Genomic DNA, 55,958 nt, shown 5'->3' on the forward strand with positions numbered 1-55,958 from the left:
ATGGTAACGATACGCAGTTGAGAACCAATCTCAATTTAACCGAAAAGGCATTCTGATGGCAATTACACGTAGACCAGCGTGCTCTCCATACCCGCAATTGCTTTGCCATCCAGGCCTGGCGTAGGCTGTGCGACTCTTTTAATCCGACCCGACCAATCCGATGTATGTCCCTGCCCTATCCGCTTGCGCTTTTACCTCAATGAGCCCAACGGACATCCTCGCCGTTACCCGACACGACTGCGCGATCAATCGCCGGCGCCGCAGCGTGCTGTTCGCCTTCACCTTCTCGCCGCACCACGCCACCCACGGTTGCGACTGAACCCCGCGCGACTTTGATACCCCGGCGGCCCTGATGCCACGGATCAAAGCTGTTGACGCCTTTCACCGCAGAACCCGAAACCGCTAGCGCCCCCGCGCTTCGGAACCTCGTGCTGCGTCCAGAAAAGCGCCTTGCCCGGCAGTCATGTAAAGGCCCGGCCCTTGCGGCCAGACCATGGAACAACCTCGATGCCTGATAACCCAGGCACAGGCACTTTTTATGAACAGCAAACTATTAGCAGCACTTATTCTCGGCATCTCGATCGTCGGCCTCAGCATCGGCTCGACAGTGCCGGTGATTGCGCTACGCCTGTACCAGGCCGGCGCCTCCAATGCACAGATCGGCATCATGTCGGCACTGCCCGCCGCCGGGATGATGCTCTCGGCCTTCCTGGTGGACTGGCTGTGCCTGAAACTCAGTCGGCGGCAGATCTACCTGCTGTGCTTCAGCCTGTGCGCCTTGAGCATCGCCCTGCTGGAGATGCCCGGCGTCGGCCTCTATGGCCTGGGCATGGCGCGCATTGTGATGGGCCTCGGCGCCGGCCTGATCATCATCCTCGGGGAAACCTGGGTCAATGAAATGGCCGAAGAGGCCACCCGCGGGCGCATCATCGCGGTCTACACCACCTGCTTCACGGTGTTCCAATTGATCGGTCCGGGCCTGGTCGCCCTGCTGGGTACCGACGGCCCCCAGGTGCTGGCCATCGTTCTCGCCGGCTACGTACTGGCCATCGCGGTGATCTGGCTGACCCTGCCCCATCAGCACATCCTGGCCGATCACACCCAGAGCAAGACCTTTTCGGTGCTCGGCTTCATCCGTGTGGCGCCGGCCCTGTGCGCGGGCATCCTGTTCTTCGCGTTCTTCGATACGGTGATTCTCTCGCTGTTCCCGGTCTATGCCGTAGGCCACGGCTACAGCATCAAGCTCGCAGCCTTGATGGTCAGCATCATTCTGCTCGGCGACGCGGTGTTTCAGTTTCCCCTGGGCTGGCTATCGGACAAGACCGGCCGCGCCGCCATCTACCTCGGCTGCGGGTTGGTGTCACTGCTGATCGGCTTGGGCCTGCCGCTGCTGATCGGCTATCCGGCACTGCTCTGGCCCAGCCTGGTGGTACTCGGGGCCGCGGCCGGCGGGGTGTATACCCTGGCAATCATCCTGATCGGGCAAAAATTCAGCGGCCCGGACCTGGTCACGGCCAATGCCAGTGCCGGCCTGCTATGGGGCATCGGCAGCCTGCTCGGGCCGCTGCTCAGCGGCGCCGCCATGAGCGGCGGCTCCCATGGTTTGCCATTGACCCTCGCGGCTGCCGCAGCAGTGGTGGTGCTGTTTGCCTGCTCGCTGCTCAGGCAACACCAGGCGCAACAGATCACGGAGTAATACGCGCCAGCCAAAGGGCATGTGGCCGGGGTGGGCAGCCTCGGCTTTTGTCACTACTATCGCGCCACCCGCCCCTCGCCCTGGACCCACACCGATGGACCGATCCCTGCGCCTGCTGCCGTCCTGCCTGCTGCTCAGCCTGCTGCCCCTGGCTGTCGCCCAGGCCGAAACCATTGATTGCGACACCCTGGGCGACAACGCGTCCCTGGAGGCTGGCAGCTATCGTCCGCCCCTGGAGGCCACCGTCATCGACCAGGGCCGACTGTATTTCCACAGTGCTCCCAGCCCGGCCTGCATCAACAAGAAGCTGTTTGTCATCCCGGGTGACAGCCTGACGGTATATGCCTCCAGCCAAAGCGGCTGGGCGCAGGTGATGTACATCGCCAAGGACGGTCAGGACTACAGCGGCTGGGTCGAAGAAAAACGCCTGAAACTGGGCGACCACTACGGTGGCAACGATGCCGACGACGCCGAACCCGCGCCCGAGCAGCAAGCGCCTGCAACCCCATGAACAAAAAAACCGACGCCCTTGGGGGCGCCGGTTTGCTCAGGCTTCACTGCCGTCGGACGCACCTAGACCTTGCTGGTCTCGGCTGCGCTTCTGGCATGGCCGACCGCCGGCCCTTCCCCCCCATGTGCGCCCACCTTGCCAACCGGCTCGACCACCACCGGCACTTCATTGCCTTCGGCATCGTGCAACTTGCCATCGCTGAAGTAATCGCCCTCGCGCAGCGCCGCCAGATCCTGGAAGCGCAGGGTGCGTTCGGTGCCCGCGGCAAATACTGACTGCTGATCCGAGTTGCCGGTGGTGAAATGGTTGAAGGTCAGGTTGAGGATAATCGCCATGATCGCCGACGAACTGATGCCGGAATGGAAGATAGTCGCGAACCAGCTGGGGAAATGATCGTAGAAGTTGGGTGCCGCGATCGGAATCATGCCGAAGCCAATGGAGGTGGCAACGATGATCAGGTTCACGTTGTTGCGGTAGTCGACCTTGGACAAGGTGCGAATGCCGCTGGCCGCCACGGTGCCGAATAATACGATACCGGCGCCGCCGAGTACCGAGGTCGGTACGGCAGCGATCACCCGCCCCATGAATGGCAGCAGGCCGAGGATCACCAGGAACACCCCGCCGGTGGCCACCACGAAGCGGCTCTTGACCCCGGTGACCGCCACCAGCCCGACGTTCTGCGCAAAAGCGCTCTGGGTAAAGGAACCGAAGATCGGTGCCAGCACGCTCGACAGCATGTCGGCCCGCAAGCCGTTGCCCAGGCGCTTGGAATCGACCTTGGTATTGATGATTTCACCGACCGCGAGAATATCGGCCGAGGTCTCCACCAGCGTCACCATCACCACGATGCACATCGACAGAATCGCCGCCAGATGGAAGGTGGGCATGCCGAAGTGGAAGGGGGTCGGCAAGCCGAACATCGGCCCCTGGGTCACGCCGGAAAAGTCCGCCATGCCGACCATGACCGCGATCAACGTGCCAAACACCATCGCCAGCAGGATCGACAGGCGAGAAATGGTCGCACTGCCGATTTTGCTCAACAGCAGCACCAGCACCAGGGTGATTGCCGCCAGGCCGATATTGGACATGCTGCCGAAATCCGCCGCCCGGCTGTTGCCGCCCATGGCCCAGCGCGCGGCCACCGGCATCAGCGTCAGGCCGATGGTGGTGATGACAATGCCGGTCACCAACGGTGGGAAAAACTTGGTGATACGCGAGAACACCGGAGTAATCAGCAGCCCGATCAACGAAGCGGCGATCACCGCCCCCAACACCGACTGAAAACCACCTTCGCCGCCACTGCTGACAATCGCCACCATGGTCGAGACGCCGGCGAAGGACACCCCCTGAACCAGCGGCAAACGGCAGCCAAAGAATGGAATGCCCAGGGTTTGCAGCAAGGTTGCCAGCCCCCCTGCGAATAACGACGCAGCGATCAGCAGACCGATTTCCGCCGCAGACAACCCGGCCGCCTGGCCGACAATCAGCGGTACCGCAACGATGCCACCGTACATGGTCAACACGTGTTGCAGGCCGTAGGCCATGTTGGCGCCCAGACCCAGGTTTTCATCTTCCGGGCGCTGCTGTGAATCGAGGGGGGTAGTCATGGTTTGGGGTTCCCTGTTTTTGTTATGGGCACACTGTATTCAACATCCAAGACAACTGTCCATACAATTGTATACAGTTTGTCGGACAATACAGGATGGCTTTTGTGCCATAACACCCCACTGATGCTTCGCAACTCCCGTCCAAGTGGCTCCGGACGAGCAACGATCCGGGCCCAGGATATAAATCACTGGCTGCTGAGCCCTGCTAGAATGCCGCCTCGCCCTCTTCGCCTCGACTCATGCAAACGATCGAACGATTCGCCCTGCAGCCCCACCATGGCTCGCCGCAGACCGACCCCGCCGATGCGCTCCTGATCGTCGACGGGCAAGTGTCCGCGCTGCGCATTCCGGGCCGGCTACTGCGGCGTCAGTACCAGACCGCACTGGGCTATGTGCTGATTACCGAGCTCGACTACTGGGTCGAAGAAGCTGTCCTTGTGGTGCTGGTCAGCCTCGACTTGCAACGGGTATTGGCCCACCGCACGCTGACACGCTGGTACAGCTCGTATTACCTGGAAGAGGTGGAGTGGCAGGATGATCGGCACTTTTACCTGACCATCGAAGGACTTGAGCACTACCGCTTTTATTTCACCCTGCGCCCCCGGCACTGGCCCCTGGTCAGCCCGCGATTGGGCATGCGCTGCCGGCGCCTGGACCGTAAAAGCGGGAAATGGACATTCGACCCCTGGTAAGGGCCCCGGCCCAGGAAACCCCACATTGAACCGACGTACATGGACCCGCTGGCTGCCGGTGGCGCTCCTGCTGCTGATCAGTAGCGCCCACGCAGAACTGAGCTGCGATGACTTTCTGGCGAATGCTGGCGGCAAGCCTGCCTACCTGGAGTTTCTCGAGTGTCATCAGGAGCCCGAGCTCCAGGGCGCCCCGTTCCGGGCCACCTACCGCCTGCCGGGGCGCGAGGTGTACAACGCTGAGCGCTATACCGCCGAACGCTTCTCCATGAAGCCGCTGCGCCGCTCCTGCTGCATCTGGGATGCGCCCCCGGGCTTCTTCCGCGATCCGCATACCGGAATCGGTTACTCGGTCTTCATGGGCTCAGGAGAAACCCCGATCAACCGTCGTGAATCATTGCAGGACATCGACTTTATCTACCTGCGCGTCGATGCCTACGCTGAAGACCCTTAGGGCCGAGAGCGACTGCAAGCGTCCGCCAGCGCAGTGTCAGTCACACCGCCGCAGGTTCGCTGATCAGTTGCGCAACCACGTCGCGCAACGCCGGGTGCTGCGGCAAGCGGATCCGAAACTCGCGCTGCAGCAGCTCGAGCAGTTCATCCGCATCGCTGATCTGTCGCCGCTCGCTGGGCTGGCCCATGCGGTGCAGGGCATAACTGCCGTTGTTGAGCGTCCGGCGCCAACCGTCACCGGTCAGCGCGGCTTTCAATTGCCCGAGAAATGGCGAGCGGCTGTGGGTCGAGACGTACCAGTTGCCCATCTCGTAGTCGGCGTCGCCCTGCACCTGCAGATCGAACACATACATGGGTCGCCACTCGCCCATGACCTTGGCGCGCAATGCATAACCGCTATCGCGCCGGACGATGCAGTACGGCTCGTGGGGCGTGGCCTGCTCTGCATCGGTGTCCAGGCGCAGCGGAGCAGTTGGCACCATGCCGCCAAACCCGACATCCACCGAATACTGCACGTCGTCGAGGGTCACCAGCGCCAGGCGATGGGTGCGCGAAGTCAGGGCATCTTCCGGCCCGCCCAGCACCACACGCCCGGTAATGCCCCGGGCCTGGAACCCGAGATGCTGCAGCAGTGCCAGGTACATCTGATTGAGTTCGTAGCAATAGCCGCCACGGCCGTCATGCAGGATTTTTTTCTCGACCGTCGGCAAATCGATGGGCACCGGCAGCCGCAGCAGGGTCGACAGGCTTTCGAAGGCAAAGGTGCTGGTGTGGCGCAGTTGCAGCCGGCGCAAGGTGTCCAGGGTCGGCGCGGGTGCGGCATCGAAGCCGAGCTGGTGCAGGTAGAGGTCGAAGTCCATCACAGCGGGTTGGCTCATAGTGCGGTCCTTGTCCACAAGGTATTACGAAGGTATGGCGGGCCAGTCTTGGGAATCGCGGGCTATGTATAAGTCATAACGGGCACGGCTCGACAATTGATTTAGCCAATCAGTTTTATGGCATTGGCCCTGGATTGGATCTTGCCAAGGCCACCGCGCTTGCCTGTAATACCGTCTGCCCGCCCCCGAATGAGAAGGCCCCGCATGCAAACCCTGGAAGGCCCGCGAATCATCCTGCGCCCGCTGCTGCCCAGCGACGCCGAGGCCCTGGTCGACGCCGCGCAAGATGGCGAGCTGTGGAACCTGCCATTCACCGTGGTGCCTTCGCGGGATACGGTCCACCCCTACATCGCACAGGCCTTGAGCGGGCGGGATGCCGGAACGGTACTGCCCTACGTCACGGTGCTGAAAACCACCGGTCAGGTGATCGGCTGCACGCGCTTCTGGAAGGTCGACCGCCAGCACCGCAAGCTGGAAATCGGCAGTACCTGGATCGCCAGCCGCTGGCAGCGAACCTTCGTCAACACCGAGGCCAAGTACCTTATGCTGCGCTACGCCTTCGAATCCCTGGACTGCGTACGGGTGCAATTCACCACTGACGAAATCAACCAGAAATCGCGCCAGGCCATCCTGCGCCTCGGGGCCCAACAGGAAGGCATCGTGCGCCATGAGCGGATCATGCCCGACGGCCGCAAGCGCAACTCGGTGCGTTTCAGCATCATTGACGATGAATGGCCTGCAGTACGCCGGCAATTGGAAAGCAAACTCGCGCAGCAGGTGGAGGGACAGGGCTAGCGGTCAGAACGCAGCAGTGGCGCGGCCGCCTCTTCCATGGACAGCACCTCCACCCGGTTGCGCCCTCCCTTCTTGGCCTGATACAGCGCTGCGTCCGCGCGCTGGATAAAGGCCTCGATACTGTCCGCCCCTCGTGGCACGAAGGCGTAGCAGCCCAGGCTCACCGTCAGGCGACCCGTGGGAGAACCACCGTGCTCGATATTTTGCTCCATGACCCGGTGGCGAATCTGCTCGGCGATGGTCAGGGCGCCCTGGATATCAGTGTCCGGCAACAGCACCGCGAATTCTTCGCCACCGTAGCGCACCGCCAGGTCAGCCTTGCGCTGGCAGCAGTTTTTCAAGACCTGCGCCACTTCGGTCAGGCAATGGTCTCCCGCGACGTGGCCGTAGGTGTCGTTGTAGCTTTTGAAGTAATCGATATCGAGCATGATCAGGCTCAGCGGGCTTGACTGGCGCGCTCCGCGCCCGAACTCGATTTCCAGGGCCCGTTCGAACAGCCGCCGGTTGGCCAGCCCGGTCAGGCTGTCATGGGTGGCAATCACCTCCAGCGCCTCCTGAGCCTTGCGCAGGTCAGCCTCGATACGCTGGCCGTCACGCACCTGATGCACAAACACCCAGCCGAACAAACCGATACCGAGCACCACCAGGGCCACAATCACGCTGGACTGATAAGCCGTGGCGTACCAGCCCTTGAGGATCGCATCCCTTGACGTTGCGGCGGCCACCACCAGCGGGTAGGCCTCCAGCTGCCGATAGCCATACAACCTGACCACGCCATCCACCACCGAGGTGATCATCGCGTTGCCGTAGAGCGAGTTGGGCAAATACTTCTGGAAAATCTCGCCACGGCTCAGCGAAGCACCGATCTGCCGCTCTTCAAAAGGCCGACGCGTCAACAAGGTGCCATCGGACAAGGCCAGGAACATCGTGCCGTCGTCATCGATATTGAAACTTTTGAAGAACTGATCGAAGTAAGCCAACTTGATCCCGGCCATCAGCACGCCCTGGAAGTTGCCCTGCTTATCGTTGACCCGGCGCGACAGGGGAATGATCCACTCGCCGTTTTCCCGACTGCGAATCGCCGGGCCGATATGCACCAGCAACGAGGCATTCTGCTGGTGGAAGCGGAAATAATCACGGTCCGCCACCCCTTCCCCACGCGGCAGATCATCGAAGGATGTCACCACCCACTGCCCATGCTTGTCGAACATGAACAGCCCGCTCAGTTGTTGCAGCGCCTGCACTCGCCGGGAAAAGGTACTGTGCAATCGTGCGGCCGCCGCCCCTTCATAGCCATCAGCCTGGACCCACTCGGCCAGGCTGGTCAGCACCAACTCGGCCTCCATAAAGGTGTCTTCCGCCTGCTGCGCCATGGCGCGCGTCAGGTTGATCGACACCACCTCCGCCATCGCCAGATCATGGCGCCGCGACTGTTCCAACTGCAGGTACAACAGACCACACAGGCACAGGCAAACCGTCGCGATAAATGCCACCGCAGCCTTGAGCAGAGGGAGGCGTTTCAGCGAGCCATCGGAGGTGGAGTGCGGGTCATGAATGGGGATAGGCAAAAGCATCATCCTGAAGGGGAAGGCATGAGCCAGCGCCCAAATCCCTTGATGTCGGTGAGCTTAGCGTAAGGGCCGATAGCGGGCAAATGAACCCCGGCGGTCAACAGTCGGCTTGGCGGACTGGCCAGCGCAGGCCAAGGTGCAGTAACTTGAGGCGCTACCCCACACTCACCACACGATAGGAAATCGGAATGAGTAAGGCTGATGAGCTCGCTGCCAAGCTAAAGCAAAAACAACAAGGCCGCGCCGACAAGGAGGCCAGCGCAGACAAAACCATCGAACTCTGGCCCGTCCAGGTCAACGAGTTGTACCAGCAGATCGAAACCTGGCTGACGCCCGTGTCCGAGGCCGGCCTGGGCATCCGCCGCAACGCCACCCGGGTCTTCGAGAGCACGCCTTCCGGCGCCACCTTCAACTACGCCATCGATCAACTGGTGCTCGAAGGCAACCACACCAGCATCACCTTCGACCCCATCGCACGCTTCATCCCGGGCGCCACCGGACGCATCGACATCCATGCCAAAGGCCAGGAAAAATACCTGCTGCGCACCGCCAGCGATCATGGCGAAGGGCATTGGATGATTCACTCGACTCCGCAAACGGGGCGGCCACGGCAGGAGCCTGTGGAGTTCAATGAAGACAACTTGCTGACGGTAGTTGAGGAAGGGTTGGGGCTTTAGAGCAGACGGATCGAGGGGAGCTTGGGGCCACTGATAGCGAGCCACGAAGCAGTTCTGAAAAGGAGCCTGAGTTGCCGCAGCCCTGACTTCTCCCCTTCTCATGGAAGCTCTATAATCAGTACGCTAGATGCAAGCAAAATCTGAGCGCCCCGTTGCTCAGGAGACCTGTTGAGCTTTTATACCGAACTATTAAATTTCTTGTGATTTTTACTACCTCATAGGAAATAGAGAGATATTTGCAACCCTCAATTAAAGGGACAATGATGGATACCCAACGCGTTGCATCTCTCATAGTTGATCGCCTAGATAAGCTTAGTGGAGAGATCGTGAAAGAGTGAACCAAAATGAAATGCAACACCTCTTCACTGTAAAAAAGTAGCGTCTCTTCTTGATTTTAAGGGCATCATCCCAGATCCAACGCTTTACGCTGGCGGACATCCAATGATGTTTAAGGACGACGTCCTTAACCCTAACATTGACAATAGTCACGATGAAACAAGGAACCTCTACCGCCGACTGAACATACCATATTATGTTTCGCCAAATTAGGTCTTGGAAAACGGCGGCAATTTTTAATTGCGGGACAAAAAGGTAAAAACAAAAAGAACCACAATATCAAAATTCAACCACCTTATTGTAATTAAGACAAACCAAAAACCCCGGCACTCTGTAATACCAAGTCAAAGTGGAGCTTCCACGCTGCTGTGTTTCAAACTATTACTTTTCAAAAAAAACCACCTAACAATCATGACTATTTTCACGCCACCTCTTTTAACGGTAGGCCAGAAGAAGTCTGGCCGTCGAATTATTAGCATCTTCGACAGTAATGCAAGAAATATACCTTCAAAGCTTCTTCGACCTGGTCGCAAAAAAGAACTGACAAACAACTCAAAAAACAATGAATAAAACTTTTCGAACTCGCCATCACTCGAAACTCAACCAGACAAGTCAACCTCAACAAATTAAACACGGTTAGCTTATCGAGAGATGACGAATAGGCGTTAACATACCCAGAACAATAACAATCAAGCACTACCAACTCAACAACAACCTAACGCAAAACCAATAAAATGACATTTATATTTAAATCTACCTTTAAGTACAACTCCTCTTTGTGACGTTCATAATTCCAACTCCGAATCGCGACCAACAAATTCCGCACCCCCTACCCACCAACAACCCCCACAAAACTTACTACAATGCAAAAAACGGCTGTTTTTTGGTATACTTAAGCGAAACAATACAAGAACCTGATACAAACCGTGCAACTGCATACTTTTGACATATGCTCTAACATTGATATTCAACTTAGCTAAAATTAGCCAGATAGACTTTGGATGATGTATTAAACAATATACTCAAAAAACACCTAAAACAGCCCAATACTCGCCGAACAAAATCAAGTATCAACTCAAGAGATTCCAAGCTGAACACTATTCCGCAGCTTTTCTGTGACGCCGATCAAGAATTGGATTGACTTTCATCGCAGGCCACAAATAACAACAGCTTCATAATAAGCTGATTGATCGCGTACTATTTTTTACAAATCGTCGCTCCTTTTAGCGCTATAGAACGCATGCCAACTCAGAGCACCTCATTCCCGCTGATAACTCAACGGGGGGAGTCTCATGGTTTAGTGACATTTGAGATACCAACGTGCTGTTTTGAGAACATCTTATCCGCATAAAACAAGGCAAGCCACTGATATAATTTTATTCCCCCGACAATAAGTATCTAGTTTTTATCGAAAACAGCATACTAGCAACCTCAAATAAAAACAGCACCAACCAGTCGCCAATTACGCACTTTACATATAAAACGTGAACTTCGACCGAGCTGTATAAAGCCCAGTCACTGTACGAAAAATATACAGGCAGCACTTAAAGAGCTCCAGCATTGAAAACTCAAGCGACCAATTAAACCTCATAAAAAACATGCAATCCCTCACCATCAAGGAAGGCAAACACTCATTATAAACTCATAATTCACTATTATCCTGACTGAAATTACGTCGGAGCCAGACACTACAAACACACACGGCCCACTAACCGGGGCACCACTCCACATTTTTTATCCATCCAACACTTACTTCTCACATAAAGTTTAGCTACAATTCGCTTCTTAAAAAACCAACCTACGTTATAGATATACGTCAAAGTCAGAAAACCTTATCCTTTACAAGTCAAGGAAAACATATCAAATGCTTGGCAAACTACAAAGCATTCAAGCCTTAAGAGGTATTGCCGTACTGCTTGTATTACTCTCTCACCTATTCCGAGTCGAGGAGAAATATGCAGACGCAACTATCTTGCCAGAAGCAACATTAGCAGGTGCCTCGGGCGTTGATATCTTCTTCGTAATTAGTGGTTTTATCATGGTAGTTGTGACCCACAAAAAAAGAAAAGGCTTATTGGAAGGAATAAATTTTCTATATCGAAGAGCCCTCCGCATATACCCTATTTACTGGATATACACAACACTAGTCTTAATAGTCTATTTACTAAATAAAAAACTAGTTAATAATGGTGCATCAGCAGACATTCTAGCATCATATGCACTGTGGCCCACCGACAAACTTTTCTTGGTAGCGGTAGGCTGGACCCTTTCCCATGAAATCTATTTCTATCTAGTTTTTTTACTAACCTTCCTAATTCCAGAGCGCTTTTTTAATTTAGCTTTAGCAGCTTGGGCTGCTTTAGTGATAATTGGTAGTGCTCTTTATCAAGGAGATAGCTCGTGGATGAAACTTTTGCTCAGCCCTCTAACCATAGAGTTTATAGCTGGTGCACTAATCGCGCAAATAGCCTTAAACTACAAACCATCACTCCCCCTGGTTTACTCTCTAATTTTAACAACCGCCTCACTCAGCCTTTGCTTTATCGGAGGACAATACTATATAAATATCACAGGTGAAATACCCCACGACTGGGAGCGTGTTTTATTCTTTGGATTACCTGCAGCCTTGATAGTTTTTTTCACATATTTAGCTGAAAACAAAGGCGCTCGCATACCTACGTGGCTAACTAAAATTGGCGACGCCTCATACTCAACCTACCTTTCACATGTACTTGTTTTATCCTCCCTAGGCCACATCTGGCTAAAAGCGCCTCACTTGGGGCCCATGGAGAATTTCTTTATTTTACCGGCAATGGTTGCTGCCTCACTATTTTATGGCTGGCTGAGTTATAAATATCTGGAAAAGCCAATACATAAACTTTCAACCTCACTACGACTTGGCTAGACTATTTTTTATGTTGGTGAGTGGTCAGCACTCACCAATATAAAAAACAAAACCCCTTTAAGTTTCACCATTAAAAACAGCATGCAATATTTCAGAAATCCGCTTCAATGCGAGTAGTGAGATCAGGCACACCCTCGATATTACGCGCACTTTAATACAAACCCTCTCAACACACGAGACCTGCCGACTTCCGAACTAGTGAGCAACAACGCAACTTCAAACTCAGCAACAGAAATCACACCACCAACTTAAACCACATTATTCGCTGACCAACCTCACCCACCACTTGATTATCACAGTATAAAAACCGACCATCAAAACCCTTGTCAATTATCTAGCCGAAGCGCAACTTTCCAGCACCCCTGCACTCGCTCAAGACTCGATTTTTACCGCAATCAGCTGATAAACACTACCTCTTCATCGCTTCGCCTTTCCGTTAGTCCGCCTAAACTTGCATAGAAAATACAACTCGACTCCAAGCCCCCCCCAAATCTCACCGGTCTTTTCCGGGCAAAACTTAACTATCTCGATAAATTTTCGCTCCGTAGCAAAATGGACGTATCTACGCAGCATGACTGGATTGGTATCATTGCGCGCCCACACCCTGACGCGAAGGTCACTATGACAATTGCTAGTGAAGCGGATACATTGCATCAACGCCTCTTGGAAAACTCCCATTTACTCAGCCACTAAAAACGGCTTTAAACACGTAGAGCAAAATGGTACACAGATCAGCTATCCCCACAACCCCCACAACGAACTCGATCCTTATGCAGCCCCGGCGCTTTAGCGTTGCACCCATGATGGATCGGATCGCCAAAGCCTGATTTCATTGGTCAAATCCGTGATCATGTTCACCATGTGTACGAATTTCTGTACCTCGCTCGTACCCAAATAGCTGAATTATTGGACGGACTGGTTGGACTCCACAGTGACGTGTACATGCTCAGTCATGACATTACCGACTGGCACTACCCACTTTTCTTCCAGCCTTGGCATCGTTGACAAGGCAAATTTCGCCATAGCGACTACCCGTGTGATCACCTGCCCTCGAAGGACGTGACACGGAGGTGGTTATGTAGCCGTATTACTTTAGATAAACTCACACTGGAAACGATAACCCTATAGGTAGTAATCAAAATGACTTTGATTGTTGCAGGCTATGAGTACGCCAAGTCCGTTGACTACTCGAAATACTTAGATGACGAAGCGAAACCCAGCGATCCCACGATGGAGGTTGAGGGCCTGTACGTTGTAGCGGACAGTGCGATCACAGATGCCAACGGTAAAACGCTTCTCAATGGTTTCAGAAAAACTTATGAAATCGAAGTGGAACTATGGAAGCCAAGTTTTTCGCCTGGTGGCTCGTTCCATAGTTATACCCAGGTATACGAAAACAACAAAATATTCATAAGCTTTGCAGGAAGCACTCTTACTGCGCAACACATAATTAACAGTATTACTTCGCACCTCGGTAAACTCAGAATCAGCTACCGAAGATCCCAAGAAGGATCAATCGCCTACACCGCGATTCGGCACTGTCAGAAAAATCCTCTCGAACAAAATACCTCTAGTTCCACATGGGATGACGATACGTTCCTTGATCGTAACTTTGAAGGCCTTCTCACCGGAGAACTTATTGCTAGCACAATAGAATACTCAATTACCGAAGCATTAACCTCGGCCTCTAAGTTTAAGCTGGAGCTTAAAGACTTCGAAGCGATGCACACAGAGTTGCTAGCTGGCGTTTGGTGCCCGGTAAATAGACGGCATGAACTCTACGTTTATAGGATGGAAAGCAGGCGTGATGATGATGGAGTTCTAGTCCCCTACACAAAAAAACGCCTGGTTCCTGAGAACGAAATAGTTGTGCTCGGTATGCAGGAACAACTTGAAAGCCAAGCGCAGCAAGCCTTCAAAAATTCACTCTTCGCATTCACCCCACCCTCGAAAGAGTTACTCAATTTTGTACGCGATGCGATAAAAAACGCTGAGGCGCAGGGGGAAAAAGGCATCGCCTTCCCTATGTCCCTGACTACATTAACGCGACACAAAATAAAAAAGGGTTTCCACCCAGAATAAGCGTAAAAAGCCAGCTGAAATCATAATCCTCAACAGCGGAGTCGCAAGCCCCTTTTGCGATTCCACTATACCACTATGCAAAAACACACTCACCCAAAACGATTTCGCACTCTATTAGAGCGAAACCGCACTCATCTATTGCGATTTCGCATTCACACCCTGCGAAAGTTTAGCTATACATTCAAAAACCTTTAAATATCTGTTGAGCCATCAAAAGCTCCAATTGCACAATAGCTTTAGAGCTTCTTTTTAGCCAGTTGTGTCTATGTCAGACAAGTAGGGCTAGATACTCACATCCCTACGGGTGTTGCGTTAGAGCAAAGCTCATATAAAACGATAAAGGTGAGCCAAGATGAAAACTATTGAGAGACAAAACAAAGAGTCCCGCATCACCCTGCGACTAAACAAAACGGAGCTCGATGCCATGAATGCTAAAGTCGTTGAGGCAGGATACAAGTCCGCTGGAGCGTTCATTCGCGATTTCGTTGCTAACGGACAAGTGAAGTCTAAAGTCGGCCAGGACGTTGTTCAGATCGCCCGTGAGCTCATGAATCTGGCATCAATGATCAACGCCAACCGTCCAGGCTCCGAACTGCTTGAGAAAGTGAAGTACATCGCTCAAGTGAATCTTGGGGGTGTGAAATGATCGGCAAGATCTTTCCCAAGTCCGCAGGGTCTTTCAAGAACCGCATCAGGTACATTTTCGGCTGCACGAAGCACGACCACGAGATCAGTGGCATCCGAACCATCAGCTTCAACACAATGAGCCGCGATCCCCTGCCATGTGTTCTCCAGGGTAACGAAGACGATCTCGCAGAGATGATTAGAGAGTTCGACCAAGTCGAGACGCTCAGGCGCTTCGCTATCGACTCCGAAAAGTCCATCAAGCCGGTCTTCCACGCGATGATAAGCCTGCGCCCCGGCGAGTCCCTGAAGCCCCCTCAGTGGCGCTCAGCTGTCGAGAAATACATGACAGACCTGGGCTTCGACGAAACCAACCAATACGTCGCTGTGATGCATCAAGACAAAGACCATCAACACGTCCACATCGTCGCCAACAGGATTCGCCTCAATGACAAGTTCTCCATGGTCAAAGACAGCAACGAGCGAAGCATCAGCCTGGACTCTGTGTCGGCCATAGAAGCCCGCTTCAGCCTGTCAAAAGCACCGAAGCCGAAGGATACCTGGGGCGTTTCCATTACCCACGCAGAGCTACAAGCATCGATCCGGGACGGTGACCTACCGCTCAAGCACAAAATGATCGCCAAGATCGCAGGCGCTATCGAAGCCACCAACGCCGTCGATGGCGATATGTTCACGTTCACCCGGCTGCTCAGGAAGCAAAAGGTCTACATCAACCTGACGCTCAACGACGAAGGCGAGCCCAAGGGCATTTCGTTTGAGTTTGACGGCAATCATATAAGCGGCAGACAACTAAAGCGCTCCAGACTGACGTGGCACAAACTAACCACACAAGAGGGAATTCACTATGACCCAGAAACCATTCATCAACTTCAGGTTGAAATTGCTCGCCGAGATAGCGAGAAACAAGAAAGAGCTAGAATCTACTACTATGAATTCATCGCAGTTAACGGGAGCAGAAGAAAGCCTGTCTACGTCAGATTCACGGCAAAAGACTATGACGTTCAGAAAATGATTCAGGAGATTCTGGAGCTGCTGGATGCTATTTTTGATGAGCTATTTAAGCCAAGGGAGTGCAGGTTGATGCGCAGTTACATAGAGTACATACCAGGCCAGCCGCTAGAGCTAGGAGAGGAACTGGCTCCAGCGCTGTAAGATCTCGTTAGTCAGTTAGTACGCAGTAGGGCTGAGTCAGCCTTCCTTTACTGCGCCTTCTATCTTGGACTCTATGGCTTTGGCTCAGTAGAAGATATTGGCGCTTAAAGGGTAGCTGGAGGTGTATTCGGTGGCTCACCAGATGCCTGCAACGAGCTGAATAAACGGGCCTGGAACAGGGTATTTGAGTAATGCTGACAGCATGCAAAATTCAGTCAGAGAGCTTACTCATGCAGAACGGCATTTGGCACGCCCTTCGGGCCAGCTGTCGTGAATCAAGCCAACCATTTTCAATGGCTATCTTGCTCCTCCGGGTTTCCATCTTCGTGCCTGCGTGCTCCGCTTGCCTGATGTGACAGTCCTCCAACGCATCAGTCCCAGCTGCCGTGCTTGGGCAAACTTGCATATCTTCAGAAAAAACTCACTTCAGGCTCAAGGTTTTCCGAAACCAACCGTTTGTGATGGGTAAGTACCCTTTTTGAGCGACAGCTTTGACCCTCTCTATACATGACTTCGCACAGCGCATGAGCGGCGCCTTTTCGTTCCCCTGCACGATTCTCGGCAACCGCCAGCGGCGCACATGGGAGCGGCTGATCAGCAACATCGAATCATCAACCTGCACAGCCGAATTCAACAAATCGGCGGCGTATGCCGAGGGCTACGCACACGCTCTGGCCGATTGCGGGCAGATAGATATCTCCACAGATCGGGATCTGCTGATCATTGCAACGGTGGAGCATGGCGATGCGCCCGCACTTACCCGAATACTTCGACCAGCCTGAGTCACCCAGGAAAACCATGACTTCCTTTTTTAAACGCTACTCTGACGGCGGAACATCAGACCTGCAAATCCATATGCCGCAGCGTCTTCTGCCCACGACCGTCAGTCATTGTCCCCTCGAGGTCTTAGTCAACCACTGGGAAAAATACCTGGTAGACCCCTCCTCCGTTCGTGAGCAGTTTCCGTGGGCGGTGCGATTCGTTATGGGCATGCCCGTTCCAACTTGGGCGCGCGGCCTGGAGTGGAACCTCGGTCAGAAGTCTCGTTTCATCTCTGCTATTTGGTCAGGCGGGGATCTGGGGAGCTACCTCACGAATGACTGGTATGAGCCAAAGAGCGGTAAAAGGGCATTGGCCGAAAACAGTGAAATTTTGATTGATGGCCAGCAACGTCTTCACAGCCTGGAGGAGTATCTCCTCGACCGGCTCGCGGTTCCTGATGCACAAGGACAGCCAAGGATTTGGTCTGAGCTTGGCAACGGCGAAAGGAGACGCTTTCTGTCGACGATCTTTACTCATGCGAGGGTGTCTTCTGAAGACGAGGTGGCATTGCGCAGGACATACGATCTTTGCGCGCAGGGCGTACTGCCTCGGTCATTTGATCAACGAGCTGTTCGGTAATCTTTTAATCAAGGCGGTCGGGCGTACCCCTTCGGGAGCGGCTGTCGTAAACCGAGCCCCGCTACGCTGGGTCTCGGCCCTTTGGGCTTCCATCCTTACGCTCTTCGACCATCATGGTCTGCGCGCTCCGCTTGCATGCTAGCAGAGGTCACTTCCTTGCTTGGACATTACCTCCAACTCCCACATACTTATCTCGAAGCAATCGGAGATGAGGCCGGCTATGTCATGGTTCTTTTGGAAAGATAAACGCCCTGCCTGGGTGCAGGCAGAAGAGCGAGAGTTCATCAAAGCGGTGAACAGCCTGCAAACGCTGCAGACAACTCCTCGTGGCGGGATGAGGATTGATCCTGAAGAGCTCAGGGATCAGATCCTGGCGTCACGAGAACGGTACAAAATCCTGGTGAAAAGATAGCCGTATCTAAGCGATGGCTTGATGAGGAAGATGTGGCGTAAGGAATTAGCACCTAGACTTCATCCTGCGTCCTATGGAAGGGACAGTCTCAGGAGATCACATGCGCATAATCATTAAATATCAAGACGGTGAAGGCTGCATTACCGAACGCGAAATCTCGGATCTGCAAAAGGAAAACGATAATCTCATTGGCGCGTTTTGCCACACCCGTGATGAATGGCGATCATTTAATGTAAATCGAATAATTCATGCGGTAGCTAGAGATACGGGAGAGTTGATTAACCCGTATAGGCTTGTGTCAGAGATGCGTGACGAGCAGTCTCTGGACTCGCTGACCTGGAAGTACCGACAGGCTATCAAGTCGGTGAAATTTTTCTGTCTCACCACTCGAGGATTGGGTAAACGCGAGCGCCCTCGGATCGTCGATTTCGTCAAAGTCCTAGTGGATCCGTCACAGCACTCCAGAGAAGATATCACCGAGTGGGTTAACAACCTGTGGTGCGCAGACCTTTATCGATACCGCGATGGTGACGTTGATGAGTACAAAGGGCTGCTACAGCAAATCCCTTACTCACTGCTCGACCAATGTCGGGAGTGCGCGCTGAAGATAATCGTGGGCTCAGGCCGGAAATCCGAAAACCCCGATTGGTTGCAGAGAATTGATGAAGAATTCAGCTCTCACCCCGTAGTGCGAAAACCGATCAATCCCGGGGTTTGACCATGATCGAAGGAGTGAATAATGAAGCTATTACGGGACGCACGAACCCTTAAGATCAAAGCTGTCAGTTCCCTTCGTATCGGGATGCAGTCCTTCAATAGCTTTGACGACGATGGCCGTATCACTACTGTATTGCTCCACCTTCAGCACGCCTGTGAAATGCTGCTCAAGGCAGTCCTTGTTCAGAACAAGGCCAAAGTATTCGATAAGGTTACAGGGCGCTCAATTTCGTTCGACAAAAGCCTTGGGCTTTGCATTGCCCACTATGGTCTGACTCAAGAAGAAGCCGGTGTGATGCGCGCGGTGGATAGTCTGCGTGATGCTGCCCAACATTGGTCGGTGGTTGTTGCTGAAGACTTGCTTTACCTCAACACTAGGGCGTTGATAACGGCATTTGATGCCTACCTGCTCCGAACATTAGAGATTAGCCTGATTGATCACATTCCGGCTCGCGTACTGCCAGTGTCGACTATGCCGCCAGGTGATTTTGAGTTTTTAGTGGATAGGGAATACAACCTGATTAGGGATTTGTTGGAGCCGGGAAGACGTCAACGTGATGAAGCACGTGGCCGTATACGATCAATGCTGGCCATGGAATCCATCGCGGTGGAAGAAGTAGAAGTATCCGAACGCGATATTGATCGGGTAGAAAAGGCAGTGCGTGGCGGCCAAGGCATCAATGAAGTATTCCCTCGACTTTCGATGGTGGGCACTCGTACTGACGGCGAAGGCGTGAACTTGGTTGTTCACTTCACGAAAAAAGTAGGTGCGCCTGTACGATATATCGGCGGAGATGACCCAGCAGAGGCTGCGGCAGTGCGTGAGTTAGATCTACAGAAAAAATTTCATCTTGGAGCAGCCGATCTCGCGAAGAAGGTCGGGCTTTCCCAACCTAAAGCCAAAGCCCTACGAGCACATCTGGGCATAGACGAAGATGTGAAGTGCCGTAACGTATTCGAATTTGGATCGACTCGTATTCCTCAGTTTTCGGACAACGCCTTTACGCTGATGCGCGATGCCTTGGCCAATCTCGACATCGAAGAAATATGGCGTGCACGGAAGCGTTAGTCTAAAAAACCACCTCTCAGAGCTATCTGGCCGCTCTATCTAACAGGCCCATCGGATATGACCGCAAACTTCCGCACTTCGATAAAGAGTTTTCACTGACATCAAAGCCTCCGCGCTGGCAAGCAATACATGAAATCGATGGACGTACTGAGCTCAGGTTTGATGCCGGCAGTCGCCTTGGATGACGAATTCCCCGCAGTCACCGGCTTGATATAGAACCCCACCCCGCACGAGGGGTCTGCTCTTGTATCAGATCTCGGGAATACATCGAATGTCCGCGCAACACAGCCTAGTAATACTCGCTCGTGGAGGCTACGCCGCTCGAGGATTGCTGTATTTGATCATCGGTATTTTCGCGTTGCTCGCAGCACAAGACTCGACAAAACCGAAGGACAGCCACAAGAGCCTGGAAGCATTGCTGAGCCAACCATTCGGCTATTTTCTGATTGGGCTTGTGGTGGCGGGTCTGCTCGCATTCGCAGCTTGGCGCGTCCTGCAAGCTACCCGTGATGTCGATCACCACGGCAAAAAATTCAAAGGCTTGGTGATTCGCGCAGGCCTGTTCGCCGGAGGCATCGTCAACGGCGCTCTTGCGTTTTTTGCGTTGGGCCTACTCATTAGCGGTATTAAAAGTTCGGGCGATTCCGGAGGGCAGACCAAAGACTGGCTAGCGCATTTTTTGTCTTGGGATCACTCGAATTTGTTGGTGTACCTGATCGCTCTTGTTCCCCTTGGTGTGGGCGTTGCTCATATCATCAAGGGATGGAAAGCATCGTTCGAGAAATATTTTGAGGCCGACGAGGAAGTCATGCGCTACGTCCGCCCTGTATCACGATTCGGACTAATTGCCCGTGGAGTCGTGTTCTTAGAAATTGCATTGCTACTGGCCATCAGCGGTTCCACTTATCAAGCCATAGATCCACCTGGTATGAAGGAATCACTGGATGCGCTCCAAGATCTACCTGCTGGATGGTTGATTTTGATGGTTATGGCTTTAGGGCTGATTGCTTTCTCGGTTTACAGTTTCTCAGAAGCCTTTTGGCGCAAGATCAACATGGATGTGCCGGGAGTGCCGAGCAGGGGTTGATGAGCAACGGAGTCTTACCGCCATGCGGAGCCTTACTCGACCAAGGCCCCCATGTTGGCGGGTTATCTACGATATCGATGGACGTGCTGAGTTCGTTTTGCATCTGCTCGAAGACTTTGTCGAGACGCGGATGAGCTCTCGATTCTCGGAGTGCATTTACTAATTCCAGAAGCTCTCGACCCTGGGCTAGCTGCATCTGGATATCGCAGTACACCGTGTCATCGTCTTGTCTCATGCCCTCACCCGCTCAGTCTTTTTTAGATTTATTTCTTGCGGCCCGATGCTGCTCCAGGTGTCGCATCTCTGCTTCCCAACTCGCCAGGAATTTATCCCAGCCTGAGGCGTAAGGCCCATCGACCAACCTGGTCGACCCGACGCTTGCCTGGTAGAAACGCTCTCTCCAGGGTTGCGGAATAGTCTGCTCCAAAATGATGTTGATTCCGGAGTTATGGCGCATCACCGAGACAGAGTTACGAACCTGAATGAGGTCGAGTGGCTTATCGCTACAGGGGGTGTCGTTTCGCTCTTGGTCGTCGAGATCATCGAGGATGGCAAGGAGGTCGGATACAGTGGGATCGCCAGGACGGAGGCATGCAAGGGCCCACAGAGCCCTTCGCCTAGCGCCCTCAAGCTGACGGAGTTCATCGTGGGTCATTTCAGCCGCATCCTTGTTGATTTGATGTAGGGCAGTAGCTATGGCGTGCCGCCTGCGGCGGAAGGCTGGCGAGAACTGAGCCACGGCTGCGCCGCGTCTCAGCCCGTTGGGCGCTCATCCTGTACGCCTGCGCGCTCCGCTTGCCCGATACTCGCAAGGAAAGGAAAGTCTGGCGCAGCGATCCTGAAGCCGGGGCGGGTGTAAGCGTGCACTACGTACAGGACTATTACTTGTGGAACTTACTGAAGCGACTCGATAGAGCTGCGGCTTCGGTAGTTTCCCAATCTTCAGGATTAGACGTAGCGTTGAACATCACCCATGCCCTCCACAGGAAAAAGGCGGCAACCAAGCTCGACTCAATTACTGCAAATACCGTAGTGGTATACATATAATCTGAATTTTCCCCAAAGAAAAACAGCACTGGAAATATTGAAGCTATCCAGCCGGCGACGAATGTTAAGCAAAATGCGATGGCCGCAGTGACCGTCAGGAAAAGCGGGACTTGATATCTATACTGGGTTGCAAAGGATTTCTCGCCGTTCTGCTTCGCCAAGCCGTACAAGATGCCTGTGTTTTTTTCTTTGTCATTGTTTCTTTTAAACAGGCCATACAAAGTTACACTCTCGCCGACCTCCAACTCTTCATAAAGCTTGTTCGACACTTGCAAATTCGGGATAACTGCACCGTCAATGCTGACTTTAGCTTTATGTCCGCCGTTCATTCGATCAACAGATCGAACGTAGTCAACTTTTCCTGAAACTTTCACGCAATCGAACTTCATCACTCACTATCCCTGCCTTCTCTCAAAAAAATCGATCTGATTCTTGCCAAGACGTCGCTCAGTGACAATTGCAGGCGGACTTACCCGGGCCATAAACGTCGGACTTGATGAGCGCTTCTCCCATCGAAACGTCCCTAGCCGTGTCTTAGGTGCTGCTCTCATGACCAATCCATCATCAATCCAAACATCCCGCCGCTATGACCAAACGACTGCTTGGCAAACCATGTGTCACGATAATATCACTATGGTCTGTTTATCGAAACACGCTTGCCGTGGCTCTATCCTCGCTTTTGAGGATCCGACTCATGAATCTGAAGGAAGCGCTGGCGGGGGCATTACGCGGAGCCCGTGCACACCAAGGGTTGAGTTACGAGGATCTGGCAGGTGCGACGCACAGAACGAATTTAGGGAAGCTTGAGCAGGCCAGGACGACGCCGACGCTGGAGAAGCTGGACGAGATCGCTGACTACCTAGGGCTCGACCTTTTGACGATGGTCACTCTCGCCATTGCTGCGCAGGGTGAAGAACTCCCGTCAGAGGCTTTACAGCGTACTGCCTTGCGTGTCAGGGAATTCGAGATGTCTGGAGGGTGGGAGTTGGTAGAGGAGCAATTCAGTGACGGAAAGCTCATCAAGCGCTCCCAAGGCAAGCCAAAGCGGCCCGTTAATGCGATTTACGTTCGAGCCCTGAAAGCGCAAGGTTTCGACAGGAAAACAATCGCCGAAAAGCTCGGCGTTGCGCGAAGCACTGTCCAAAAATATTGGAATACATAAGCCTGCAGAACATCAGCAATCCTGCAATCGAAGCAAATCGCGGTTTTGGCGCGCCCTATCGGGTCGGCTGTCGTAAACCATGCCATGGCTGACGCCAAGTCATGGCCCTCTGGGCTTCCATCCTCGCGTCTCCGGCCTTACTGGCCTGCGCGTTCCGCTTGCTCTAGTAATTTTCATCGACGAGAGAAACTCGGTATACCTCAGCCCTGAGCAATGGTGTGTAGTCATCCTGTCTGTCCATATTTCTGTTGGAAGGTGCAGTCGCTGGGTGGACAATACGGGTTTGGCCACCTGGTAGCTCGCCATTGAGGAAGGAACCCCGCGCATGAGTCAGAAAGTCCTAAGGCTTCCTCGGAACGAGGTCGGTCGCGACTTTGTCGTCGGTGACATCCATTTCAAGACGATGGATCTTCATAAAGGATTGTTGAAGCTAGGTTTCGACAAAGCTATCGACCGAGTCATCGGAGTGGGTGACCTCATAGATCGCGGGCCTGGAGTCCTCGACGGTCTGAAGCTTCTTGGTGAGCCGTGGTTCTTCACCGTTCAAGGTAACCATGAGCAAATGCTTATCGACGCTTACAGGGAAAACCCCAGCGCTCGTTATGTAGCTCATGGTGCAGGCTGGTGGTCGACCATCGCTGACGACTCGAAAGAGATGGTCATTGGGAAGCTCGAGAGCCTTCCCACAGTCATAGAAATCGAGTCCCCTCGCGGCTTGGTTGGCGTTGTTCATGCTGATGTCCCTGCCGGGATGTCATGGGTCGAGTTCACTCGAGACATATCAATCCCTGCTGTAGAAGAGATCGCGCTATGGGGGCGCGAGCGGATCAAAAAGCACCATCGAGAAGGTGTCAAAGGGGTCTGGCGTGTGTGCACGGGGCACACCTGGATTCCAGAGCCTGTTCGGCTAGGGAACGTTCTTGCACTTGACTGCACCGGAGGGGGTGAAGGGCCACTAGCTGTCTATTGCGTTCAGGCGGACACGATTTATGTGGAGGGGCGCGCCGTGTCACTTGACCAATCGGAGGCTGTTACCGAGCTCCTTGACGAACTTGAGCAGGCTTTAGGTCATCTTAAGGCCACCACCAACGCTAACAAGCTAATTGAGTCACAACGCTTGAGCCACGAGGCCGACGAGTTAGCTCGTCGAGTGAACACTACCTGGCTGACTTTGCGTTCGGAAATCGGTGAATCTCAGAAGTTGCTTAATGCGCTTCACGGACTCAGCTTGCTCACCGGCGAACGAAGGGAAGCTAAGCTCGAAGAGCTGAAATTCAAGCATGCAGGCACCCAGCTAGAGGGATTGCTGTCGAGGCTTCTTGATTGAAGGTTGAGTACCAGTAACCTTGGGGATCTAAGAGAGATGATGGTCGAATCTGTGCGAGTAGTTCGTAAATGAAGCATGTGAGACTAATACGACATGGAGAGAGCGCTGCGAACGCGGGCCAAGCCACTTTAGATCACGCGAACATTACTCTCACTCCGAGAGGATTTGAGCAAGCGCAGCTTGTGGCATTGTCGTTCAACCATGCTCCGGCTCTGATCGTTGCCTCGCCTTTCACCCGAGCCCACTCAACCGCTATGGCGACCGCAGCGGTGTTTCCTCTTATCCCTTTTGAAACCTGGCCCATCCACGAATTCACTTATCTCGAACCTGCGCGTTGCGCTAATACAACCGTCGCTCAAAGACGAGAATGGGTTGAGGCGTATTGGGCCAAAGCAGATCCTGGTTTCACGGATGGTGAAGGCGCTGAGTCATTTCTAGATTTCATAGTTAGAGCTCAGTCTTTCTTGGAGTGCCTTGCAGAGCATCCCGCCCAAGACATCGTTGCTTACTCCCATGGCCAGTTCATTAACGCTGTAGCCTGGCTAATTGAGCGCAAGACGCTCGGCATTGATGCCGGAGCTATGATGGACTGGCGTGAGTATGAAATTGCGAACCACGTGCCCAATTGTGGTGGGTGCCTGCTTTCGAAAGATCCCGACGAAGCCGGTTGGAAAGTAAGCCGGTCAGTCCCTAAGGAGCCACGAATGGATGTCATTTGGCGCGTGCCGGGCAGAGCCTATCAAGTCGCTCGTGATCCTGAGCGACTGCTTGTTGAAGAGCGCGCCGAAGCTCTCTCAGCCGCTGGCTATCCGCTGCCAGGTGATGATCCGGCTATGTACGCTGAGCAAAGGCTGAACGCTGCCAGAGCGGCAGCTCGTTCATCCCACGTAGGTAGCGTTAGCGAAAACACTGCGGCTGAGCTCTCCGCAAGAGAGGTATCCCAGGTTCTGAAGGAGGCGATTTTCGGTCGAAGCGTCATGAGTAAGGTGGGTCATGAATCGTGGGACGAGATTTATGCCGGTCACTTCCAGATCAAGGTAGACGGTTGGGAGATATCGATTTACAACGACTGCGATCAGCTGGACTACTGTGACCAAGGCGTAAGTCCGGAAGGCCGGCGCTGGTCGTTTGACTCGGGGAATCGATTTGGCACTGATCCACTTGCACTGCTCAGCACATGGGAGCATCAGACACTTGAGCGGCTTTTGAAGGCGTTATGATGAGGATTACATCTCAACGAACCATCTCAGGAAGATCCCTTCGCGTAACCTCGCCTTGACTGTTCCGCGTCAAGTTAGCTTCTGCCCCATCAACCCCGAAAGCACTTCTCCGAGTAATACGCTCATTTCTCGTGCCGAAAGCCAGCTAGCGTTGCGTCCTATCTGCGCCGGAAAATCAACAGTACGATCACTCTGGTGCGAGCAGATGAAATACTTCATAGAGCATCGGGCGATTTCAAGCGGCAGGTTCTGGGAAAGCGGTGGCTGAGAGATATCCGTCTCCCCAAGAAGATACAGATCCGACGACAGCGGCAGAATTACGTGAACAAGCTCATCATCCTTATCCATGAAGGGCTTGAAAGAGCGCTCGCCTCTCACATGGAACAGTACGACTGAATCCCCTAGAGGCAGATCGCCTGACTCAAATCTTTGAACCGAATAATGAAGCGCGCTGAAACGCAGGGCGCGGGCAGCTGGCGATACAGACTCGTTGAGAATGCGGACATGACTGGCTTTTATCATGTCGGGTATTGAAGACTTAATACGCATCAACAGGGCAGGCATCTGGGCTGCAAATATCGCGACGAGCGGCTCGATGATTCGGTCGAGGAGTGATTCATCCATAGTGAGCAAAGCCTGAAGCTGCTGCGGGCTAACATCCTGCTTTGCCAAAGCACTGTCAAACACAGGGGAACCTGGTCTGAAATGAACTTGAGTCAACGCACGGAGGGTAGCGGGATCTGAAAGATACCGAAGAATGCCAGTGGCACACTCATCAACCATCGACTGCATATTCTGGCGAACATGGCGGCTTCTGATTTCTAAGTGAGATAACAGCGCTGGAATCCTCTCGACCACCGCCTCGCTCAGGTTGCCAGCCCGTAGGCTGTCTATCAAAGGTACGTAAACGTCCCGCTCTTCGTCGGTGATTTTATCGTCCAGATCTGGCTCGCCGTCGATAGCATAAAAATGCCTTTCAAGTCCTACATCTTGAATGTTTGCAGATCTGGGGGGCTTATTCTGTTCGTATACCCAGCACCGGACAATTTTGCCATTACCTGGAGTCCTGAACCCTTTCTGCAAAAACCTCGGAATGAAGTGCTGTCGTACCCCTGACACGTCGCGTGCTCCCTCAGATCTGTACGCTTATGATGCCTTGGCGATTGCCGTCTAGACTGCTGACGGGCACAGGCCTAGGCGCTTTCTTCCTCGGCCTGGAAGACCTCGATAAGCTTCTGGTTATAGTCATCAAGGTAGCTCTGAAGCCCATCACGGTCGATTAGCCGCACCCCCGCCGTGCTGGCCAACTCCTTCGCTGATTTCGTGTAGTAGGAGTTCGTGACTACCATCGCCTCGTCACACCCGTAAAACGCTTTAGCAGAGATGGCCTGCTGCACAGCCGCGTTGCCTACGGAGCCCGAATAGTTCTTAGCCTGGATGACCATGTTTTTACCGAACCGGGTAACGAAAAGATCGGCGCCCTGATCAGCAGTTTTCTTGGTTTCCTTAACGTCATAGCCAATGGTTTGGAAGATCTCAACCAGGAAAGCTTCAAATTGAAATCCGTCCATAGCATCCACCAGATACATGGTGATGAACTGATTCGGATTGAAATGCTCCAGCTGAGATCCAAGCCGCTCGACGAGAATATCGAAATAGATCTCCTCGCAGAGACTCAGGCCATTCCGGAAAACCTGTATCGTGAGGAGTGGCACACCAGATGTCGAAGCCGCTTGAGGGTTGAATTGCACATTTGGGAACGCAACGTCATTTTCCCAAAGGTAGTAATAGAACAAAGCCAAGTCAGACCTGAAGGTCGTTCCTGCCTCTTCAATCCAAGAACGTAAGGTGTCGGCAAGGTCAGTTCGAATGTGTCGGGTTAGCTCTCTGGAGAAGCCCAGATAGGCAGAGTTGAAGGCGGTGGTCTGCAACAGCTTGTCTAAGAGGGATGGAAGCCCTTCAAGCTCGTCAAAGCCTTTGCGAATCAGGACTTCTCTGAACAATTCCCTTTCGCTGTACACACCATCCAATCGTGGCCCAGGTACGCCCGCGTCATCGCTGCTACCTGCGCTTTCACGAGTTGTGTGAATGAAGTTTGTGAAGTATGGCTGCTTCAGCTCTGCGTACTTTCTCAAAACGTTATTCAGGAGATCGTTGAGCTGGGCTTGCTCCTTCTTCTTCCCGAAAAAGTCTTGAATCAAGCCTTTGGATCTGTATTGAAAATCGGGATAAAAAGAAGGATCCAGTGGCGTGAGGTGTCGTAACGTGAGCTCTGATGACGGTGAAACTTGAGAACCCATGCACCAAGGGCATGCGATCTCGAAGGTAGTCCTGCTGCATCCATTGCATTGATAAATCATCGCGCTGATTCCTTTCCTTAGTCTTCGCGCGGTTCCGCGCTTGATCGTGCAAGCGAACATAGCTGAGTGACATCAGCTCGTCCATCGGGCTTACGGAGTAGAGGACACGATAGCCCAGGAGTACAAATGTCCAGCGCTGAGACCGGCACATTGACGGCAGGCCTGATGCGCTTAGAAGCGCCTCAGGCCTGCCAGGTAACGGGGCACCGCCAAAGCATCCTCCCACGACTACTCCGAACTCCTAGGGGGCGTCCGGGCTCCTAGTCTGCGGAAAATGGATGATCTTGACCCAAGTTACTTTCAGCTGGGCTTAGGGACACAATCGTACTGGGCAGCTGGCCCCATGTAGGTTCATCTGCTAGAGCGTGTATTCAGTCTCGACCTCTAATGACCCAATATAACCTGGGTATGCTCGCTTCCCCTTATCCTCAAGATAATCACGCTCATACTCTTCGTTAGTTACATAGATATCCACCATGTTATCTATGCAATCCATCGTAATATGACCGGCTTTGTTTTGAGTAATCACATTATAGCCAGTGTAATAGTGAAGGTGCCGCGATGGAGCCTCACCGATTACAATGATTTGAGGATCAAGCTTTTCGAGCCAAGAGTCTGGAATCTTACCGGATGCTCTACCATGATGAGAGGCGAATACGATGGTTGTTTTTTCCAATTCGACGTCGTCTACAATGCTCTCCATAAAATCAGTCTCGAGGTCACCTAACCAAAGGAAGCTTGCCCCTCCTTTTACAAAGTATCTCAACACACAGGACACATTATTGAAGCTTTCACCAGCATCGCATTTCCGCAAAGCTTCCTTAAAGTCCGCGTTGGAGGTATCCGGCCAAAGAACCTGCACCCCTGAAGAGGCGCGCTCTTCATCGCCTTGATTAAGCCACTTCCGCTTTGACCCTTTTTCAAGGAAGAAAGCCTTACCTCCGTCTCTCAAGGCACAATAATGGAGAAAAGAATCCGTCAGATCCGGTTTTCGAGCCTTATTTTTCACACAATAAAAATTCGCTATAGGAAACTTTTTATCGAGTTTCTCGATGCCCTTGAAGTGATCCTCATCCGGATGAGTGCAGATAAAGCGTCGCATACTCTTGGTTTTTGATACGTCCTTGAGCTCGGCGATAATCTCATCAGAATTGTCAGCATTCAGATTACAATCAATCATAGTGAAATTATCACCACCATGAAGAATGTAAAACATATCGCCATTACCAACGGATAAGCTTTTTATCGTAGGCATTTTGCCTCCCTGCATAATTATAATTGACTGCTCTTCTAAAGATAAATCCATATGAGCCCATAGCTCCTATGGCCCCACCTGGATTTAGACCGGTTTCTTTCTTGACCTCGGATTGGGTAGGGAACCAAGGCACTCGAACAGGCGTTCCGCATAGACAAAACCCATCCGCCTTACAGCATCCTTGTCGAAATAAAATAACCAAGCCATCAAAAGTGACCCAGAAATAAGGATTGTGAGCCCTGCTGCAAGCCCTGGATCTGCCAAATGAATCGGCTCAAAATGAGGCGGCTTGACTCGAATTACTCCCGCAATCAGTCCGCCATACCCTAATCCGCAAAGGCAAGACAGAATTCCTACAGCCTTCATCGCGAGCATATTGCGATGAAAGCCATAGGCGATATTTTCTTTCAGTAGGAGATTTTTATTGCCACGAGTTAATTCCCTGAGGCGCTTAGTCGCGCCAATATAGATATCATCAGCTTTAGCAGGATCCGATTTTTCATCCTTTTCACTAGGCATATCAATTCCCAGCTTTGACGATATCTGTTGGTGATATCTCTGCTTACTGACGCTATCCAGGAATTTATCACTGTGCCGCAAGGCTAAAGTCGTAGGCATTCCTCCCCATGTCTTTAGCAGCTTTTCTTCCAGCTTTTTTCCTCGACCACGAGCAACGCTCGCCAACGCGTAGATTGCACCACACCCGCCCAGCAGTCCAATGACACTGGTAAGTACGGGATGTTTAGCACCATAAACGCACAGTAAGGGCACAAGCAGCGGCAGTGAAACCAGAAGCCCTGGTATCACTCTAGCCTTTCGCTCGTAGGGATCTTTCACCAACTCTAATATCGCAACCATGTTTAATCCATCAGTAGATTTGCAAATATCGGCCTGAATTACTGTGCACGAGCTAGATTACTCACCTAACCATTGTTGGCACTCTGGCTGATTGAGAAGTACCAGTTGCTGTGCTTTAGGATCAGGATTGTGGTTCCTGAGACCAAGCTTTTGTAGAAGATACCAAAGCTGAGATTGACGGGTGGTCAACGTACTTTGGCCATCCTGCATACCGTAATCCAACTCAATGGCACGACGACGCCCTTCGTCCAACTCAGGGTTAGCTCCAACTACCACCTGTACATAGGTATGCCATAACTTATCGTAAGGTGGTGTAGACGGCAGGTCTTTCGGAACCAACGAAAGTATTCTTGCGAGAACAAAATCTATGTGTTGGTTACGTCTAAAACAATAGGCCCGCACATGCCATCTGTAGCCATCGAACCCTAAAGCATGTGGCGCGACAGTCCTGATGGTTGGATCTGGCCCGCTCATCGATTGGTAATTAATCTCAAGCGCTTCCTGCCGCTGAATAGCTCGAAGAATTTTTATAAGCGCCGGCTTATCGACTAGACGGATAGGGTTGGGCACCGAATCCATCGGAGGCGCCCAACCGATGAAGCTTTCTGCTTCATCAATCACGCCCATCTCCCGAGCGAGAAGCTCGTCCAAATAGCGCAAACCGTCGTCAGGAGCAAATTTCGGGGTGAACGTGTCCGTGGCCACATAGGCCTTTACGGTCTTGTCATAGACTGCATTTCCTGGCGCCTGCTCCAAGTAACTAGCGAAGTCTAAAGAAGCCTGCGGAGCAGAAATTCCGAAGAAATCGAGCAGATCAGCCCGATTTACCCGTCCTTCCCACAAAAGCCTGAAGTCAATGAACTCCAAACGGCGCATCTGGCCCCAGCGGCCTGCCTTTTTTGGTGGGTGGTCAGTCATCTGTTGAGCCTAGTGCAATGAATGGTGCGATGGTAACACTACTAAAAACTAGACTCATCTAATTTTTATGAGTACCGTATTGCCATCACGACGATTCGCGTCTTCTTTTGGGGGTGTGCACCATGGCTGGACAAATTGCGTTTTTCCCGGTGGGTAACGGCGACATGACCATGGTGCGACTGGCTAACGCCGATGCCACTACCATCATTATTGACGTCCGGATTCGCCAAGCGGCAGATGATCCTGAGGATGAGACGCCAGATGTTGCGGGGGAGCTGAGGAAGCAGTTGCTGACAGATGCTGACCAACGCCCCTACGTGGATGCGTTTCTTCTCAGCCATCCTGACGAAGATCACTGCCTCGGCGTGCGCAAGCATTTTTGGCTTGGGCCGATTGAGGACTACCCGGACGATAAAAAGCCGCAGGCTGAAAAGCGAATCGTGATTCGTGAGATGTGGTCGTCTCCTATGATTTTTCGGCGACGTAACTCGCTCGGCCTAACACTGTGTGACGACGCCCACGCCTTTCACGTTGAAGCAAGGCGCCGAGTCCTTCGCTGGAAGGAGCTCGGCTACGCAGTGGTTGGTAATGGGGTTCGAGTTTTCGGTGAGGATGAAGGAGGTAAAACCGACAACATCCAACCCATCCTAGTGAAGACAGGGGAGACGTTCTCGACCATTGGCGGGCATACCTACGGTGACTTCTTCAGCGCAAAACTCTTGGCACCTATGCCCAAGCAGGATGACGAGACAGAAGAGACTCTTTCGAAAAATCACTCAAGTGTGATTTTGAGTATCGAGTTGGCTCCGTCGTCATTCAGCCGAAATAAAACTCGCTTTCTGACTGGTGGCGATGCCCATACCTCTATCTGGGAGCGAATCTGGGAACGTTACAAAGAAACTCCTGAAGTGCTGGAATACGATCTGCTCCAGGCTCCGCACCACTGTTCGTGGCACGCACTTTCGCACCACAGCTGGTCGACTTATGGGGAAGATGCAGAGGTATCCGAGGGTGCAAGATCTGCGTTGGGTCAAGCTCGTCAGGGTGCGATCATTGTCGCCAGCAGCAAAAAGGTGGTCGATGACAAAAACGACCCACCTTGCATTCGAGCTAAGCGGGAGTACGAGTCCATCCTGGATGACGTCAACGGGATTTTTCTGTGTGTCGGCGACAAGGCCAAACCAGAGACGATCCGGTTTGAGGTCACATCATCGGGATTGGTGAGAGCAGCTGTAGGAATCGCGGCAGCGAGCAGCGCTGTGGCAGCGGCGGCACCTCGGGCAGGAGTCAAGAAGTGAGCCTCAGTATCATCGAGTGGGGTAACCCACTCGAAGATGGAGCGCAGGCACTGACACTTCCCTTTTCGGTTGAGATCTATCGAGCATGCGAAAGGCATGAATACTTCCAGATCCAGGAAGTCCGGTCGCTATCAGACGGCACAGGCCTGACCGAGATAATTGTGGTGAAGGCCGGAGACGGGTCGGTTGGGGCCCACAACCCAAACGGTATCTTGCGTAAGGAGTGGTTAGCACTCACTGTGAACGCGGAGGAAGACCCACCTGTTGGGGTGAGGGCTTTAAGAAGTGAGTTCCCTGTTCTAGGCCATCAAAATTACACCCGTACCGGCGAGCCACTTTCCTTATGCTTGTACAACAGCACATGGTCAGAGATTCAGCGCTCCTGGACTCCTCAAAAGTTTCTTGCGAGGGTGCTCTGGTGGTTGCGGGAATCAGCCGAAAATTCGCTTCATCTCGGCGATCAGCCTTTGGAGCAATTATTTTTCAACACATCGTTCCAAATTATCTTGCCCGCCAAACACGCCCAGGAATCTTTAAACCCTGCTCGCCGTTTGGTTCTTGTTGAAGCCGAGTCCGGTAGCACTGAGGTCACCACTTACCTTGGCTACTATGTAGATGCGAATGCAGCAACGGCATGTGGAATGAAGGGTATCCCTACCCTTCGCGTTAATTTGCCGCCTGTTGAAAGCTCGCGCGTCGAGCGCTTCCCAGCGACATTGGGAGACCTTGACCAATGGGTGGCTATTCGTGGCGGTTCCTTTTTTGACGAGCTTACCAAAGCAATCAAGCAGTTGATTTCGGTCACTGATCTTTCATCCAATGAACAGCGTCCAAAATGCGTTCTTATTTTGCTATCGGTTCCGAGACTTCGGAACGGGAGAGTGGACAAGGTTGACGACCTCGCCTATTGGGTTACCAGTTCCCTGCTCCATCTGGGTGAAGCCTGCGGGTTGCTTTTTTATGATGAATACCGAGGAAGCTGGAGCCCCGTTGAGCTCATAGGCCAAACGCTAGAGGAGCGATGGAAAGCTATTTCAATTTTGCCAACCCAGCTTCGATATAAGCTCGACAAGCCACTCATCCGGTCATTGTCGTGCCTGGAATCTGTAGATTCGGATTTCGAAGGAGTGATCGCTGGGGTAGGTGCTCTCGGCAGCTCCATGGTGGAAACGTGGACGAGAGAGTCTTGGGGTCAGTGGACTTTGATAGATCCTGACCAAGCTATGCCTCACAACCTGGCACGGCATATCATTTCGGATTCTGCTATCGGATCCCCGAAAGTCAGAGCCGTTAAAAGCATTCTGGATCAAATATTCCCCGAACAACCACCGCATATGGCGATTGACGCGAGCGTTGTCGACGAAGATGTGAATGTCTCGGCGGCACTAAGCAACGCAAGCTTAGTAGTGGACGCCACGACGACGTTGCATGTACCGAGGGAATTAGGTGAGCGTGATGGAACACCTCGTACTGCAAGCGTATTCCTCACACCTTCAGGTAGAAGCTCAGTATTGCTTCTCGAAGACCGCGACAGGGGCGTTCGAATATCGAGCATCGAAGCCCAATACTACCGTGCAATCCTTGAGTCGCCGTGGGGAGAACTTCATCTTGATGGACACAGCAAAGGTGAATGGGTCGGGAACGGGTGCAGAGATATTTCCCTCAGGCTTTCCGTCGAACTGATTCGCCTCCACGCATCACTCCTCAGCCGGCAGGTAAGGCTGAGCCAAGCCAAATCGGGCGCGCGAGCGTGTGTATGGGATGTAAACGATGAAACCGGCGGCGTCGCAGCGCATGAAATAGCCATTTCTGAATCAAAGGAAGCACGGTCAGACGGCTGGACAGTCCGGTGGGATCAAGGATTTATTGAACAAATCCGCAGCCTGAGAAGCCAAGCGCTACCTAATGAAACAGGTGGAATATTGCTTGGATACACTGACCAACAGTTGAAAACTATCAATATAGTCAAAGGAATGCCTGCCCCTCCAGATAGCGTCTCTACACCCACCTCCTTCATTCGAGGGTACGAGGGCCAGGAAGAAGTGCTTCTTGATACGCGTCGGAGAACAGCCGGGGTCGTCGACTACATCGGTGACTGGCATTCGCATCCGCCCAAGCACTCGTCACGCCCGAGCTCCGACGACATGAATCTACTAGCTTCCTTAGCCCTGACCATGGCCAACGATGGCTTGCCAGTTGTCATGCTCATCATGGGCGAAACTGATTGCACAGTTACCATTGGAACGTACTCCGACCAATTGAAGGACTATTAAGTGCTGCTTCTGATCGTAGGCTACCTTGTGCTGTTGCTGTTCATCGCGACCTACTCGATAGGCGCAATGGCGCTAGGTTGGCTTGCACAACCTTATGAGGTGCTACGGATTCCGTTGATGTGTGGTGCAATTGGTTGCGTGGGGGGCTGCCTTTATTGCCTCAGGGCTGTGTACTTGAACAAATGCGTCCACAAAAGGTGGAATACGGACTGGTATGCGTGGTACTTCATCCGTCCTATTACGAGCGTGATTGCTGGTGCCGTTAGTTATCTTTTCCTCAAAGCGGGCTTGCTGGTATTGGAATCCAGCTCTAAATCTGACGCGAGTGAAATTGGTTTCTTCGCGCTAGCTTTCATCGCAGGGCTCAACGTCGATAAATTTGTCGCGAAAATTGAAGAGGTAGCTAAAGCAGTGTGGGGGATAGATAAGAGCCGCGCCTCCGAGACTCGCTCCCCGCCCGACAATAGATGAACAGTGACATTTTACAGCCCAGTACAGAATTTCAGGAGCAACAGTGCGCATACGCATTAAGTACCAGGATGGCGCAGGTAATATCACAGAAAGGGATATATCGGATCCCTGCAAGGAAACTGATAAAACCATTGATGCCTTCTGCCACATGCGCAGTGAGCGTAGAAGCTTCCACCTTGACCGTATAATGCATTCCTTGGCAACGGATACCGGCGAGTTGCTCAATCCGTATCAGCTAGTGCCACTGATGCGAGCTCCAGACTCCCTTGACTCGCTCACCTGGCGAGTTAGACCAGCTATAAAGGCTTTGAAGTTTTTTAGCCTTACCACCCGAGGCTTTTCCAAGAGGGAGCGTCAGCACCTGAACAAATTCGTCAAAGAATTGGTTGCCCTTCCGCAAAGCGACGAGGAAATCAGTGAATGGGTCTACGATCTTTGGTGCGCTGATTTGTACCAGTACCGTGACGGGGACTACAAAGAATACAAAGGGATACTGGAATACATCCCGCCCTCGCTTCTGGAGGTGTGCCGCGCATACGCTATTAGAAAAGTAGGAGGGGGCGCTAACAAACCTGAAAACTCAGCATGGAGTGAAAGGATTGAAGAAGAATTCGGGCCACGCCCGCTGGTCTGAATCCTCGATAACCGTTCCATGGCTGTTGACGCAAAGAAACAACCAGCCATGGTACAGTTAAATTATGAGTTATCTTAATCGCTGATCTACAAGGACGTAACACTAGCTAGCCAACCAATCAAAACATGGTTAGTCACTTTTCGCCTAAGTAGCCGCAGACCACTGCATACACTGCAGGCTCTTGGATATAAATAACGGCTAAACTTAAGAATAACATCCCGAAAATCGCGGACACCACTCCCCTTACGATACCGAAGTCATTGACGCCTCGCTGGAGTTTTACCGAGCAAACAGTAAATGCAAGGTAAAATACGCCGATCAAAAAGTTTGACGTCCTGGAAACAGAACTTGCGGATATTGCTGCAGTGACATTCGCTCCAAATTCCCCGAGCTCACAGCTATGCGCTAAAGCGGTCATTCTCGAACCCAGCGCTGGCATCTCAGCGATCTTCATGAAGACTAGGCAAATCGAGATATAAAAAAATGAGTTGATCGTAGAAAACAGCGACCCCTTTCCAAACATGAAACGTGCGCCTAACCAGAAGCAAGCTCCATAGAGGATAAGGAGCATGCAATTCAGGACAACCATGACGGCTACAAAGTCTTTACTCAGCTCTATCCCAATCCCTTTCAGCGATGGAAAGCTTAGTAGTGATAACGCAACGGCCATTACGAGCCCGATCAAGCTGGCTTGCGCACACCAGTAATTGCGCAGCTTCATATCTTTGAAAAATTCGGTCGGAGTAATTATGGAACGCTGTAGATCTTTAGCTCCAGCCACGAACGTGGGAAAAACGCTCTTGATCACAGAAAATATACCGTCAGACACGCACAGACCCTTAGCTAATTGGTGAACATTTATCATCGGCGGCACTCACTAATTCCTTAGCGAAACTACAATATTTTTTCACTGGTATTTTTCGAGCGTTACCTGTTCGTTTGCAGCATACTTCTCAATGCGTAGAGATATGCCAGACGCTTTTTAATACGGTTATGATTTACATCAACTAGAACAACGCGATCCCCACCCTTCGATGGGCCGCTATACCACGAACTGGGGTGTGCTCCGCTTAACCGAATCGGCGCTCAAAAATTCAGGAAAGCCCTCATGGCCCAGCCGCTTTTCGACTTTGACCTCAAACGCGTCTCGCACAAGCACTACATAACAGGCAAGGCCGCCATCAATTTTCCACATCCTGGAAGCACCACGGGTGGATGGCATTTCCTTGCATATTTTGATCGGGAATCCGGCGTGTGTAAGGTGTCGTTAGCAGGCATTCATTACCCTGACACCACAGCCTACTTTGGTGACCTTGGCATCATCGACGTGACCGATGAGCTAGCAAAGCGTGGATGGTCAGTGGATGGCCATCGCCTGTTCATGGCAGATCACTATAGGGCTGCTGCGGACATGATTGTGAGATGGGCACTGAGCGAGTCCAACCACTGCAGCGTCGAGATTGATGATTGGTTTCCCTCTCGTGAGGAAAGACAGCGACTGCTCGAGCTTCTAGATACAGGAAGGTCAAAGCTTTCCGAGGTTGGCCGATGGCAAAAAGTGGACGCGTGGCTGCGTACGCAAACCTTTAGATAGGCTAGTCGCTAGTCTGGATGGAGCGTGGTGCCAGTGCTAAGTGGTGCTTCGGCCCCAAGGGCCCCAGGTCGGTGGATTTTCGACGATATCAATAGATGTGCTGAGCTCGTCTTGCATGCGTTCGAAGACTTTATCGAGACAGGGGTGAGCATTCAATTCTCGCAGTACATTCACTAACTCCAGAAGCTCTCGACCCTGGGCTAGCGGCATCTGGATATCGCAGTACACCGTGTCATCGTCGTCTTGTCCCATTGCCGTCATCCGTTCAGTCTGTTTCAGGTTTGTATCTGGCAGCCCTGTGCTGCTCCAAGTGCCGCATCTCTACATCCCAGCCAACCAAGAATTTATCCCAGTCGCAGGCGTAAAACCCATCTATCAACCTGGTCGACCCTACGCTTGCTTGCAGGAAGCGTTCTCTCCACGGCAGAGGGATATCGAGTTCCAAGACAATATCAATGCCGGAGTTATGACGCTTCACCGAGACGACGTCACGCACCTCACTCGATTCGAGTGCCTTATCCGTGGAAGGTCTGCTGTCTCGCTCTAGGGCATCGAGGTTATCGAGGACGATAAGGAGTTCAGATGCGTTGGGATCACCAGGGTGGAGGTTGGCTAGAGCCTAAAAAGCTTTTCGCCTATTCCTTTCAAGTTCGCGCAGTTGATCGCCGGTCATTTCAGCTTCCTGCAGATAGGTTGGAGCTGGTTGATGATTAGTGCGTGACGCCGGAGGCGCAGGGCTGTCGTAAACCAAGCCATGGCAGGCCATGTCTTGACCCTTCGGGCGGACATCCGGCACGCCTGCGCGCTCCGCTTGCCGAAGCGCTCCAGGCTTGAATTTTCAGAATCCAGGATAGCTTCACTCCGCTATTTCCGATATGTGATTCCTTTTCTGCTCATAGCCAAAGTGTATCCTCGGGGAAGGGAAAGCGTACGAGCGCCTAAGGAACCATTAATGACTGAAATTCCACGTGTACCAGGAAGAGCCTACCAAGTGAATCGTGATCCTGAACGCTTGCTCATCGAAAAGCGAGCCGAGGCTCTCTCACTATTAGGCTATCCACTGGTACTACACGACGATCCGGCGATACATGCTGAGCAAAGACTCAAAGAGGCCAAGGAGGCAGCTCGTTCGACGCAGGTTGGTGGCATTTACGAACATACTTCAACTGAGAAATGATGCGCGAGGCACTTAAGTAGAGATCTCGTTCGAGGAAGCCTGAAAAAAATCTATAACCAGAATGTAATCAGAATGGCAGTAGTCGACATGGCCTCAGACCTTTGCTGATCTCCAGCAACTTTCCCCACTCATAGGCCACCCCCTTACGCGTAGATTCAGAAAGAAATCGGCAGGCGAGAGATCAGCTACGATCTATGCACCAGATCATCAAGGAAGATACCGATGCCAAATAGCTCTGAAGCGAACATAGCCACCGCAGACGCTCTCACACTGCTACTGCACAACCAGCATGCAATCTGCGCAGCCATTGAAGAGGTGACTAAGTGGCTCCTTGATAACGGAGCGGAGAATGTAGCCGCTAACGCAATCGGGGCGATGGAGACGCTGGACAAGAATGCTCAAGGCATCACAGATGCCATCATGCGCCTGCGTCATTCTTAGGCATATCCCATGCTCTTTACGGATGCATGGATCAGGAGAGAGCCGTTGCAGGAAATTCTTGTCCCTCCAGTTTCTCCATCACCAACCCAATGAATGCAGACACAGCTAAGGGCAAATGTTGCCGGCTGGGGTAAAGCACATGCAGGCCGTATCCGGTTCTATGGTACTGCGGCAGCACAGACACAAGGCGCCCTGTCTGAAGATCAGACTTAGTCATGGCGGGCGGCAGCAAGGCAATTCCAAGCCCAGCCAACGTCGCCTTGCGCAAAGCTTGGGCGGTGTTTCCATTGAAACGGCTAGTGACCCGCACCTCTTCCGCCGCATGGTTTGGCCCATGAAGAACCCGGGTGGTGAAGCCGCTATGATGGCCAAAGCTCACGCAATCGTGTTTGACCAGATCTCCAAGCTCAGTAGGAACGCCTCTCTTTTTTTAAGGTAATTCGGGCTGGCCACCAAACCTTCCTTACCAGCTCCAAGGAGCTGGCGACCGACGTATCCTGAGTCCTGCAACGCTCCGCCTCGAAACGCAATGTCGATACGATCAGCGATCAAATCGGCGCGTGCATCACAAGCTTCACGGGTTCAGCGGACTGACTGCTGGAACTAACACTCTGGTAACGCACAAATAAAAAGGGCCCCAGGGGCCCTTATGCACTCAAACTAAAGTCACTTGGTCAGCAAGGACTCAACAGTCGCAGAATGGGTTGAAAAGTCTTAATTAGCTTTGTTCTCAACCAGGCAATTGCCTCCATCCACTACGAGCAGCTCACCGGTGATGTAACTCGCTTCAGGTGAAGCCAGGAACACAACGGCGGCGGCCACTTCGTCTGGTCGCCCCGCTCTCCCGAGAGGCGTAGATCGTGCGGCTTTGACCTCATCACGCGTGCTCGACCAGGTAGCTATCCAGCCAGGGGCAACTGAATTAACCGTGATACCTTGATGAGCAACCTCAAGAGCTAGACTCATGTTCATTCCTACCATTCCCGCCTTTGCAGCACTATAAGCAGCCTCCCCTGGATTACTGGCCCGTGTGCCGGTAGTTGAGCTGATGTTCACTATGCGGCCATAGCCTCTCGCCCGCATCCCAGGCAACACCCCTTGAGTTAACAGAAACGCAGTTGTCAGATTTCTAGCAATGGAAAGATTCCAGGTTTCGAGGCTCGTACCCGTGAACTCGGCGAACGGCTCTGGGCTCCCTTGCATCGCCATACCGGCATTATTTACAAGAATATCGATGCGCCCCCAGACGGCCTCAGCCCAAGCGACGAATTCACTCACCTGAGTTTCCTGAGTCAAGTCGACCGGTCGACCCACTGCTTCGAAGCCGGCGGCGCGTAACTCCGCAACCCGCTCATTGATGCGTGCGCTGCTTGCCGTGACGATCAACTTGGCCCCTTGAGCCCCAAGACGACGGGCAATGGCCATACCGATTCCAACCTCACTGCCCGCTCCACTAACAAGCGCCACCTGATCCGCCCAGCTTGAATTCATCATCCTTGCCTCCGTTGAAGGTTTGCGAGAAGCACATGAATGGAGGTGTAGCAGATAGCCGAAAACGAAGGTGGAGGATTCGGTCGCTTACGTCGATTAACTGGCCCTTTATTTGTACTCAAACTAAAATCACTCGGTCAGCCAGGACTCAACGGTGGCGGAGCCATGCTCTCTGCTCTAAGTTTTATACGCGCCACTCAATACGCGAATTCATGCCCCAGTTCACTTTCCATCCACTCTAAAAAGCGTCTGACGCGCGGAAAGCTGGAGTGCGCTTTTGGGAACACAAGATGATGAGCGGCTATCCACATCAATCTTGTCGCGACTGAAGTGCAAAGACTCGTACCTATTCAAATCATGGCAGATCAAAACTGTTATTCACTATGTCTGTTACAGAGATCCACCGTTCTGCATGATACCGAATGCTCCGCAACGTACTTGGTTTGAAATCAAGGCCGCAAGGACACCAACGTAGCCATGGCAGTGCGGCCAGTTGGTGCTCGCTAAATAAGATGAAGATGAGTCATTTTGAAAAAGAGTGAGCTCCCATACAAAATTTGCGCCACTTGCGGCTTTCCCTTCTCATGGAGAAAGAAATGGGCACGCTGCTGGGAAGAGGTTCGTTACTGCTCGGAGCGCTGCCGGCGCAGCAAAAGCTGAACAAAAAAATTCCTAGCGGGGTTGGTATTACCTGAGAAACCATTACGAGACGCTCAACCCCGTACACTCAAATGGCAAGTCATTCGTTATAAACAACGTAGCAAAGCCGTTACGGCTTTTTGCCATTATTTCCCCCTGCATTCCCGCTGGGTATTCTTCCTAAATGGAATGACGAGGAGAGCTGGTTAGTGCCGTCCAGCTTACAAGCTAGGAAAGAGCTGCTCCCCTAATCGGCGTAGTCGCGTCAAAGAAGACCCGCTGATCTGATTCAGTGTGCCAATATTATCGAGCTGCTACCTTGGAGTACAAAAGCTGCTCATAGGATGACTATGCGACTTTCAGATTTTATCCTCAAAAATCTTGAGCTTATTCTGCAAGCCTGGGAGCAATTTGCCAGATCCGTAGATACACCGATGCCGCCGATGGACTCGCGTGGATTGAGGGATCATGCAGAGTACATTTTGAGGAATGTAGCGAATGATATGCGGAGGACGCATTCTCCGCTGCCACAGGGTGTCGAACCCCAAAAGCTGGAGGCCACTCCAGAGGATGTCACCGCAGCCCAAGTTCACGCGCAGACTCGCCTTATGGCGGGTTTCACGCTTGATCAGATGGTCTCCGAATATCGCGCCCTCCGTTCGAGTGTACTTAGACTTTGGCTGGCTCAAGGGTACGCGGGTGAAGACCATCAAGTTGAGGACATGATTCAATTCAACGAGGCGGTAGATCAAGCGCTTGTAGAGGCAGTCACCGCTTATGGTATAGCGGCAGAGAAAACGCGAAAGACAGTCCTAGGTGTATTGGGCCACGACCTGCGCACTCCATTAGGCGCTGTGACTCTGGGCGCCGATCTGCTGAGGCAGAGTGAAGAATTGGGTAGCCATGGGAAAAGGTTAATTTCCCAGATTTCCCTCAGTGCCCAAAACGCCAACCAGATGGTGAACGACCTGCTCGACCTGGCACGCTGCAACCTTGGCACCGGCATCCCGGTACGACCGGAAAACGCTGATCTCTCGTCCATTTGTAAATCTGTCGTCGATGAACTCTCAATTGCCCATCCCAACGCGAAAATCCTTTTCAACAAGCCAGGCCCACTAAAGGGCCATTACGACCCCCAGCGCATTGCTCAAGCCTTCTCAAATCTCATTGGTAACGCCGTGCGCCATGGCGATTCTCAGCAGCCTATCAATGTCTCATTGGGCGTTGAAAGCACCAGTACGTTTTTTAGCGTGCAAAATTATGGTGAACCGATTCCCTCCAGTGTGCTATCCACTCTTTTCGATCCGGAGGGTCGCTATTCCCGACATTCCAATAATGATAAAGGAGTATCTTCAGGGCTCGGCTTGGGGCTGTTCATCGCGGCTCAGATTGTAGAAGGCCATGGAGGAACCATCGAGGTCGAATCGACGTTGGAGAAAGGAACGCTTTTCCGCGTCGTATTGCCCGTTGGCTGATGACCAACGCTCAGAATTATGCCCGACGAGAAATCTATATTATTTGCTTTGCTGTCTATCGATAGCTTTGGTCAAAACCCGGATTATCGACACCGTTAAGAGTTGATAATCAAGCAGGGGCCAAAAGGCTCCTGACTTCAGCGATCATCAAATCAATCTTGAATGGCTTGGCCAGTACGGCATTGAACAAGTCAGACCTCTGCATGCCGATATGTGCTTGTGCGCCGCTCATCAAGATAATCGGCAGGTGACTTACGGAAGGTAAGGCTCGCACGGCTGTGGCGAACTCGAGACCATCCATGACGGGCATCATGAAGTCCGTAATGATCAGTGATGGCCGCTCGCGCTCCAGTACCTCAAGCCCTTTCTGGCCATTGCTGGCTTTCACGACCATGAAGCCTTCGTCCTCCAGCGCATAGCCAAGAATATCTGCGATCAAATACTCGTCGTCGACGACCAAGATGGTGGTCATGTCAATTCAACCCGAATCCAAGACTTAGGACGTAGAACCAGGCAGCGCTGAGTGATTAGAAACTGGCGGTTCATTTCTTGAAGCCTTTTTCAGGTCAACGTCTTGGTCACGGATGACGACCTCGAATCGCGAGGGGTCATAAGAGCTATCTCGTACTTTAAGAATTGAAATTGTTCTGCTTAGTTCAGAGTAATTCTCGAAGAAGCGCATGAGTATGAGGTTGTCAACGATGCTGGACAGATCGGAGTTCGGAGCGCTGACCTCGGAGCCGAATAAATCTCGCATCTCCCATGAGGCCAACACAGTTACCCCCCTGGATCGCAACTCGTTCATCAAAGCACTGTAGAAGTCTGTGATTCGCGCAGGGTTCGTCGAAACCCGCGTCATGCCGCTCAGGCTATCGATGAACAAACGTTTGATTCCTTTTTCCTCAACCAAACTTAACAGCCGTGCGCCCAAGCCATCCAGCAGGCCTTCGGTGGTGGGTTGCCAAGCAATACTCAGCGCACCGCTTCGTTCCATTCCTTTGATGTCGATCCCAAGCGATTGACCCTTTAGGCGCAAACGCTCTGGGCTTTCATAGAAGCCAAAATGAAGTCCAGGGGCATCAACGGTCGACTCGTTCAGAAACTTAAGGCCCAAGGTTGTTTTACCGATTCCGGAGGGCCCCATGAGTAGCGTAACGCTGGAACTGTACAATCCGCCGCCGAGAATGATGTCCAATGAGGCAACACCACTGGCGATGCGCGTCATATCGGCGCTGTCATTTGACGAAGGACGACTGTAAAGGGTCTCCAAGCGTGGATAGACCACCAAGCCGTGGTCGTTGATCTCACACTCATGAAGCCCGGTCAGGGCCCCGCTACCGCGAGTCTTGCGAAGTTGGATGCGGCGCACGGAGCGAGTGCCATACAGCTCTTCGCCCATTTCAATGACGCCGTCGACCATTGTGTGCTCAGGGCTGCCGTCATCTAGCCGGGAACTGGTCAGGAACAACACAGTACAGCCGGCGAAAGCGGCATGGCCTTGAAGCTCGGAGATAAATTTCTTGGTGTCGATGGGGGAGTCGGCTTTGGAGCGCGCATTGAGCAATCCATCCACCACCATCACAGTAGCTTTCTGGCGGCTGATCTCGCGTCGCAGCAACTTTACGACTTCATCGAGCCCCTCATTCTCCAGGGTGTCAAAGGCGCTGACAAACTGGATTTCAGCCCCCACCATGGACGCATCGAAAAAGCTCAATGTCGAAAGAAATTGGAAAAGGCGATCATGGGACTCGGCAAGCAATGTAGCGACCAAAACTCGGCCACCATTTCGGGCATGATGGAACCCCAATTGATTGGCCAAGATGGTTTTACCAGACCCCGGACGACCCTGAATAATATAGGAAGAGCCTGAGACCAGACCTCCCTTTAGCAGAGCATCCAGTCCTTCGATTCCGCTTTGAAGGCGATTTAGCGTTTCCACATTGCGACCCTGATCTGAAACAGGCTGTTGAAGCCGAATACGTGAATGCTAACTTCATTTTCACGTGGGAGCCATCTCACTTTCAGACCCTAGATGAGAGGAGAAATATTTTCTGATACGTGAATTCCATTGGTACTGGGGATAACGAAACCGTTGATCGAAGCGATGGGCAAACGGATCTATATCCGCCATCACGGACTCTTCAGTGGAGTCCAACCGCTGGATATTTTGAGCAAAGAAAGCGCCGTAAATGCGAGCCTTGAACGTCATTCAGTAGCCTCCAAGGGCGGTACACCATCGCGCCAGTGCATAGCTGCGGAATCATAGGATGCCGTGAACGCGCAGATCAGCGCTGCGAGTTGAATCCTGCGCGACACACCGCTGCTACTTTACAACCTGAATTAGACTCGCGTGTACGTTTTGCAGTGGGCCGTGCGCCTGATTCTGGCCTCTTCTTTCAACTCGGCCACCAAGGTTGCGATTGCATGGCTGTTGACCAGCTTGGTCGAATCTAAACCGACGACCGTAAGCTGTTCCCTTTCCGTACTGGCGTCGAGCAACTGAACAGTCATGCGATTGTCCGCGAATATGGAGCAAATGCATTTGGCAGGCAGGAATGCTGTCTCAATAATGTGTCTTAGTTCTAAGTGTGAAAGCATGTGAAATCCCTCTACATTAATCCTTACGCTCATAGCGATTTGAGATGAGGATAAAACTTATAAATCTAAATTCGTTTCGAAGGTTGTCTCGAAGCCGGCGACAAATCTCCACGACTCAGATCTTCCACAGAGCGCGTATAAGCCAACGTGGCCACCTGTATTAAAATTTTCCTCTCTTCCGTACCGATGATTCCCTTCTCTCGAAAATTGTCAGCTAAGCGCAGTAATTCGTCGTATTGATCCTGCGCACCCATTCGGGCTTCCGGATTCACAAGCAACTCATGCCAAGTGGAAAAGGCCTCCACCTTCGAGTCGTCGTTCATGATCAAATCTCCACAGTGATATGAACAATGGATGCCCGTACGCATTGAGGGTTTCCCCTTACACGACGTGCGGTAGTCGATCTCTCCATATTGCTTCCCTTGAGGACTCATGGTGTCGAAGCTAGACCTACACCAACCCCTTCTCTTTAGGATCAAGCAGGGCGAGGCTCACGCCAAAAGAGGCCGCAGTGACAATTGATTTGAACGCAAGCCCTTAAGCGCTTTCTATCTAGGTACATGGGCATCGGTAACCAAGGCAATCGTCGTTTGTTATCGACGCCTGGAAGCTAAAGGGACGGAAGATCTGCGCAATGATTAGAGGTAATAACCAGCGAAAATTTTTCACCCCCCTCAGACCATCCTTGATTCTGACCGGCCTCGGCTTGCTGACTGCGTGCGCCGTTAACACTACGCCGTCCTATGTCGTTGCACCGGGCGAGGAAAAGACAGCCACTACGCGCGCACTGGATACCGGTGCCGCCCTACTTCAATCGCGCCCGCCCATCGATGAACTTAATGCCTACCTGGATGGTTTCCATTTTTACAGTGGCCATCCCGAGGCTCAAATGGAGGCTCATCACTATTGCTCCATTCTCAATGAGCAGGTGATCCAGTGCGTGATCTATGATGGAAATCGCAAGGATGCGAAGCTCATGGGGGTGGAATACATCATCGATGAGCAGCTATTTGCTAAATTGCCGAACGCTGAAAAAGCGCTTTGGCACAGCCATGTTCATGAAGTGAAGTCGGGCCAACTGATTGCTCCTGGCATTCCGGACGTTGCAGAACATGCGCTTATGGAAAAGCTCATCCATACCTATGGCAAGACTTGGCATACGTGGCACACCGACCTCAACAAAGAGTTACCGCTAGGCGTACCGCAACTGATGATGGGATTCACAGCTGATGGCCAGATCAACCAGCAACTGGTAAGCGACCGGGATAAAAGATTTGACGTCGATAGCTCTCGGAAAAAACACGCCCGTGCCGCCATCTCTGTCCCACCTATAGACCCAGGTGCTGATGCGTGGCGCAATGGAAAGGGCTTTCAAATCGAAGATCCGACTGGCAATGAGCATCGGCACTGAATCATCAAGCTGACTGGCTAGCCTTTGGACTTTTCGTGAGTCAGCACTGCCAGAAAAAGCAGTTACAGGTTCCGTCTAGGGTTATAGATGGGGCAGCTCTGGCGCTGCGTCCGTCTACGTTCAAGGAGATTGCCATGGCCACCACTGCCGCGCGCTTAAACTACTTTCACGACACCCTTTTCGGCCCGATAGCAAAAAGTATTGATTGCAATCTGGTCATCACGCCTATCACCCCCGGCGCTTTTCAGGTGCAGGTACATTTTCCAGTACCAGATGACCTACATAAGGCTAATTCCTTAGTCATTATCCTTTCCTCCAAGGAACATCTAACAGGCTCGGTGGCTCAGATTCGCAAATTGGACGACGGAGGTCTGGAATTCCAGATTGATGTATGAACGTCCCTCGATGTAGCTGAGCTTCGGAGATCCATCGAATGAGCAAGTCGAAAGTGATGTCAGGTGCCGTGCAAAGAATTCCCAATAACAGTCGCTTGCCGGTACCCATTTACCCCGTCTCAATTGCCGTTAAGGAAAGCGACCCGGTATCACCGGTCGAGACCGTCCTCAGAGCCAATGGCTGGCCGCCACAATGGCGATACAAGATTTATTAGCTAGCTGAGTGGTTTCCATCCTTGGAACAAAGATAGAGATTGCTCGCGACCCTTAATCTGGGAGAACCCAACATTCCAGGGTTAGGTAGGCCGCAGAAAATGGAGATTTGGCTAAGCTCGCAATAGGTTTATGAAGCTAGGCTGGTCAGGGAAGATCGTTATGGCATGTGATTTTGCCTCAATGACTATCCGCTAGAACTTTGGTGTATCGCCTGTGGCTTCCGCAATGGTGGCCAAAGCCTCCTCCATATCGACGATGTTGTCTTGAAGCTTCTGAAAAACCAATAGGAAAGCGCCGTCCACATCCACGGTCTGGTGACCGCGAAGCGTACCTACTCTTTCATTCTCCATCTGCTGGAGACGGTTTACGCTCTCTCGCAGAGACAACAGCTGATTAAAGATGGCGCCGATTTGGGCTTGGCTCTGTGCACTCATTGATGCCACCCAAGCCTTGAACTGATCTCCCTTCGATAGGACGTATCGATTTGAGCCGGAACCTGCCTGACGTAGTCCCGCGCGTGCTCCTGCGCATCTGCTCTCAAACAAGCTAGATATGAAACAGCGTCATCAACAGTTGGGATCAAACCTTCAACGTCTTCGAATCTGGGCGGCAGTGCAGTCCAGATGACTGCGTCCAATTGGTGTAAGAGTGCCCATTCGGCGATTACCCCCACCGGGGAGCTGCTGGTGGTGAAAACACCGATCCCATCCTCCCTGTCCTCTGGAATTTGCTCTCGGACACGCAAGGCCTCGCATGCCTCTTCAAGGTTTTCTACATTCAACACTGCCCAGAGAACGGTGCAAGGATGCGCATTCGCGCAGATTACCGTTGCGAGCTCTCCCCCCTCACTGACTCGCGCAAATTCTATGGGCAAACTCGGCCCATCCAACAACCATTTGCTTGCGAGCGGTAATGCTCCTGGTTTCCAAATCAGGGATCCCCATCCTAGACATGCAATTACCATTGAGTAGTTCCTGTGGTTAGAGATGCGCAGGCGAGAACGGAAATCGAATTCCTGATAAAACTGACTTCCTTGAAAAAGATCGAAAGTCTTTTTCGCAGCCGCCCATTATTTTGGATTCGACTCAGCCTTTTGTTTTCCTAGGGTCAGCGGCACGAGGAAAGGTACGCTCCTCTTGAATCGTCCCATCCTCTTTGTGGATTTTCAGAGAGGCTGTTTTACCCTGCAAAAATTCGCTGGCTATTTCAGTGATTTCCGCTTTCGTCGAGGCCGTTTTGGAAGCACGTTGTGCGCCCTCTTTGACAAGCTCCCAGGTGTTTTCTTTTTTTGTGATGTGGTAGTTATCCATGGATCACCTCGACATGATTCATCAACAACAGCTAGAAGGTTGACCATTGTCGATCTGGAGAGTTTGAAAGGATTGGCGAAGAAACTAATACTGCCCTCGACTGCGTGTGCGGCCCTCCTCCACAAGGACGCCACCGAGCGGATTAGCTGACCTAGGTGCGCTCCAGGCTAGCCTTAGCGTTTCGGTTTGCGATCCTTGGTGCCTTCTCTTCATCGTCGTAATGGCGGCAAAGAAATTCGCGGATCAAGACGGCAGTTCGTCTAGCGCTGGTCACCACAAAGAAGTGCCCCTCGCCCTTCAGAATGCGAAGTTCTGAACGTCGAATTGTGCGGCGCAGGATATGGGCGTTGTATGCCTGTATTAACGGATCGCGGTCGCCGGTTAGAACCAGCGTGCGTTGAGGCAGCCGGGACAACCGAAGCAGGCTTGTCCATCCGATCAAGGCTGCGAGCTGGAAATAGTAGGTTCGCGGATTAACAGAGAGCATGCCTTTCATCACACCGAACCGCAGCAGCGTGTGAATTGAATTGCGGGAGCTATCTTGATCGCGCATTTTGGCGTTTTTACTCGTACGGAAAAAATCCATAACGTCGGCAGGCTTCATCAACAGCACTGGGCCGGGAGAGGTTGCCGCGAGGATCAGCCTGCGTACCATGCTCGGGTAACGAAGAGCGAATTCTTGAGCCAATGCACCTCCCCAACTCACCCCGAACACATCGACCTGGTCGATTCCCAATTGCTGGAGCATCTCTGCAATCACGTCGGCATGGCGTGGCAGGCGAATGGGCCAACGGGGCATTTGCGACTTGCCGACCCCAGGCACGTCCAGCGTGATGGTCATGAAGTCGTCCAGTTCATCGCGCAGCGGATCGAAGGTACGAATCAAGCCACCCAGACCATTGAGCAAAAGCAGCGGCGAGCCTTGACCGCAGATCGAAACGTTCAACTGCAAGCCCAGCGTGGTTAGCCTGTGGTTTGTCATGATTTCTCCATGCTGCACGCAACCGGGAGCCATTGTAGGTGAGAGTTAGCAGGAGGGTCTGAAGAGTAATGCAGCTGCTTCCCTCATAAAAATCTCAATGGTTTTCGGCCCAATCCCTTCAAATTCCGATAGCCGCTTTTCGAAGGCGTTACGATCTGCGCTTGCCGCGACGATGTTGCTGACCTTGCCGTGATATTCAGCATTCATCTTGTTAGCCAATGCCAATAACCGCGACGCGGTGGTCTCGTCGTAACGGACGTAGTGAGCCTCACCAAGCATCATGACCAACTGGCGGTGAGTGCAGCTCGCCAATTTGTGCGGCGTATCCCGGTGGTGTTTCTCGACGATCACTTGATAGGCGTTGGCGGCAATCGCCCCCTGGATTCGCTTGCCCATCAGGAAACTGGCAAGCAGCCATTTGAACAACCCGGCTTCGTTCGCACCTTGAAGGTCGATTTGTAAGTCATGTGCGCTGATGATTTTGCTCACTGGTTCACCCTTCAAGCGATGGTCTCAATGTAGACCAGGCGCTATCGCGAATGATCCAACTGGGCGAGGCACCAATAAAGGAACCCTTCCTCTTGTGCGACGCCTAATGTTTGACCCTTAGGATTGAGATAGACGAAATGCACATATCCGAGACAGTTCAAGTCATGGAATCGCTATCAGCCCACGATGCAAACCTTAAGCTTCGCGAAGGCTGGTCATTGATATCTGTGGTCGTCACAACTCACCCAAATGGTCAGCTTCATCCTTGCTACATTCTTGGCAAATCGAAAACCTCATCCAGCCATCAAAGGCCCGATTGAATAGGGTGGCATCGATATAGCAATTCACTTTGCTGAACCGTGACGGGGGAAAACTTGGCTTATCTGGATTGGACTCAATGGCCAGCGATGGTTGTTACCGCTCTCGCTGCATGGCTAATCGGATCGCAGCGGCCAGGAAGGCGGATGATTGGGTTTGTGTGCTTCAGTGTGAGCAACGTGTTGTGGGTGATTTGGGGACTTTACGCAGGCGCGTATGCATTGATCGTATTACAGGTTTGTCTATTCCTGATGAACCTTCGAGGGCTCAAGAAAAATTCGAAGGGTAAAGAAACTGAGCAGTCTCAGGATTGACGATGACCATCGAAATTCTTCTTAAAACCACGCGCATTCATCCCCAAAAGGATGCACTCAAGGAGGATCAGTGCGTAGGCATCAGCGTGAAGCCCCCAAATCACCCAAAGCGCATTACTGGTGATAAATCCCCAAAAGGCGATCATGCGCCTATACGCTCGTTGCGAACCGATGAACCAGGCTGAGGCTACCGTCACCACCATGGCTGGCCATTGCAGGTAATCGACGTACTCCAACTTGCTACCTCCTGCCCACAGCGTTTTTTAAAGAGACAGGCCGGCGCTTACCTGTGGATCGAGCCCAGGCAATCCCAATGAAGTAGCCAGACTGGCCAGATACTCCCCAAACCCTCCACGACATTTGTAATCCTTACGGGCGCTGGTGTTGACCGGATTCGTTGCTGTCCAAACGATATGAGCACCAACCCTCTTAAGATCAGCAACCAAATGGACGTCTTCATGTGCAGTGAGATGCTGGAACCCACCAGCGTTCCGGTAGGCCTCGGCACTCAGGCCAAGATTGGCGCCGTGGATATGCCGGTGATTCTCGGTGAACTGGTAACACTCCATGTACTTTGAGCGAACCAGATCTCCGTGGTTACTCCAGCTATCCACCTCGACTGTCCCACAAACCGCATCAGCCTTGAATTCAACCTGCCGTGCCAACCAATCGTGGGGCACGACAGTGTCGGCATCGGTGAAGGCAAGCCATATCGCGCCAGCGGCCAAGAGATGCTCTGCACCGGTTGCTCTCGCCTTACCCACGTTCTGAAAAGAAACTTCGATCCGTCCTACACCGTGTGCTGAAACGATCTGTTCGGTCTGATCAGAGCAATCATCTAAAACGACGACTACGGAGACTGGCTGGCCCGCCAATGCAGGATGCTCAGCGGCGAACAGAATAGATGTTAGGCACGCAGTAATGTGGTGCTCTTCATTGTGGGCAGGTATTACGACACCGATCATTAACGTCACCTCCGACTACCTGAGTTACTGGCTCCTGCAGTCGACCTACTTGCGCTCCATTAGGTTTAAAAAATTACGAGCTCGCCTACACAAGCGACCGCTAGTCATATTCGTCGATTTCACTCTGAACTTACTTTCTTCGATCCTCCTCTCCCACTTACCATCCAGCTGAAGTAGGTAAGACGTTATGAGAGCACTCACCTATCACGGCGCGCACAGCGTCAAAGTCGACACGGTTCCCGATCCGGTTATCGAGGAAAGTGATGACATTATTCTTCGAGTTACCGCGACGGCGATATGCGGATCTGACCTCCATCTCTATCGAGGAAAGATTCCAACTGTCGAGCATGGCGATATCTTCGGGCATGAGTTCATGGGGATCGTCGAAGAGGCGGGCTCTGCGGTCACCGCCGTACAACCAGGCGACCGCGTGGTAATTCCATTTGTAATCGCCTGCGGCAGCTGTTTCTTCTGCGCGATGGATCTGTTTGCGGCCTGCGAAACAACAAATACGGGGCGCGGAGCGATCATAAATAAAAAGGCGATACCACCAGGAGCCGCGCTGTTCGGCTTCAGTCATATGTACGGCGGTGTGCCTGGCGGGCAAGCCGAATACGTGCGCGTACCGAAAGCCAACACCGGGCCGTTCAAAGTGCCGGGGACGCTGTCGGATGAAAAGGTTCTTTTCCTTTCAGACATCCTTCCAACTGCTTATCAGGCTGTAACGAACGCAGGGATTGGTAACGGCTCAAGCATCGCCATCTACGGTGCAGGCCCCGTCGGATTGTTGAGCGCGGCGTGTGCAAGGATGCTCGGTGCCGACCAAATTTTCATGGTCGATCACCATCCTTACCGCTTGGCTTACGCGCAGAAAACATATGGTGTAATTCCGATCAACTTCGATGAGGACGACGATCCTGCAGATACGATCATTCGGCAAACCAAAGGAATGCGTGGAGTTGATGGCGTGGTGGATGCAGTTGGGTTTGAAGCAAAAGGCAGTACGACGGAAACCGTTCTCGCGACACTCAAGCTTGAGGGAAGCAGCGGTAAAGCTTTACGTCAGTGTATCGCTGCAGTCAGACGCGGGGGCGTTGTAAGCGTACCAGGCGTCTATTCTGGGTTCATTCATGGCTTTCTTTTCGGTGACGCTTTCGACAAGGGGTTGACCTTCAAAATGGGTCAGACCCATGTGCATCGTTTCCTGCCTGAGCTCCTCGACCACATCGAGACAGGTCGTCTCTCACCGGAAGTCATCATCAGCCATCGCATGTCACTGGAACAGGCCGCCGAGGGATATAAGATTTTCGATAAAAAAGAGGAGGATTGCCGAAAGGTGATTCTGACTCCCGGAACAAATCATGTAGTTGAACCGGAGATCGATGCAAGCACGACCGCCATGACTAACTAGAGCTCATAGAGCATCAAGGACGAGACTCTCCGGGACTTCATCGGGGATCTCGCCTTGGCGTTTGTGGTTAGTTTAAAGTGAAAGTCATCGCCTCCACGCGATCAGTCCGTCTCATGTTGTTTCATGACGCCTGACGAATTTCTACCAATCTAACGCCATCGATTGAACCCTACTCCGCTGGTTCAATGGCTCCTGCGCGACAGCAATCGCATCCTTAGAGACGGCATCAAGCAAGGAACCATCACTCCATGGCGTTGAACTCATCTGTCGTGGGTGTCGTCTAGCACACAAATGAAGCACAAAAATGATGCTTGAAATACTTGGCGTCAGAGGACATATCCATGACCAAGCGCGCACGTTTGAATTACTTAAACGACACCCTTTTCGGCCCCATCGCCAAAACTATTGATTGCGACGTACTCATCACTCCATCACGCCAGGTGCCTTCCAGGTGCAGGTGCTATCCCCAGTACCTGATGATCTACACAAGGCTCACTCCTTGACCATGATTCTCTCTTCGGGAGAACGCTTGAACGGTACGGTGGCCCACGCCCGCACATTGAATAATGCTGATTTGGAGTTGCAGATCGATGTATGAATTTCCATTGCCACATCAGGGTTTCGGAGATCCTTGAATGAACAAACTGCGAGCTGAGACAGCTACCGTGCAAACCCTGATGTTTGAACGCAACCAATGGGTTCCCAACAACCCGCGCCTACCGGTACTCATTTACCCCAACGCGATTGCAATTCAGGGCGATGACCCAGCTGCGCTGTTCGAGCAAACCTTCATCGCCAATGGCTGGCCATCACAATGGCGATATGGGATTTACAGCTACCACCACTACCATACCGAAGGTCATGAAGTGCTTGGCATCGCCAGCGGTCGAGCTCGACTGATGCTGGGCGGCCCGGGTGGTCATGTACTTGAAGTCACAGCAGGCGATGTGTTGCTACTGCCTGCCGGCACCGGCCATTGCAATTTAGATTCAAGTGAAGATTTTCTAGTCGTCGGTGCCTATCCGCCGGGGCAGCGTGCAGATATCTGCCGCGAAGCCCCCACTAAGGTTCAACTGGCGAACATCGACACGCTTTTGTTTCCCGACCAGGATCCAGTGCAAGGCTCGCAAGGCGCCCTACACCGGTATTGGGCTGGCTAAGGTTGAGATATTCCAGTCAATCACGAATGGCGCGAACCTTTCCGCTGAACACTCTGAAGCCGTAGGTGTTGTAGAGGAGCGTCACCGGGATCAGCACGGCGAACCCGACCAGCATAAAAAACTGACTGGTGGGACTTGAGGCTGCTTCTTGCAAGGTCAGGTTAGGCGGGACAATCAATGGAAAGAGTGCTGCGATCATCAATGCGAATGCAAAGATGAAAATCCCCAGCGCGGCGAATAGCGGCAGATATTGCCGGCGGCTTCGAAAGCTCAAGGTGAAGCTGATCAGCAATGCAGCGAGCAATATTGCCGCTGGCAACCAGATAAGCCTATTTGAAAACCGATGCACATATTGAGCATCCAGCGTCGCTGTCCAGATCACCAACACGGCCAAAAGTATCATGGTCACGATGGCCAACGCCTTTGCCTGCCGACCTGACCGATGTTGCAGATCCTCTACAGTGCGCCAATACAGCCAGCACGCGCCTAACCATGTATAGCCCACGACAAGCACCGCGCCACAATACAACGGAAACAAGCCCAACCATTCCCAGCCGTTACCGCTGTACTGCCCGTCTTGATTAGGTACGCCTTGAACTAGCGTTCCCAACACAATTCCCTGAGTTGCCCCAGCTAGCAGTGAACCGATCAGCAGCAACCCATCGACCATGCGCTTCATACGATAGCTTTTCGAGTAATCGCGAAATTCCAGCGCGACCGCGCGAAGAATCAACGCCAGAAACATAGTGATAAACGGCCAATAAAGCGCCGGCAGCAGGACAGCATAAGCCAGCGGAAACAAGGCCAATAACCCACCGCCGCCGAGCACAAGCCACGTTTCGTTAGCGTCCCAAATGGGAAGGATAGTCACCGCCATGGCACGTCGGTGCTTACTGCAACGAGTTAGGCCAAGCAGTACGCCCACACCTAGGTCAGTGCCGTCCAACAGCACGTAGTTCAATACCGAAAACCCCAGCGCCGCAGCGGACAGTAGTGTTATCCAGTCATTGTCCATCATCGATGTTTGCCCACAGGATTACCCGTCTCGTCGGCCAAAGAGGGTTGAGGCCCTGGCTCGTCTTCGTGAGGTGGTTCCCGCAAAAGTCGCAGCAGTACCCAAAAACCCACGCCGAAGATCACCAGATAAAACGCCAGGATTGTCCAAGTTGCCCCTACCACCTGCTGACGAGACACCGAAGACAGACTGTCAGCAGTTCGCATCAATCCATAGACAGTAAAGGGCTGACGGCCAACCTCTGTCACAACCCAACCACTTAGCATTGCCAGAAATCCAGCAGGCGCCATCAGTACACTCCCTCGGAGCATCCAACGCGCAGAGTACAAGTGATGCCGCCAGCGTAATACCAGACTGATTAACCCCTGCCCCAGCATCAACAGCCCCAATCCGACCATGATACGGAAAGCGAAGAACACGGGTAGCACAGGTGGTATGTCCTCAGGCGGGAATTCATCAAGCGCTGCAATAGTGCCGCTCAGGTCGTGCCGCAAGTACAACGACGCTACGCGCGGAATCGCTACTTCCCAATGGTTACGTCGCTCAGCCATATCTGGAATGGCGAATAAACGTAATGGCTCCCCCTCTCCTTCCGCCGGTCGTGTCCAGGTACCTTCGATGGCGGCAACCTTTTGCGGCTGAACTTTAAGGCTATGCTCACCATGCAGATCGCCCACCAGTAGTTGCACTGGCGTCAGCAACGCAACCACCCACAACGCCAGGGAGTAAGCAAGCCGGGCTCGCGGGTTCTGTGGCACACGCAACAACTGCCAAGCGCTAAAACCGGCTACCAGCGAGGCGCTGCCTATAATCGCGGCCAATGTCATATGCACAAGCCGGTAAGGGAACGAAGGATTGAAGATGATCGCCCACCAGTTTTCGGCAATAAAACGTCCATCGACTCCAATTGAATAGCCGGCGGGTGTTTGCATCCAGGAATTGGCTGACAGGATCCAAAAGGCGCTGATCAAAGATCCAATTGCGACGGCGCAGGTGGCGAAGAAATGCAGCCTAGGGCCCACCCTCTTCAATCCGAACAACATGATGCCGA

Annotated in this window: 60 protein-coding genes and 4 pseudogenes (2 of these 64 cut by a window edge); 34 read left to right on the forward strand and 30 right to left on the reverse strand. The window is 52.5% G+C overall.

Going from position 1 to position 55,958, the window contains the following annotated elements:
• On the reverse strand, nt 1-2 hold a 2-nt sliver of the coding sequence (locus ACOZJV_RS09340; protein WP_201130268.1) for a sigma-70 family RNA polymerase sigma factor. It extends 535 nt beyond the left edge of the window; just 2 of its 537 coding nucleotides fall inside the window; only part of the start codon is in view: it crosses the left edge, with 2 bases visible at nt 1-2; its stop codon lies off the left edge, out of view.
• A 536-nt stretch (nt 3-538) separates the two neighbouring features.
• Between ACOZJV_RS09340 and ACOZJV_RS09345 the strand changes: the two genes are divergently transcribed.
• Nucleotides 539-1,696 carry an MFS transporter gene (locus ACOZJV_RS09345; RefSeq protein WP_421547427.1) on the forward strand — a complete coding sequence of 386 codons (1,158 nt, stop codon included), beginning with the start codon at nt 539-541 and terminating at the stop codon, nt 1,694-1,696.
• Between the two features lie 94 nt (nt 1,697-1,790).
• Nucleotides 1,791-2,207: an SH3 domain-containing protein gene (locus tag ACOZJV_RS09350; RefSeq protein WP_078471247.1), complete on the forward strand. Its 417-nt coding sequence runs from the start codon at nt 1,791-1,793 to the stop codon at nt 2,205-2,207.
• A 62-nt stretch (nt 2,208-2,269) separates the two neighbouring features.
• Here the strand turns inward: ACOZJV_RS09350 and ACOZJV_RS09355 are convergent, their stop codons facing one another.
• Nucleotides 2,270-3,814, reverse strand: coding sequence for a nucleobase:cation symporter-2 family protein (locus ACOZJV_RS09355; RefSeq protein WP_421547428.1), 1,545 nt, complete (start codon nt 3,812-3,814; stop codon nt 2,270-2,272).
• 239 nt (nt 3,815-4,053) lie between these two features.
• On the opposite strand from ACOZJV_RS09355, the gene ACOZJV_RS09360 reads away from it, so the two are divergent.
• Both ACOZJV_RS09360 and ACOZJV_RS09365 read left to right on the forward strand, forming a co-directional pair.
• Nucleotides 4,054-4,506: a hypothetical protein gene (locus ACOZJV_RS09360; protein WP_421547429.1), complete on the forward strand. Its 453-nt coding sequence runs from the start codon at nt 4,054-4,056 to the stop codon at nt 4,504-4,506.
• A gap of 25 nt (nt 4,507-4,531) precedes the next feature.
• Nucleotides 4,532-4,957 (forward strand): DUF4952 domain-containing protein, encoded by a 426-nt coding sequence (locus ACOZJV_RS09365; RefSeq protein ID WP_421547430.1) that lies wholly within the window; start codon nt 4,532-4,534, stop codon nt 4,955-4,957.
• Between the two features lie 40 nt (nt 4,958-4,997).
• Here ACOZJV_RS09365 and ACOZJV_RS09370 read toward each other — a convergent pair whose 3' ends face one another.
• A complete protein-coding gene (locus ACOZJV_RS09370; protein WP_421547431.1) occupies nt 4,998-5,834 on the reverse strand; it encodes an arylamine N-acetyltransferase family protein in 837 nt (278 codons plus the stop codon).
• 204 nt (nt 5,835-6,038) lie between these two features.
• Between ACOZJV_RS09370 and ACOZJV_RS09375 the strand changes: the two genes are divergently transcribed.
• Nucleotides 6,039-6,629: a GNAT family N-acetyltransferase gene (locus ACOZJV_RS09375; RefSeq protein ID WP_421547432.1), complete on the forward strand. Its 591-nt coding sequence runs from the start codon at nt 6,039-6,041 to the stop codon at nt 6,627-6,629.
• On the opposite strand, the gene ACOZJV_RS09380 is transcribed toward ACOZJV_RS09375, so the two are convergent.
• Nucleotides 6,626-8,197, reverse strand: a complete 1,572-nt coding sequence (locus tag ACOZJV_RS09380) for a sensor domain-containing diguanylate cyclase (protein WP_421547433.1) — start codon at nt 8,195-8,197, stop codon at nt 6,626-6,628. The two genes, ACOZJV_RS09375 and ACOZJV_RS09380, sit on opposite strands and share 4 nt — an antisense overlap.
• Before the next feature lie 191 nt (nt 8,198-8,388).
• Between ACOZJV_RS09380 and ACOZJV_RS09385 the strand changes: the two genes are divergently transcribed.
• The 11 genes from ACOZJV_RS09385 (at nt 8,389) to ACOZJV_RS09435 (ending at nt 20,683) form a co-directional block, all read left to right on the forward strand.
• Nucleotides 8,389-8,877 (forward strand): hypothetical protein, encoded by a 489-nt coding sequence (locus ACOZJV_RS09385; RefSeq protein WP_201130258.1) that lies wholly within the window; start codon nt 8,389-8,391, stop codon nt 8,875-8,877.
• A 2,200-nt stretch (nt 8,878-11,077) separates the two neighbouring features.
• Nucleotides 11,078-12,118 (forward strand): acyltransferase family protein, encoded by a 1,041-nt coding sequence (locus ACOZJV_RS09390; protein WP_421547434.1) that lies wholly within the window; start codon nt 11,078-11,080, stop codon nt 12,116-12,118.
• A gap of 1,140 nt (nt 12,119-13,258) precedes the next feature.
• On the forward strand, nt 13,259-14,200 hold the full coding sequence (locus ACOZJV_RS09395; RefSeq protein ID WP_421547435.1) for a hypothetical protein: 942 nt from the start codon (nt 13,259-13,261) through the stop codon (nt 14,198-14,200).
• A gap of 352 nt (nt 14,201-14,552) precedes the next feature.
• Complete coding sequence (locus ACOZJV_RS09400; protein WP_421547436.1) at nt 14,553-14,846, forward strand: plasmid mobilization protein; 294 nt, start codon at nt 14,553-14,555, stop codon at nt 14,844-14,846.
• Entirely contained in the window at nt 14,843-15,997 is a 1,155-nt protein-coding gene (locus ACOZJV_RS09405; protein ID WP_421547437.1) for a relaxase/mobilization nuclease domain-containing protein, read from the forward strand. Before ACOZJV_RS09400 ends, ACOZJV_RS09405 begins: the two co-directional genes overlap by 4 nt.
• A gap of 524 nt (nt 15,998-16,521) precedes the next feature.
• Complete coding sequence (locus ACOZJV_RS09410) at nt 16,522-16,779, forward strand: hypothetical protein (protein WP_421547438.1); 258 nt, start codon at nt 16,522-16,524, stop codon at nt 16,777-16,779.
• Nucleotides 16,780-16,795: 16 nt separating this feature from the next.
• Nucleotides 16,796-17,398 (forward strand): DUF262 domain-containing protein, encoded by a 603-nt coding sequence (locus ACOZJV_RS09415; RefSeq protein WP_421547439.1) that lies wholly within the window; start codon nt 16,796-16,798, stop codon nt 17,396-17,398.
• Nucleotides 17,399-17,618: 220 nt separating this feature from the next.
• Nucleotides 17,619-17,810 (forward strand): hypothetical protein, encoded by a 192-nt coding sequence (locus tag ACOZJV_RS09420; protein ID WP_421547440.1) that lies wholly within the window; start codon nt 17,619-17,621, stop codon nt 17,808-17,810.
• Nucleotides 17,811-17,910: 100 nt separating this feature from the next.
• The gene (locus ACOZJV_RS09425; RefSeq protein WP_421547441.1) at nt 17,911-18,528 is read left to right on the forward strand and encodes a hypothetical protein; all 618 of its coding nucleotides are present in this window, start codon (nt 17,911-17,913) and stop codon (nt 18,526-18,528) included.
• Nucleotides 18,529-18,546: 18 nt separating this feature from the next.
• Nucleotides 18,547-19,596 (forward strand): hypothetical protein, encoded by a 1,050-nt coding sequence (locus tag ACOZJV_RS09430; RefSeq protein ID WP_421547596.1) that lies wholly within the window; start codon nt 18,547-18,549, stop codon nt 19,594-19,596.
• Nucleotides 19,597-19,867: 271 nt separating this feature from the next.
• Nucleotides 19,868-20,683, forward strand: coding sequence for a DUF1206 domain-containing protein (locus tag ACOZJV_RS09435; RefSeq protein ID WP_421547442.1), 816 nt, complete (start codon nt 19,868-19,870; stop codon nt 20,681-20,683).
• A gap of 40 nt (nt 20,684-20,723) precedes the next feature.
• Here the strand turns inward: ACOZJV_RS09435 and ACOZJV_RS09440 are convergent.
• From ACOZJV_RS09440 to ACOZJV_RS09450, 3 genes and pseudogenes are all read right to left on the reverse strand, one after another.
• Nucleotides 20,724-20,918 (reverse strand): annotated as a pseudogene (locus ACOZJV_RS09440) (hypothetical protein); the annotation flags it as partial.
• A gap of 12 nt (nt 20,919-20,930) precedes the next feature.
• Nucleotides 20,931-21,338: a hypothetical protein gene (locus ACOZJV_RS09445; RefSeq protein ID WP_421547443.1), complete on the reverse strand. Its 408-nt coding sequence runs from the start codon at nt 21,336-21,338 to the stop codon at nt 20,931-20,933.
• 226 nt (nt 21,339-21,564) lie between these two features.
• Nucleotides 21,565-22,119: a hypothetical protein gene (locus tag ACOZJV_RS09450; RefSeq protein WP_421547597.1), complete on the reverse strand. Its 555-nt coding sequence runs from the start codon at nt 22,117-22,119 to the stop codon at nt 21,565-21,567.
• A 305-nt stretch (nt 22,120-22,424) separates the two neighbouring features.
• On the opposite strand from ACOZJV_RS09450, the gene ACOZJV_RS09455 reads away from it, so the two are divergent.
• The 4 genes and pseudogenes from ACOZJV_RS09455 (at nt 22,425) to ACOZJV_RS09470 (ending at nt 25,439) form a co-directional block, all read left to right on the forward strand.
• Nucleotides 22,425-22,892, forward strand: coding sequence for a helix-turn-helix domain-containing protein (locus ACOZJV_RS09455; protein ID WP_421547444.1), 468 nt, complete (start codon nt 22,425-22,427; stop codon nt 22,890-22,892).
• 325 nt (nt 22,893-23,217) lie between these two features.
• Nucleotides 23,218-24,219 carry a metallophosphoesterase gene (locus ACOZJV_RS09460; RefSeq protein WP_421547445.1) on the forward strand — a complete coding sequence of 334 codons (1,002 nt, stop codon included), beginning with the start codon at nt 23,218-23,220 and terminating at the stop codon, nt 24,217-24,219.
• 68 nt (nt 24,220-24,287) lie between these two features.
• Nucleotides 24,288-24,896: pseudogene (locus tag ACOZJV_RS09465) on the forward strand (histidine phosphatase family protein); the annotation flags it as partial.
• Between the two features lie 156 nt (nt 24,897-25,052).
• Complete coding sequence (locus ACOZJV_RS09470) at nt 25,053-25,439, forward strand: DUF7693 family protein (RefSeq protein ID WP_421547598.1); 387 nt, start codon at nt 25,053-25,055, stop codon at nt 25,437-25,439.
• A 69-nt stretch (nt 25,440-25,508) separates the two neighbouring features.
• Here ACOZJV_RS09470 and ACOZJV_RS09475 read toward each other — a convergent pair whose 3' ends face one another.
• The 5 genes from ACOZJV_RS09475 to ACOZJV_RS09495 form a co-directional block, all read right to left on the reverse strand.
• Nucleotides 25,509-26,558: a DUF4238 domain-containing protein gene (locus tag ACOZJV_RS09475; RefSeq protein WP_421547446.1), complete on the reverse strand. Its 1,050-nt coding sequence runs from the start codon at nt 26,556-26,558 to the stop codon at nt 25,509-25,511.
• 74 nt (nt 26,559-26,632) lie between these two features.
• A complete protein-coding gene (locus tag ACOZJV_RS09480; RefSeq protein WP_421547447.1) occupies nt 26,633-27,799 on the reverse strand; it encodes a restriction endonuclease in 1,167 nt (388 codons plus the stop codon).
• Between the two features lie 358 nt (nt 27,800-28,157).
• Nucleotides 28,158-29,105, reverse strand: a complete 948-nt coding sequence (locus ACOZJV_RS09485; RefSeq protein WP_421547448.1) for a ComEC/Rec2 family competence protein — start codon at nt 29,103-29,105, stop codon at nt 28,158-28,160.
• 33 nt (nt 29,106-29,138) lie between these two features.
• Nucleotides 29,139-29,912, reverse strand: coding sequence for a hypothetical protein (locus ACOZJV_RS09490; protein WP_421547449.1), 774 nt, complete (start codon nt 29,910-29,912; stop codon nt 29,139-29,141).
• Nucleotides 29,913-29,969: 57 nt separating this feature from the next.
• Complete coding sequence (locus ACOZJV_RS09495; protein ID WP_421547450.1) at nt 29,970-30,830, reverse strand: helix-turn-helix transcriptional regulator; 861 nt, start codon at nt 30,828-30,830, stop codon at nt 29,970-29,972.
• 122 nt (nt 30,831-30,952) lie between these two features.
• Between ACOZJV_RS09495 and ACOZJV_RS09500 the strand changes: the two genes are divergently transcribed.
• Genes ACOZJV_RS09500 through ACOZJV_RS09515 form a run of 4 tightly spaced genes read left to right on the forward strand, consistent with a single transcriptional unit; the run spans nt 30,953 to nt 35,506 of the window.
• Nucleotides 30,953-32,128, forward strand: coding sequence for a metallohydrolase (locus tag ACOZJV_RS09500; RefSeq protein WP_168224312.1), 1,176 nt, complete (start codon nt 30,953-30,955; stop codon nt 32,126-32,128).
• On the forward strand, nt 32,125-34,401 hold the full coding sequence (locus tag ACOZJV_RS09505) for a Mov34/MPN/PAD-1 family protein (protein ID WP_421547451.1): 2,277 nt from the start codon (nt 32,125-32,127) through the stop codon (nt 34,399-34,401). Before ACOZJV_RS09500 ends, ACOZJV_RS09505 begins: the two co-directional genes overlap by 4 nt.
• A complete protein-coding gene (locus tag ACOZJV_RS09510; RefSeq protein ID WP_421547452.1) occupies nt 34,402-34,872 on the forward strand; it encodes a hypothetical protein in 471 nt (156 codons plus the stop codon). It begins immediately after the preceding gene.
• A gap of 43 nt (nt 34,873-34,915) precedes the next feature.
• Nucleotides 34,916-35,506 (forward strand): hypothetical protein, encoded by a 591-nt coding sequence (locus tag ACOZJV_RS09515; protein ID WP_421547453.1) that lies wholly within the window; start codon nt 34,916-34,918, stop codon nt 35,504-35,506.
• A 133-nt stretch (nt 35,507-35,639) separates the two neighbouring features.
• On the opposite strand, the gene ACOZJV_RS09520 is transcribed toward ACOZJV_RS09515, so the two are convergent.
• On the reverse strand, nt 35,640-36,380 hold the full coding sequence (locus tag ACOZJV_RS09520) for a hypothetical protein (protein WP_421547454.1): 741 nt from the start codon (nt 36,378-36,380) through the stop codon (nt 35,640-35,642).
• Nucleotides 36,381-36,614: 234 nt separating this feature from the next.
• Between ACOZJV_RS09520 and ACOZJV_RS09525 the strand changes: the two genes are divergently transcribed.
• A complete protein-coding gene (locus ACOZJV_RS09525) occupies nt 36,615-37,100 on the forward strand; it encodes a hypothetical protein (RefSeq protein ID WP_421547455.1) in 486 nt (161 codons plus the stop codon).
• Nucleotides 37,101-37,136: 36 nt separating this feature from the next.
• On the opposite strand, the gene ACOZJV_RS09530 is transcribed toward ACOZJV_RS09525, so the two are convergent.
• A complete protein-coding gene (locus ACOZJV_RS09530) occupies nt 37,137-37,352 on the reverse strand; it encodes a hypothetical protein (RefSeq protein WP_421547456.1) in 216 nt (71 codons plus the stop codon).
• A gap of 700 nt (nt 37,353-38,052) precedes the next feature.
• Here ACOZJV_RS09530 and ACOZJV_RS09535 point away from each other — a divergent pair.
• A complete protein-coding gene (locus ACOZJV_RS09535; protein ID WP_421547457.1) occupies nt 38,053-38,277 on the forward strand; it encodes a hypothetical protein in 225 nt (74 codons plus the stop codon).
• A gap of 222 nt (nt 38,278-38,499) precedes the next feature.
• On the forward strand, nt 38,500-38,718 hold the full coding sequence (locus ACOZJV_RS09540) for a hypothetical protein (RefSeq protein ID WP_064053317.1): 219 nt from the start codon (nt 38,500-38,502) through the stop codon (nt 38,716-38,718).
• 31 nt (nt 38,719-38,749) lie between these two features.
• Here ACOZJV_RS09540 and ACOZJV_RS09545 read toward each other — a convergent pair.
• From ACOZJV_RS09545 to ACOZJV_RS09555, 3 genes and pseudogenes are all read right to left on the reverse strand, one after another.
• Nucleotides 38,750-39,285: pseudogene (locus ACOZJV_RS09545) on the reverse strand (substrate binding domain-containing protein); the annotation flags it as partial.
• 147 nt (nt 39,286-39,432) lie between these two features.
• Nucleotides 39,433-40,209: an SDR family NAD(P)-dependent oxidoreductase gene (locus ACOZJV_RS09550; RefSeq protein ID WP_421547599.1), complete on the reverse strand. Its 777-nt coding sequence runs from the start codon at nt 40,207-40,209 to the stop codon at nt 39,433-39,435.
• 197 nt (nt 40,210-40,406) lie between these two features.
• A pseudogene (locus tag ACOZJV_RS09555) lies at nt 40,407-40,514 on the reverse strand (LysR family transcriptional regulator); the annotation flags it as partial.
• A 223-nt stretch (nt 40,515-40,737) separates the two neighbouring features.
• On the opposite strand from ACOZJV_RS09555, the gene ACOZJV_RS09560 reads away from it, so the two are divergent.
• Both ACOZJV_RS09560 and ACOZJV_RS09565 read left to right on the forward strand, forming a co-directional pair.
• Complete coding sequence (locus ACOZJV_RS09560) at nt 40,738-40,869, forward strand: DUF2256 domain-containing protein (protein WP_421547458.1); 132 nt, start codon at nt 40,738-40,740, stop codon at nt 40,867-40,869.
• A 329-nt stretch (nt 40,870-41,198) separates the two neighbouring features.
• Nucleotides 41,199-42,323 (forward strand): sensor histidine kinase, encoded by a 1,125-nt coding sequence (locus ACOZJV_RS09565; RefSeq protein WP_421547459.1) that lies wholly within the window; start codon nt 41,199-41,201, stop codon nt 42,321-42,323.
• Nucleotides 42,324-42,432: 109 nt separating this feature from the next.
• Here ACOZJV_RS09565 and ACOZJV_RS09570 read toward each other — a convergent pair whose 3' ends face one another.
• From ACOZJV_RS09570 to ACOZJV_RS09590, 5 genes are all read right to left on the reverse strand, one after another.
• Nucleotides 42,433-42,795, reverse strand: a complete 363-nt coding sequence (locus tag ACOZJV_RS09570) for a response regulator (protein ID WP_093543612.1) — start codon at nt 42,793-42,795, stop codon at nt 42,433-42,435.
• 24 nt (nt 42,796-42,819) lie between these two features.
• Complete coding sequence (locus ACOZJV_RS09575; RefSeq protein WP_421547460.1) at nt 42,820-44,262, reverse strand: ATPase domain-containing protein; 1,443 nt, start codon at nt 44,260-44,262, stop codon at nt 42,820-42,822.
• 60 nt (nt 44,263-44,322) lie between these two features.
• On the reverse strand, nt 44,323-44,532 hold the full coding sequence (locus tag ACOZJV_RS09580; protein ID WP_421547461.1) for a hypothetical protein: 210 nt from the start codon (nt 44,530-44,532) through the stop codon (nt 44,323-44,325).
• 131 nt (nt 44,533-44,663) lie between these two features.
• Nucleotides 44,664-44,954: a DUF1652 domain-containing protein gene (locus ACOZJV_RS09585; RefSeq protein WP_421547462.1), complete on the reverse strand. Its 291-nt coding sequence runs from the start codon at nt 44,952-44,954 to the stop codon at nt 44,664-44,666.
• A gap of 32 nt (nt 44,955-44,986) precedes the next feature.
• Nucleotides 44,987-45,244 carry a hypothetical protein gene (locus ACOZJV_RS09590; RefSeq protein ID WP_421547463.1) on the reverse strand — a complete coding sequence of 86 codons (258 nt, stop codon included), beginning with the start codon at nt 45,242-45,244 and terminating at the stop codon, nt 44,987-44,989.
• Nucleotides 45,245-45,555: 311 nt separating this feature from the next.
• Here ACOZJV_RS09590 and ACOZJV_RS09595 point away from each other — a divergent pair, with 311 nt between their 5' ends.
• Both ACOZJV_RS09595 and ACOZJV_RS09600 read left to right on the forward strand, forming a co-directional pair.
• Nucleotides 45,556-46,332, forward strand: coding sequence for an OBAP family protein (locus tag ACOZJV_RS09595; protein WP_421547464.1), 777 nt, complete (start codon nt 45,556-45,558; stop codon nt 46,330-46,332).
• Between the two features lie 134 nt (nt 46,333-46,466).
• A complete protein-coding gene (locus tag ACOZJV_RS09600) occupies nt 46,467-46,727 on the forward strand; it encodes a hypothetical protein (protein ID WP_421547465.1) in 261 nt (86 codons plus the stop codon).
• 407 nt (nt 46,728-47,134) lie between these two features.
• Here the strand turns inward: ACOZJV_RS09600 and ACOZJV_RS09605 are convergent, their stop codons facing one another.
• The 4 genes from ACOZJV_RS09605 to ACOZJV_RS09620 all read right to left on the reverse strand — a co-directional run bounded on the left by ACOZJV_RS09605 (nt 47,135) and on the right by ACOZJV_RS09620 (nt 49,724).
• Nucleotides 47,135-47,377: a hypothetical protein gene (locus tag ACOZJV_RS09605; RefSeq protein ID WP_421547466.1), complete on the reverse strand. Its 243-nt coding sequence runs from the start codon at nt 47,375-47,377 to the stop codon at nt 47,135-47,137.
• A 651-nt stretch (nt 47,378-48,028) separates the two neighbouring features.
• On the reverse strand, nt 48,029-48,253 hold the full coding sequence (locus ACOZJV_RS09610) for a DUF2188 domain-containing protein (protein WP_093543593.1): 225 nt from the start codon (nt 48,251-48,253) through the stop codon (nt 48,029-48,031).
• A 151-nt stretch (nt 48,254-48,404) separates the two neighbouring features.
• A complete protein-coding gene (locus ACOZJV_RS09615) occupies nt 48,405-49,235 on the reverse strand; it encodes an alpha/beta fold hydrolase (protein WP_421547467.1) in 831 nt (276 codons plus the stop codon).
• 45 nt (nt 49,236-49,280) lie between these two features.
• Entirely contained in the window at nt 49,281-49,724 is a 444-nt protein-coding gene (locus tag ACOZJV_RS09620) for a DNA methylase (protein WP_421547468.1), read from the reverse strand.
• 407 nt (nt 49,725-50,131) lie between these two features.
• Here ACOZJV_RS09620 and ACOZJV_RS09625 point away from each other — a divergent pair, with 407 nt between their 5' ends.
• Nucleotides 50,132-50,356 carry a hypothetical protein gene (locus ACOZJV_RS09625; protein WP_421547600.1) on the forward strand — a complete coding sequence of 75 codons (225 nt, stop codon included), beginning with the start codon at nt 50,132-50,134 and terminating at the stop codon, nt 50,354-50,356.
• Here ACOZJV_RS09625 and ACOZJV_RS09630 read toward each other — a convergent pair.
• Nucleotides 50,347-50,559, reverse strand: coding sequence for a hypothetical protein (locus ACOZJV_RS09630; RefSeq protein ID WP_421547601.1), 213 nt, complete (start codon nt 50,557-50,559; stop codon nt 50,347-50,349). The two genes, ACOZJV_RS09625 and ACOZJV_RS09630, sit on opposite strands and share 10 nt — an antisense overlap.
• 60 nt (nt 50,560-50,619) lie before the next feature.
• A complete protein-coding gene (locus ACOZJV_RS09635) occupies nt 50,620-51,321 on the reverse strand; it encodes a glycosyltransferase (protein ID WP_421547469.1) in 702 nt (233 codons plus the stop codon).
• Nucleotides 51,322-51,508: 187 nt separating this feature from the next.
• Here ACOZJV_RS09635 and ACOZJV_RS09640 point away from each other — a divergent pair, with 187 nt between their 5' ends.
• Entirely contained in the window at nt 51,509-52,732 is a 1,224-nt protein-coding gene (locus ACOZJV_RS09640) for a zinc-dependent alcohol dehydrogenase (protein ID WP_093543579.1), read from the forward strand.
• 635 nt (nt 52,733-53,367) lie between these two features.
• Nucleotides 53,368-53,892, forward strand: coding sequence for a cupin (locus tag ACOZJV_RS09645; protein WP_421547470.1), 525 nt, complete (start codon nt 53,368-53,370; stop codon nt 53,890-53,892).
• Nucleotides 53,893-53,908: 16 nt separating this feature from the next.
• Here the strand turns inward: ACOZJV_RS09645 and cydB are convergent, their stop codons facing one another.
• Both cydB and ACOZJV_RS09655 read right to left on the reverse strand, forming a co-directional pair.
• Nucleotides 53,909-54,910 (reverse strand): cytochrome d ubiquinol oxidase subunit II, encoded by a 1,002-nt coding sequence (gene cydB, locus ACOZJV_RS09650; RefSeq protein WP_421547471.1) that lies wholly within the window; start codon nt 54,908-54,910, stop codon nt 53,909-53,911.
• On the reverse strand, nt 54,907-55,958 hold the 3' portion of the coding sequence (locus ACOZJV_RS09655; RefSeq protein ID WP_421547472.1) for a cytochrome ubiquinol oxidase subunit I. It continues 340 nt past the right edge of the window; the window shows 1,052 of its 1,392 coding nt (coding positions 341-1,392); its start codon lies off the right edge, out of view — the gene reads right to left on this strand; the stop codon is at nt 54,907-54,909. The genes cydB and ACOZJV_RS09655 overlap by 4 nt, the downstream gene beginning before the upstream one ends.

The sequence above is a fragment of the Pseudomonas sp. QD4 genome, from assembly GCF_049199125.1.
In the GTDB taxonomy this organism is placed as follows: Bacteria; Pseudomonadota; Gammaproteobacteria; order Pseudomonadales; family Pseudomonadaceae; genus Aquipseudomonas.

Bases quoted from the DNA above. Each gene is read 5' to 3' on its own strand.
- ACOZJV_RS09595 (WP_421547464.1), top strand. From the start codon at position 45,556: ATGATTAGAGGTAATAACCAGCGAAAATTTTTCACCCCCCTCAGACCA.
- ACOZJV_RS09420 (WP_421547440.1), top strand. From the start codon at position 17,619: ATGTCATGGTTCTTTTGGAAAGATAAACGCCCTGCCTGGGTGCAGGCA.
- ACOZJV_RS09640 (WP_093543579.1), top strand. From the start codon at position 51,509: ATGAGAGCACTCACCTATCACGGCGCGCACAGCGTCAAAGTCGACACG.
- ACOZJV_RS09415 (WP_421547439.1), top strand. From the start codon at position 16,796: ATGACTTCCTTTTTTAAACGCTACTCTGACGGCGGAACATCAGACCTG.
- ACOZJV_RS09540 (WP_064053317.1), top strand. From the start codon at position 38,500: ATGCCAAATAGCTCTGAAGCGAACATAGCCACCGCAGACGCTCTCACA.
- ACOZJV_RS09550 (WP_421547599.1), bottom strand. From the start codon at position 40,209: ATGAATTCAAGCTGGGCGGATCAGGTGGCGCTTGTTAGTGGAGCGGGC.
- ACOZJV_RS09610 (WP_093543593.1), bottom strand. From the start codon at position 48,253: ATGGATAACTACCACATCACAAAAAAAGAAAACACCTGGGAGCTTGTC.
- ACOZJV_RS09535 (WP_421547457.1), top strand. From the start codon at position 38,053: ATGACTGAAATTCCACGTGTACCAGGAAGAGCCTACCAAGTGAATCGT.
- ACOZJV_RS09355 (WP_421547428.1), bottom strand. From the start codon at position 3,814: ATGACTACCCCCCTCGATTCACAGCAGCGCCCGGAAGATGAAAACCTG.
- ACOZJV_RS09625 (WP_421547600.1), top strand. From the start codon at position 50,132: ATGGTTGTTACCGCTCTCGCTGCATGGCTAATCGGATCGCAGCGGCCA.
- ACOZJV_RS09400 (WP_421547436.1), top strand. From the start codon at position 14,553: ATGAAAACTATTGAGAGACAAAACAAAGAGTCCCGCATCACCCTGCGA.
- ACOZJV_RS09375 (WP_421547432.1), top strand. From the start codon at position 6,039: ATGCAAACCCTGGAAGGCCCGCGAATCATCCTGCGCCCGCTGCTGCCC.
- ACOZJV_RS09485 (WP_421547448.1), bottom strand. From the start codon at position 29,105: ATGGATTTATCTTTAGAAGAGCAGTCAATTATAATTATGCAGGGAGGC.
- ACOZJV_RS09390 (WP_421547434.1), top strand. From the start codon at position 11,078: ATGCTTGGCAAACTACAAAGCATTCAAGCCTTAAGAGGTATTGCCGTA.
- ACOZJV_RS09345 (WP_421547427.1), top strand. From the start codon at position 539: ATGAACAGCAAACTATTAGCAGCACTTATTCTCGGCATCTCGATCGTC.
- ACOZJV_RS09525 (WP_421547455.1), top strand. From the start codon at position 36,615: ATGGCCCAGCCGCTTTTCGACTTTGACCTCAAACGCGTCTCGCACAAG.
- ACOZJV_RS09495 (WP_421547450.1), bottom strand. From the start codon at position 30,830: ATGACTGACCACCCACCAAAAAAGGCAGGCCGCTGGGGCCAGATGCGC.
- ACOZJV_RS09405 (WP_421547437.1), top strand. From the start codon at position 14,843: ATGATCGGCAAGATCTTTCCCAAGTCCGCAGGGTCTTTCAAGAACCGC.
- ACOZJV_RS09630 (WP_421547601.1), bottom strand. From the start codon at position 50,559: ATGGTGGTGACGGTAGCCTCAGCCTGGTTCATCGGTTCGCAACGAGCG.
- ACOZJV_RS09460 (WP_421547445.1), top strand. From the start codon at position 23,218: ATGAGTCAGAAAGTCCTAAGGCTTCCTCGGAACGAGGTCGGTCGCGAC.
- ACOZJV_RS09585 (WP_421547462.1), bottom strand. From the start codon at position 44,954: ATGAGCGTAAGGATTAATGTAGAGGGATTTCACATGCTTTCACACTTA.
- ACOZJV_RS09435 (WP_421547442.1), top strand. From the start codon at position 19,868: ATGTCCGCGCAACACAGCCTAGTAATACTCGCTCGTGGAGGCTACGCC.
- cydB (WP_421547471.1), bottom strand. From the start codon at position 54,910: ATGATGGACAATGACTGGATAACACTACTGTCCGCTGCGGCGCTGGGG.
- ACOZJV_RS09455 (WP_421547444.1), top strand. From the start codon at position 22,425: ATGAATCTGAAGGAAGCGCTGGCGGGGGCATTACGCGGAGCCCGTGCA.
- ACOZJV_RS09370 (WP_421547431.1), bottom strand. From the start codon at position 5,834: ATGAGCCAACCCGCTGTGATGGACTTCGACCTCTACCTGCACCAGCTC.
- ACOZJV_RS09450 (WP_421547597.1), bottom strand. From the start codon at position 22,119: ATGAAGTTCGATTGCGTGAAAGTTTCAGGAAAAGTTGACTACGTTCGA.
- ACOZJV_RS09615 (WP_421547467.1), bottom strand. From the start codon at position 49,235: ATGACAAACCACAGGCTAACCACGCTGGGCTTGCAGTTGAACGTTTCG.
- ACOZJV_RS09385 (WP_201130258.1), top strand. From the start codon at position 8,389: ATGAGTAAGGCTGATGAGCTCGCTGCCAAGCTAAAGCAAAAACAACAA.
- ACOZJV_RS09425 (WP_421547441.1), top strand. From the start codon at position 17,911: ATGCGCATAATCATTAAATATCAAGACGGTGAAGGCTGCATTACCGAA.
- ACOZJV_RS09580 (WP_421547461.1), bottom strand. From the start codon at position 44,532: ATGACGTTCAAGGCTCGCATTTACGGCGCTTTCTTTGCTCAAAATATC.
- ACOZJV_RS09410 (WP_421547438.1), top strand. From the start codon at position 16,522: ATGAGCGGCGCCTTTTCGTTCCCCTGCACGATTCTCGGCAACCGCCAG.
- ACOZJV_RS09490 (WP_421547449.1), bottom strand. From the start codon at position 29,912: ATGGTTGCGATATTAGAGTTGGTGAAAGATCCCTACGAGCGAAAGGCT.
- ACOZJV_RS09590 (WP_421547463.1), bottom strand. From the start codon at position 45,244: ATGAACGACGACTCGAAGGTGGAGGCCTTTTCCACTTGGCATGAGTTG.
- ACOZJV_RS09600 (WP_421547465.1), top strand. From the start codon at position 46,467: ATGGCCACCACTGCCGCGCGCTTAAACTACTTTCACGACACCCTTTTC.
- ACOZJV_RS09500 (WP_168224312.1), top strand. From the start codon at position 30,953: ATGGCTGGACAAATTGCGTTTTTCCCGGTGGGTAACGGCGACATGACC.
- ACOZJV_RS09570 (WP_093543612.1), bottom strand. From the start codon at position 42,795: ATGACCACCATCTTGGTCGTCGACGACGAGTATTTGATCGCAGATATT.
- ACOZJV_RS09470 (WP_421547598.1), top strand. From the start codon at position 25,053: ATGTACGCTGAGCAAAGGCTGAACGCTGCCAGAGCGGCAGCTCGTTCA.
- ACOZJV_RS09605 (WP_421547466.1), bottom strand. From the start codon at position 47,377: ATGAGTGCACAGAGCCAAGCCCAAATCGGCGCCATCTTTAATCAGCTG.
- ACOZJV_RS09350 (WP_078471247.1), top strand. From the start codon at position 1,791: ATGGACCGATCCCTGCGCCTGCTGCCGTCCTGCCTGCTGCTCAGCCTG.
- ACOZJV_RS09360 (WP_421547429.1), top strand. From the start codon at position 4,054: ATGCAAACGATCGAACGATTCGCCCTGCAGCCCCACCATGGCTCGCCG.
- ACOZJV_RS09645 (WP_421547470.1), top strand. From the start codon at position 53,368: ATGAACAAACTGCGAGCTGAGACAGCTACCGTGCAAACCCTGATGTTT.
- ACOZJV_RS09635 (WP_421547469.1), bottom strand. From the start codon at position 51,321: ATGATCGGTGTCGTAATACCTGCCCACAATGAAGAGCACCACATTACT.
- ACOZJV_RS09480 (WP_421547447.1), bottom strand. From the start codon at position 27,799: ATGATTTATCAATGCAATGGATGCAGCAGGACTACCTTCGAGATCGCA.
- ACOZJV_RS09445 (WP_421547443.1), bottom strand. From the start codon at position 21,338: ATGACCCACGATGAACTCCGTCAGCTTGAGGGCGCTAGGCGAAGGGCT.
- ACOZJV_RS09565 (WP_421547459.1), top strand. From the start codon at position 41,199: ATGCGACTTTCAGATTTTATCCTCAAAAATCTTGAGCTTATTCTGCAA.
- ACOZJV_RS09395 (WP_421547435.1), top strand. From the start codon at position 13,259: ATGACTTTGATTGTTGCAGGCTATGAGTACGCCAAGTCCGTTGACTAC.
- ACOZJV_RS09530 (WP_421547456.1), bottom strand. From the start codon at position 37,352: ATGGGACAAGACGACGATGACACGGTGTACTGCGATATCCAGATGCCG.